Here is a 57,671-nt window from a genome sequence, read left to right as displayed (position 1 = left end):
AGTCGGCGGTCGGCAACTTCGGTTCCGGCTGGACCTGGCTGGTGCAGCGCCCGGACGGCTCGCTGGGCATCGTCAACACCTCCAACGCCGCCACGCCGATCACCGGCACCGACAAGCCGCTGCTGACCTGCGACGTGTGGGAACACGCCTACTACGTCGACTATCGCAATGCGCGCCCGAAGTACGTGGAAGCGTTCTGGAACCTGGTGAACTGGGACTTCGCGGCCAAGAACCTGGCCTGATCCTTTCCTTGGGATCACATAAAAAACGGAGCCGGCGACGGCTCCGTTTTTTGTGGTGCGGATTTTATCGCGGCGACTTCATGGCAGCACTCAGCCCAGCAGTTCGACGGCAGGCGCCGCCTGCGGCTCCCGCCCCAGGGCGCCTGCGATGGCGGCCAGGCGCTGCGTCATCGACGCCGCATCCACCGCGCACACCGTCGCGTGCCCGACCTTGCGGCCCGGACGCGGCTGCTTGCCGTAGTCGTGCCAGTGGCCGTCGATCGCGCGCAGCACCGGCGCAGCATCGGGCAGTTCGCCGATCCAGTTGAACATCGCCGACAGCCCGCGCGCCGAGGTATCGCCCAGCGGCATGCCGAGCACGGCGCGCACGTGATTCTCGAACTGGCTGGTCAGCGCGCCTTCGATGGTCCAGTGCCCGGAGTTGTGCACGCGCGGCGCCATCTCGTTGCCGAGCAGCTGGCCGTCCTTGACGAACAGCTCCAGCGCGAACACGCCCACGTAGGCCAGCCGCTCGGCCAGGGTGCGGGCCAGCGCGGTGGCGCGCTCCTGCAGCCCGTCGACGGCCGGCGCCGGCGCGAGGCTCAGCGACAGCACGCCGTCGGTGTGCCAGTTCTGGGTCAGCGGCCAGGTGCGGAAATCGCCATCGCGGCCACGCACCGCCACCACCGACAGCTCGCGCTCGAACGGCACGAAGGCTTCCAGGATCAACCCGTGCGCCGCCGCTTGTGCGCCCAGCGCCGCCCAGGCGGCGTCGGCATCGGCCACGCTGCGCAGGCGGAACTGGCCCTTGCCGTCGTAGCCGAGACGGCGCGTCTTGAGGATCGCCGGCGCGCCGACCGTGGCCAGGGCGCGATCCAGCTCGGCGCGGGTATCGACTGCCATGAAGGCGGGCGTTTCGAGCCCGCATTCGCGGAACAAGGTTTTCTCGGCCAGCCGGTCCTGCGCCACCGCCAGCGCGCGCGGAGCGGGAAACACCGCCACGCGCTCGGCCAGCCAGTGCGCGGTCGCGGCCGGCACGTTTTCGAAATCGAAGGTGACCACGTCGACCTGGCGGGCGAAATGCTCCAGCGCCGCGTAGTCGGTCCAGTCCGCCGCCAGCAACGGCGCGACCTGGGCGGCGCAGGCGTCCGGCGCGCTGTCGACCACCAGGGTCTTCACCCCCAGCGGCGCTGCCGCCAGGGCCAGCATGCGGGCGAGCTGCCCGCCGCCGAGGATGCCCAGCACGGGTTGGCGGCGCTCGCTCACTGGCGCGGGTCCGGGTTGTCCAGCACGGTCTGGGTCTGGCGGGCGCGGAACGCATCCAGCGCCGCCGCCAGCTCGGCATCGTGCAGGGCCAGCACGGCGGCGGCGAGCAGGCCGGCATTGGTGGCGCCGGCGCGGCCGATGGCCAGGGTGCCGACCGGGATGCCAGCCGGCATCTGCGCGATGGAGAGCAGCGAATCCATGCCGTTCAGGGCCTTGGACTGCACCGGCACGCCGAACACCGGCAACCGCGTCTTGGCCGCCAGCATGCCCGGCAGGTGGGCGGCGCCGCCGGCACCGGCGACGATCACCTGGATGCCGCGGCCGGGGGCTTGTTCGGCGTACTGGAACAGCAGGTCCGGCGTGCGATGCGCCGAGACCACGCGCACCTCGTGGGCCACGCCCAGCTCGGTCAATACGCTGGCCGCATGCTCCATGGTTTCCCAGTCGGAACGGGAACCCATCACTACGCCCACCCGCGGCGCCTTGCCTGTCGAAGTCATGGTCCGGCCGTCCAAAAGGGGCTATTGTACGGACCTTTCCGCGTCACCACACGACTCCTTCATGGACAAGCGCCTGCTCGACATCCTCTGCTGTCCGGTCAGCAAGACCGCGGTGCGGCCGCTCGGCAAGAACGAGCTGGACGCCCTCAACGCCGCCATCGCCCAGGGCCAGGTCGACAACGTGGCCGGTGCCCGGGTCGAGGCCTCCCTGCAGGAAGGCCTGATCACGGTCGATCGCAAGGTCGTCTACCGCATCGACGAGGGCATCCCGGTGATGCTGCCCGAAGAGGGTATCGGCACCACCCAGCTGCGGGATTTCCCGGCGGCGGCCTGAGCTCGGCCGAATGGTGGGTTGGGGATGGATAGGAATGTCCCCAGATGCGAACCTGAGCATGACATGACAGGGATCTTTCGCGTATCGTCTTCGGTCATGCGGTCGGCGTAGCCGCCTGGGAACGACGGCAGCACATCACACAGGGGTGTGGCGATGACCAACGCCAGTGAACCATCCAACATCGTCAGTCTTAGCCAGCGCCTGGACCCTTCCAGCGAGCGCGGTGGCGCCCTGCTGAACACCGTGCGCGACATCGCCTCGCGCCGCCTGCAGCTGCTGGCCAACGGCATGTTCGAACACGTCGACGACGCCCTGTTCGACCTGGCCGAGAAAGCCGAGAACAACGCCGCCCAGATGCACTACTTCGACGGCATGCGCGAAGTGCGCAAGCGCCGTCCCGCGGTGGAGCGGGCGTTCCTGGCCGCGGTCACCCGCGGCATCGCCGACTTCGCCTCGCAGCAGCGCGCCAGCACCACGCCCGGTGGCGGCAGCGGCGTGCCGCTGCCGATCGGCTCGGTCGAGCTGACCCTGGTCGCCGACAACGAGCTGGAAGAATCGCTCGCGATCACCAGCATGATCGGCAAGAACGAGACCCGCCTGACCCGCGACCTGTACGCGGTGAACCAGCGCCTGTCGGTCATCTACGGCGGCATCCGCGTCGAGGACGCCAACAACCCGGTCGCCCCGGCCTCGCTGACCCAGGCGTTCCGCCAGTCGATGCGCGAGCTGTCGGCGGAGATGCGCGTCAAGCTGATCATCTTCAAGCTGTTCGACCGCTACGTACTGGCCGCGCTCGACGAGCTCTACCAGGAAATCAACACCGAGCTGGTCAGCGCCGGCGTGCTGCCGCAGCTGCGCCATGAAGTGCAGCGCAGCGGCTCGGCTTCGGCCGCGCCATCACCATCTGCCGCCGCGGCCGCGCAGGGCGCCGCGCAGATCGGCGACGTGCCGATGGGCGACGACGGCGCCTCCAGCGAATTGCTGCAGACCCTGCGCACGCTGTTCAGCGCGCGCCGCGGCGGCATGCCGGAGAACCTGCCGGTCGGCGGCCCGCTGCAGGTGCCCACGGTCAACGAACTGATCGGCGCGCTCAGCGTGCTGCAGAGCCAGGCCGCCACCGTCGGCAGCCCGCTGCCGCTGCGCGGCGGCGTGTCCACCGCGGCGGTGATGCAGGAAGTCGCCCACCTCAAGGAACAGCTGCTCACCCAGATCGGCTCGCTGCGCGGCGAACGTCCCGGCCAGGTCGCGACCATGGACGAGGACACCATCGACCTCGTCGGCATGCTGTTCGAGTTCATCCTCGAGGACCGCAACCTGCCCGCCGAGATGCAGGTGCTGCTGGCGCGCCTGCAGATTCCGTATCTCAAGGCCGCGATCCTCGACCGCCGCCTGTTCGCCCATCGCCAGCATCCGGCCCGCCGCCTGCTGGACAGCCTGGCGGACGTCGCCAAGGGCTGGTCGCCCGAGTCCGACCGCGACCACCGCCTGCACGACAAGGTCAAGGTCATCGTCGATGCCCTGCTGCAGGAATTCGACGACGACCTGACCATCTTCGACCGCCTCAATCTCGACCTGCAGGATTTCCAGGACCAGAGCCGGCGCCGCTCCGAACTGGCCGAGCAGCGCGTGGCCGAGTCCACCCGCGGCCGCGAGAAGCTGGAGCAGGCGCGCCGCCGCGCCGCCAAGGAAATCCTCACGCGGATCGGCGACCACGCGCTGCCGCCGCTGATCCACGGCATCCTGTCGCGCGCCTGGGCCAACTACATGGTGCTGACGATCCTGCGCCAGGGCGAGGAATCCTCGGAGTTCCGCGACTCGCTGCGCTTCGTCAACGACTTCATCGCCAGCACGCGCACCGCGCGTTCGATCGAAGAACGCCGCACCCTGCGCCAGATGCTGCCCGGCATCGAGCGTTCGCTGCGCCGCGGCCTGGCCAACGTCGCGTTCCAGGAAAGCGATATCGAGCGCCTGCTGGCCCAGCTGCACACCTATTACCGCCATCAGCTCGGCGAATCGATCCCGGTCGCCGAGGTGCAGGCCGCCGAGGAGTCCGCGGCGCTGCCGATCCCGGACAACATCCAGCCGATCACCGAGACCGAAGCGGCGCTGCACGTCGACGAGGTGGTGCCCGAGGCGGAAGAAGACACGCCGGAACTGCGCATGGTGCACGAGCTGAAGCCCGGTATCTGGCTGGAGTTCGCCACCGAGGGCGACACCATCGAGCGCGCCAAGCTCTCGTGGGTCAGCCCGATGAGCGGCCGCTACCTGTTCGTGAACCGGCGTGGCCTGAAGGTCGGCGATTACGCGCCGTACGAGCTGGCGCGCGAGATCATCGCCGGCCGTGCGCGCGTGCTGGAATCGACGGCGCTGTTCGACCGCGCGCTGGATGCCATCGTCGGCCGCCTGAGCCAGCCGGCCACCGGCGCGCCCTGATCGAATCGATCGGCTCCACCCCGACCTGATAACATCCGCCCGATCACATCGGGCTGATGGCATCGGCATGACCTCATCGAACCTGCTTGCTCCGCCGCCGGCCGCCGTCGTGCTGGCGGATGTCGAACGCGCCTTCGCCGAAGATATCGGCAGCGGCGACGCCACCGCCGAACTGCTGCCCGCCGACGCGAACGCGAAAGCCACGCTGACCTGCCGCGAGGACGCGGTGATCGCCGGCACGGCCTGGTTCGACGCCTGCTTCCGACGCCTCGACCCCGCCGTGCGCATCGACTGGCAGGCGAGCGACGGCACCCGCGTGGCGCCGGGCTCGGTGATCTGCCGGCTCGAAGGCAAGGCGCGCGCCCTGGTGAGCGCGGAGCGTTCGGCGCTCAACTTCCTGCAGCTGCTGTCCGCCACCGCCACCGCCACCGCGACTTACGTGCAAGCCGTGGCCGGCACCTCGGTGCGCGTGCTGGATACCCGCAAGACCGTGCCCGGCCTGCGCATCGCGCAGAAGTACGCGGTGCGCTGCGGCGGCGGCCATAACCATCGCGTAGGTTTGTACGACGCGATCCTGGTCAAGGAAAACCACATCATCGCGGCCGGCGGCATCGCCCAGGCGGTGGCCGCGGCGCGGCGGCTGCATCCGACCTTGCTGCTCGAGGTGGAAGTGGAGAACCTCGACGAATTGCAGCAGGCGATCGATGCCGGCGTCGACCGCATCTTGATCGACAACTTCACCCCGCCGCTGATGCGCGAAGCCGTGGCCATCGCCGCCGGCCGCGTGCCGCTGGAGATCTCCGGCAACGTCGACCTCGGCACCATCCGCAGCTATGCGGAAACCGGCGTGGATTTCATTTCGGTGGGCGCACTGACCAAGCACGTGCGCGCCGTGGACCTGTCGCTGCGCTTGCAGCTGGACTGAGTCCGCCAGGCGTGGCGCACCAGCGCCACGCTTTCCGTCGCGGCGGACCTTGCAGGCCGCCCCGGCCGACCACACACTGCCGTGCATGGGCCGATTCAACGACATGTTCCTGCTGCTGCTCCTGGCCAGCCTCATCATCTCGTGGCTGAAACTCAGCCGCCTGCGCGAGCTGGCCACCGCCGAAGCGCGCCGGCAATGCGAGCGCCACGGGCTGCAATTGCTGGACGAAACCGTTGGCCTGCGCAGCGTCCGCCTGCGCCGGCTCAACGGCATGCGCGTGCTCGAACGCTGTTACGCCTTTGAAGTAAGCATCGACGGCGACGATCGCGAACCCGCGCGCCTGTGGTTCGCGCTTGGCCGGCTGACCGGCGTCAGCCTGCCGACCATCGAGACACGCATTCCCGAGCGTGACGACGAGGCATCGGACACGAACAACGTCGTCCCCCTGCGTCCGCGCCTGGACGGCAGGAAGTCAGGGGATCCCAGGCTGCATTGACCGCGCGGCGGCGAATGCCGCCGGCGGCTCACTTCACCACGCGCAGGAACGGCGCGCCCTTGCGGGGCTTGTCGTCGGTTTCCGGTGTATCCGGTGGCGGCGTGTCGTCCGACGGCGGTTCCGGCGTCGGCGGGTCGCCGCCCTCGTCGGCCGGAAACATCATGCCCTGCCCGTTTTCCTGCGCATACAGCGCCAGCACGGAGTGCACCGGGATCAGGATGGAATGGCTGACGCCGGAGAAGCGCGCCTGGAAACTGATCCACTCGTTGCCGAGGTCCAGGTTGGCGACGGCGCGCATCGCCAGGTTCAATACCACCTGCCCGTTCTTCACCACCTGCGGCGGCACGCGCACGCCTTCGCGTGCGGCGTCGACCAGGATGTACGGGGTAAGGTTGTTGTCGGTGATCCAATCGTAGATCGCCCGCAACAAGTACGGGCGATTGGAACTCATCGGTACATGTGGATCGTTACTGCTCATCGATCGTTACTGCTCTTCATTCGTCTTCAGGGCCGCATGGCCTTTTCTTCGGGCGTCATACTGCGCGCAAAGCCAGGGCTATGGAATAGGCGCTCACCGTAGTCCAGGATCGGCTTGCCTTCGCGTCCCAGCTCCACGCCCAGCCAGGGCAATCGCCACACCACCGTGGCCACCAGGCAGTCGGCCAGGCTCATTTCCGGATTGAGGAAAAACTTCGCCGCCTTGAACAGCGGCAGCGAGGCCAGCAGGTGTTCGCGCAAGCGCTTGCGTGCAGTGTCGGCGGGACGGCCGCCGGCGCGGATGGTGTCCACTTCGGGCAGCCAGTCCAGCTCGATGCGCAAGGAAGCCAGGCGCAGGCGCGCGCGGGACAGCGGATCGATCGGCATCAGCGGCGGATGGGGATAACGCTCGTCCAGGTACTCGCAGATCACCGCGGTGCCGTAGAGCGTGATGTCGCGGTCGACCAGGGTGGGCGTGGAGGCGTAGGGGTTGAGATCGAGCAGATCTTCCGGCGGCCTGCCCGGATCGACCATCACCCTTTCGTAGTTGACACCCTTGGCCGCCAGCACCAGGCGGGTGCGGTGACACTGGATGTCATCCGCGGTCGAGTACAAGGCCAGTACGGATCGCGAACGTGCGCTTTGAACCATGCGCGGTCTCCCCATCGACTAAGCGCATGCGGCGGCCTAGGCCGCCGCATGCTGGGCCAAGGAGCGACGTCTCAGTGGACGTCCTTCCAATATTCCTTCTTCAGCGCGTACGCCAGCAGGGTGAACCCGGCCAGGAACAACAGCACCCAGATGCCGTAGCGCTGGCGCTGCAGGGCGGCCGGCTCCGCGGCGTATTCCAGGAAGGTGGTGAGGTCGCGCGTGGCCTGCTGGTACTCGGCCGGGCTCAGCTTGCCCGGGCGCGAGAGCTCCAGCTTCTCGACCACGTCGTCACCGTCGACCTTGTGCATCACCGCGGTCTGCAGGCCCTGCAGTTCCCACAGCGGATTGGGCATCGAGGCGTTCGGGAATACCGTGTTGTTCCAGCCCACCGGACGGGTCGGGTCCAGGTAGAAGGAATTGAGGTAGCCGTACACCCAGTCGGCGCCCTTGGCGCGCACTTCCAGCGAGAGATCCGGCGGCGCCTTGCCGAAGAAGGTCGCGGCGGAATCCTCGGGCATGTGCGAGATCACGGCATCGCCGAACCTCGCGCCGGTCATGTTGAGGTTGCCCATCACATCCTGCTCGCTGAGGCCCAGGTCCTCGGCGATGCGCGAGTAACGCACGAACTTCAGCGAGTGGCAGCCGACGCAGTAGTTGAAGAACAGCTTGGCGCCGCGCTGCAGCGCCGCCTGGTCGTGCACGTTGGTGCCGGCGGAGGGCAGCCCGCCCTCTTCCGAGGCCATGGCCGAACTGCTGCCGAGCAGGAGGCCGGCGGCAAGGGCGATCGACGAGAGAGTGCGCTTCATCAGGGATTGCCGCTTAGTCATGGTCATACACCACTCGCTCCGGGACCGGCTTGGTCTTCTCACGGCCACCGCGCGTGTAGACCCACATGAACACGAAATAGCCGAAGTAGACCAGGGTCCACAGGCGGCCGAACGAGTTCTCCCAGAACGTCACGTCGGTATGGCTGCCGAACCAGGCCGGGATCAGCTCGGCCACCACGCCCGCGCCCACCGCGCCCAGCGCGATGAAGGACAGCACGAACAGGCCCAGCGCCACCTTGAAGCCGGTGCCGCGATAGCGGATCGAGCGCACCTTGCCGGCATCGATCCACGGCATCAGGAACAGCAGCACGATCGCGCCGAACATGCCCAGCACACCCCAGATGGCGGTGCTGAAGAACGACGGGATCATGCGCAGGATCGCGTAGAAGGGCGTGAAGTACCACACCGGCTTGATGTGGGTCGGCGTCACCAGGTTGTTCGCCGGCACGAAGTTGTCGTGCTCGAGGAACCAGCCGCCGAAGGTCGGCGCGAAGAAGATGATGAAGGCCGCGATCAGCAGGAAGAAGCCCACGCCGACCAGGTCCTTCACCGTGTAGTACGGATGGAAGGGAATGCCGTCGGCCGGCTTGTTCGCATCCCAGCGGTTGCCCTTCGGGCCGTGCTTGATGTCGACGCCGTCCGGGTTGTTCGAACCCACCTCGTGCAGCGCGGCCAGGTGCAGCACCACCAGCAGCAGCAGCACCAGCGGCAGCGCGATCACGTGCAGCGCGAAGAAGCGGTTGAGCGTGGCATCGGCCGGCAGGTAGTCGCCCATGATCCACTCCACCAGGGAGTTGCCGACCACGGGGATGGTGCCGAACAGCGAGATGATCACCTTGGCGCCCCAGAACGACATGTTGCCCCACGGCAGCACGTAGCCCATGAAGGCCTCGGCCATCAGCACCAGGAAGATCAGCATGCCCAGCAGCCACACCAGCTCGCGCGGCTTCTGGTACGAGCCGTACAGCAGACCGCGGAACATGTGCAGGAACACCACCACGAAGAACAGCGAGGCGCCCGTGGAGTGCATGTAGCGGATCAGCCAGCCCCATTCCACGTCGCGCATGATGTACTCGACCGAGGCGAACGCTTCCGCCGCGCTGGTCTTGTAGTTCATGGTGAGGAAGATGCCGGTGACGATCTGGTTGACCAGCACCAGCAGAGCGAGCGAACCGAAGTAGTACCAAAGATTGAAATTCTTCGGCGCGTAGTACTCGGTCATGTGCTTGCGATAGGTCGGCGCCAGGTTCGGCGCGCGCTCATTGACCCAATCGCCGATGCGCGAGAACACAGTAGCCATCAGCCGGCCTCCTTCGGGTCCACGCCGATCTGGATGTGCGTGTCATCCACGAAGTGGTACGGGGGAATCAGCATGTTCTTCGGCGCAGGCACGCCCGCGTAGACGCGGCCGGCCAGGTCGTAGCGCGACTTGTGGCAGGGGCAGTAGAAGCCGCCCTTCCACTGCGGATCGAACGGCTCGGGCTTCATCACCGGCACGAAATCCGGCACGCAGCCCAGGTGGGTGCACAGCGCCACCATCACCAGCCATTCCGCCTTGATCGAACGGGTGCCGTTCTGCGCGTACTTGGGCTGCTGCTCGGCCGAGCTGCCGTCGGACTTGGCGTCCACCAGGCGGCTGTCCTGCGCCGGCAGGGCATCCAGCTGCTCCTTGGTGCGATTGACCACGAAGACCGGAAGCCCGCGCCACGGGTAGGTGACCTTCTGGCCCGCCTCGATCTTGCTGATGTCGACCGTGACCGGGGCACCGGCGGATTTGGCGCGCGCGCTCGGTTCCCACGACTTGATGAAGGGCACGGCTGCCGCGATGACTCCAACACCACCAACCACAGCCGTGGTCGCAGTGAGGAACCGTCGGCGGCCATGATCGACGACTTCGTTCGCCATCAGGCTCTCCGGTACTAATGCCATTGAGGTGCGACTTTGGGGGCCGCAAAAATCGCGTTAGTGTAGCGTCAGCCCCTGCCACGTACAATAAAACCGGTGTGGCATCCGCGTCGATCCGGGCGCCTGTTCGCGCGCATGATCCAGCCCGTCCTCCAGCCCACCGTCCAGCGTTTCGCCAAGGCCCTCCTCCCGCATGAAACAAGCCGTCGGCACGCTAGCCTTCATTGCCCGATTCGTCGTCCTGGGGCTGGCGGTCGCCTTCGTGATCAGCCTGGCATGGCCCGGCGTGGGCGACCGGCTGCGCGCCGGCGTGGGCCTGCACAGCGGGCAGGCGCCAAGCTCGGGGGCGTCGGCCCCGACCATTCGCGGGCGTTCGCGCGGGCCGGTCTCCTATGCCGACGCCGTGGCCAGGGCCGCGCCCTCGGTGGTCAATATCTACGCAAACAAGATGGTCACCGAGCAAGGCGTGCAGATGTATTCCGACCCGGTGCTGCAGCGCCTGTTCGGCGGCCGCCCCGCCATCTACAAGCGGCGCGAGCAGAGCCTGGGCTCGGGCGTGATCGTCAGCAACCAGGGCTACGTGCTGACCAACAACCATGTGATCGCCAAGGCCGACGACATCCAGGTGCTGCTCTACGACGGCCGCGTGGCCAAGGCGCAGCTGATCGGCGCCGACGCGGAAACCGACCTGGCGGTGCTGAAGATCGACGTGTCGAGCCCACCAGTCATTCCGTTCGCCGACGAGCATCCCGCGCGCACCGGCGACGTGGTGCTGGCCATCGGCAATCCTCTCGGCCTCAACCAGACCGTGACCATGGGCATCATCAGCGCGATCGGCCGCCAGCTCAGCAGCTCCAGTCCGGAAGACTTCATCCAGACCGACGCGGCGATCAACCTCGGCAACTCCGGCGGCGCACTGGTCAACACCGACGGCGAGCTGGTCGGCATCAATACGCTGCTGATCGGCAAGGCGGCCAATGCCGAAGGCATCAGCTTCGCCATTCCGGCCAGCAGCGCGCGCAAGGTGCTGGAGCAGATCATCGACAGCGGCCACGTGGTGCGCGGCTGGCTCGGCGTCGACTACACCTTCGTCCCGGTCGCTGCCGACAGCGGCCTGCCCGCCGCCGCGCGCGGCGCACAGGTGAGCGACGTCTATCCCGGCGGCCCCGCCGCGCAGGCCGGCATCCAGCCGCACGACATCCTGCTGCGCATCGGCAAGGACGACATCGTCGATGCGGCCGACCTGCGCCGGCGCGAGGCCGCGCTGCAGCCGGGCAGCAAGGTCGAGGTGTCGGGACTGCGCAACGGCACGCCATTCCATGCCGAGGTCACGCTGGCGCAGCGGCCGCCGCTGACGCCGACCGCCTCGCTCGACAGCTGAGCCTCAGCCGCGCCCGGGCCGCGCGTCCTGCGCCGAGGCCACCGGCGTGCGCACCACCGCGCCATAGCGCTTGCGCAGCGTGCCCACGCGCTCGACGTAGACCTGCGTTTCCGCATACGGCGGCACGCCGCTGTAGCGCTGCACCGCACCGGGGCCGGCGTTATATGCCGCCGCCGCAAGGCGCTCGTCGCCGTTGAAGTTCTTCAGCAACAAGGCGAGATAGCGCGCGCCGCCGCGGATGTTCTGGTCCGCATCGAACGCATCGCGCACACCCATGTCGTTGGCCGTGGCCGGCATCAGCTGCATCAGGCCCTGCGCACCCTTGAGCGACAGCGCGCGCGGGTTGTACGCGCTTTCGGCGTGGATGATCGCGCGCAGGAAGGCCTCGTCCAGGCCGAACTCGCTGCTGGCCAGGCGGATGGTGTCCGCATAGGCGGTGAGGTTGAGCTCCACGCTGTTCCAGCGGATCGTCGAATGCAGGTTGCAGGCGACGCAGGTGGAGATATAGGTGAACAGCATGGTCACGGCATGCGTGCCGGGACCTGCCGGTTTCATATTGGTGTATTCGACCGTCCCGTCCGGACGCGTCACGCGGTACACCGCGCCGCGCAGCACGCGGTCGCTTTCCGGCGCGGGCGCCGGGGGCGCGGCGGCGGCGACGGTCTCGCTGCCGGCCTTCGCCTCGCTGTAACTCCACTGCCCCGGCTTGCCTGCCGGTGCCGCGGGCGGCGGCGGCAAGGCACGGCCGGTGGTGGCCACGTCGCCATGCACGCCGACCAGGGACGGCTCCGGCAAGGCCTGCGCCGAGGTCTGCACCCTGCCCTGCACCCAGGCCAGCGAGCTGACCGGCGCGGCCGGCGACACGGCCTTGGCCTTCGGCTTCGCGGCGCGCGGCACCGTGTCGGCCACAGTCGCGATCTTCTGGCAACCCTGATAACCCTGCACGCTGTTGCTGTAGACCGTCTCGCCCGACGAGCCCGTGCAGCGATACAGCGACCCCGCCTGCGCCGGCGCCAGCCACAGCAGCCCGCTCAGCAGCGCGCACGCGGTTGCGGCCCGGCACAAGGCCAGGCCGGTACGGAAAGCCCGCGAAGACGAGCCGAAGCTTTCCCCTTGTCGCTCGGCGTCAGACATGGCGCGCAGTGTGCCCCTGGGCAGAACCCAAGCCAAGCGCCGGCTTACGGTTTCGTGCGCCGCGCCAAACAGTGGCGCCCGGCTGTCCCTCAATCCCCTAAAGCGAACCCTTCTCCCTCCGGGAGCACGCGGGGAGGGCACAGGGATGTGCCCGGCTTTGAGGAGCGAGGAAGGTGCCGGCAGGCGGATGAGGGTTCGGCCGGAGTCGTGCACATCACTCTTGCGCTTCGCCCGTACCCTCACCCCAACCCCTCTCCCGGTGGGAGAGGGGCTCTTTCAGTTGCTACAACGACGCAAGTCACTGATCGTACTGGCCCTTCGCTGGCATGCATGGCAACGGACGCGTAAACTGCGCGGTTCGGCGCCCAGCGCCCCTCCACTCGACCGGTACCAGCGCCATGAGCGGCAAGCTTTTCATCAAGACCCACGGCTGCCAGATGAACGAGTACGACTCGGCCAAGATGGCCGACGTGCTCAAGGCCTCGCACGGCCTGGAGCTGACCCAGGACGAGTCCGAAGCCGACGTGATCCTCGTCAATACCTGCTCGATCCGCGAGAAGGCGCAGGAAAAGGTCTTCAGCCAGCTCGGCCGCTGGAAGGAATACAAGCAGGGCGGCAAGGCCGTGCTGATCGGCGTCGGCGGCTGCGTCGCCTCGCAGGAAGGCGAGGCCATCATCAAGCGCGCGCCGCACGTGGACCTGGTATTCGGCCCGCAGACCCTGCACCGCCTGCCCGAGCTGATCGAGGCCAAGCGCGCCACCGGCAAGCCGCAGGTCGACATCAGCTTCCCCGAGATCGAGAAGTTCGACCGCCTGCCGGAACCGCGCGCCGAAGGCCCGACCGCCTTCGTCTCGATCATGGAAGGCTGCTCCAAGTACTGTTCCTACTGCGTGGTGCCCTACACCCGCGGCGAGGAAATCAGCCGCCCGTTCGACGACGTGGTGGTCGAGGTCGCCCAATTGGCCGCGCAGGGCGTGCGCGAAGTGAACCTGCTGGGCCAGAACGTCAATGCCTACCGCGGCGCCACCCACGACGGCGGCAGCGCGGACCTGGCCGTGCTGATCCATGCCATCGCGCAGATCGACGGCATCGGCCGCATCCGCTTCACCACCTCGCATCCGCTGGAGTTCTCCGACTCGCTGGTCGAGGCCTACGCCAACGTGCCGCAGCTGGCCAACTACCTGCACCTGCCGGTGCAGGCCGGCTCCGACCGCATCCTCAGCGCGATGAAGCGCGGCTACACCGCGCTGGAATTCAAGCAGAAGATCCGCAAGCTGCGCGCGGTGCGCCCGGACATCAGCATCTCCTCCGACTTCATCGTCGGCTTCCCCGGCGAGACCGACGAGGATTTCGACAAGACCATGAAGCTGATCGAAGACATCGGCTTCGACCAGAGCTTCTCCTTCATCTTCTCCTCCCGCCCCGGCACCCCGGCCGCCAACCTGGCCGACGACACGCCGTTGGCGGTCAAGCACCGGCGCCTGGAGCGCCTGCAGGCGGCGATCAACGCCAACGCCCGGCAGATCAACCAGGCGATGGTCGGCAGCGTGCAGCGCGTGCTGGTGGAGAAGCCGAGCAAGAAGGACCCCAACGAGTTCACCGGCCGCACCGAGAACATGCGCTACGTGAACTTCCCCGGCCATGCCCGCATGATCGGCCAGTTCATCGACGTGGTGATCACCGAGGCGATGGCCAATTCGCTGCGCGGCCGCCTGCACACGGCATGACGCAGGTTGGGGTGAGCCGAAGGCGAACCCCAACATCGCGACATTCGAACGCATCGCACCGTTGGGGTTCGCCTTCGGCTCACCCCAACCTACCCGTTCAATCCAGCCGCTTGCGGAAACGCAGGATCGCCGCCGTCATCATCACGGCGGTGAACGCCACCAGCGCCGCCACCTCGCGCCACAGCTCCCACAGGCTCGCCCCGCGCAGCATGATGCCGCGGATCAGCCGCAGGAAATGCGTCAGCGGCAGGATCTCCGCCAGCCACTGCGCCGCCTGCGGCATGCCGGCGAACGGGAACATGAAGCCCGACAGCAGGATCGACGGCAGGAACACGAAGAAAGTCATCTGCATCGCCTGGAACTGCGATTGCGCGCGCGTGGAAATCAGCAGCCCCATGGTCAGGTTGGCGAGGATCAGCAGGCCCGCGGCGAGATAGACGTCCAGCAGGCTGCCATGGACCGGCACCGTGAACAGCCAGCGCCCCAGTGCCAGGATCACCGTGGTCTGCACCAGGCCGATGCCGATATACGGCAGCACCTTGCCCACCATCAGCTCGGCGCTGGTCAGCGGCGTGGCGATCAGCAGCTCCATATTGCCGCGCTCGCGTTCGCGCACGATGGCGATCCCGGTGAACAGCACCATGGTCATGGTGAGGATCACGCCGATCAGCCCCGGCACGATATTCACCGCCGAGCGCCGCTGCGGATTGTAGAAACTGACGATGCTGATCGGCCCGGCCGCCGGCGTGCTGACCAGCGGCGCGCGCGTGTCCGGCACCGAGCTGTCCACCGGCACCTGCGCCAACTGCACGGCAGCGCTCTGCACCACGTTGTCGCTGCCGTCGACCATGATCTGCGCCACCTGGCGCCCGTCATAACGGCGGCGCTCGAAATCCGGCGGAACCACCAGGCCGATGCTGATTTCGCCACGGCGCAGCAAGGTCATCAGTTCGTCCGGCGTGTTGACGTGCGCCACCGGCGCGATCACGCCGGTCGCCAGCATGTCCATCACCAGCGCTCGCGAGCCGGCAGTGTTGGCCTGGTCGGCGATACCGGCGTCGAGGCCGCGCAGGTTGGTATTGATCGCATAGCCGAACAGCACCAGCTGGATCACCGGAATGCCGACGATCATGGCCAGCGTGATGCGGTCGCGGCTCATCTGCCGCAGCTCCTTCAGCACGATCGCCCAGAGCCGGCGCCAGCTCATGCCGCGCGCTCCTGCCCGGGATGCTGCTGACGGGTGACGGCGACGAATACGTCTTCGAGATTGGGCTTGACCGGCTCGATGCGCGCCTGCGGGTCGCGCTCGGCCAGCACCTTCTTCAGGCGCGCCAGCGCCTCGTCGCCGTCGGCCAGCCCTTCGCGCACGATCACCCGCAACTCGTTGCCGACCTGGGCCACGCCGAGCACATCTTCCGCCTGCGCCAGCGGCTGCTGCGCACGCCGCGGTTGCGCGCTGGCGACGACGAAGGTGCGGCCTTCCAAGCGGTCGGTGAGCTCGCCCGGCGTGCCGTCGGCGACCAGCACGCCGCGGTCGAGCACGGCCAGTCGATGGCAGCGCTCGGCCTCGTCCATCAGATGCGTCGACACCAGCATGGTGGTGCCGGCGTCGGTCAGTTCGAAAAGTTTTTCCCAGAAATCGCGGCGCGACTCCGGGTCCACCGCGCTGGTGGGTTCGTCGAGGAACAGCAGCTCGGGATCGTGGATCACCGCGCAGGCCAGCGCGAGGCGCTGTTTCTGGCCGCCGCTCATGGTGCCGGCCAGTTGCTTCTGCCGGTCGCCGAAATGGTATTGCTCGATCAGTTCGTCGATGCGTTGGGCCGTGCGCGCCTTCGGCACACCCTGCACCGCCGCCATGAATTCCAGGTTCTCGCGCACGCCGAGGTCGTCGAACAGCGAGAACTTCTGCGTCATGTAGCCGATGCGCTTGCGCAGCGCTTCCGCTTCACGCGGCACGCTCAGGCCGAGCACGTCGATCTCGCCGTCGCTGGGTGTCAGCAAGCCGCACAGCATGCGGATGGTGGTGGACTTGCCGGAGCCGTTCGGGCCGAGGAAACCGTAGACATGCCGCGCCGGCACTTCGAGATCGACATGGTCGACCGCGGTGAAACTGCCGAAGCGCTTGGTCAGGCCACGCGCGCGGATGGCGACGTCGCCGTTGCCAGGCTCACCGTTGCCAGGCTCGCCGTTGCCAGCTCCGCCACTCACGGCTTCGCCTCGGGATAGTCGACACGAACCGGCATGCCGACCGGCAGATCCGCGGCATCCGGCCCCAGCGTCACTTCGGCCAGATAGCTCAGGCGTGCCGCGTCCTCGCCGATCAGGGCGTAGTACGGCGTGAACTCCGGCTCGCTGCGAATCAGCCGGACCTTGCCCTGGTACACCTTGTCGCGGCCATCGACGTGCACCCGCACGCTGTCGCCGACGCGCAACCCGGCCCGCTGCGGCTCCTGCAGATAGATGCGCGCGTACGGTGCAGCACCCGCCAGCAGCACCACCAGTGGCGAGCCGACCGGCGCCTGGTCGCCCAGCTTGTACGGCAGGCTGTCGACGCGGCCCGCACGCGGCGCTACCAGCGCGAGCTTGCCGAGCAGCACCTTCTGCGACTCCGCCTGCGCCTGCGCGGCGGCCAGCGCCGCTTCGCCCTGCGCGATCTGCTCAGGACGCGTGCCGTGCAGCAGCGTGTCGAGCGACGCCTTCGCGGCGGCGACCTGGCCGTCGGCGTTGCCGGCCGCGGCACGCGCGTGATCGATATCGGAGGCCGCAGCGTAGTTGTTCTTCTGCAACGGCAGCAGCCGCTGGTAGTAGGCACGCGCATCCCGCGCCTGCGCTTCGGCGGCGGCGAGATCGGCGCGCGCCTTGGCGATGTCTTCCTGGCGCGGCCCCACGCGCAGCTCCAGCAGATTCGCCTGCTGTTGCCGCGCCTGCGCCTCGGCCGCGGCCAGATCGGCCTGGGTATGCGTGGGATCCAGTTCGAGCAAGGGCTGCCCCGCCACCACCTGCTCGCCTTCGCGCACCTTGATCGCCACCACGCGTTCGGCCGCGGGCGCGGGCATGCCGATGCGGTCGTATTCCAGCGTGCCCAGCGCCTGCGGCGGCGCCTTGCTGCAGGCGGCCAGCGCGCAGGCCAGCAGCAGGGCGAAGAGATATCGGCTCATGCAGAAGCTCCGGATGGAAGCGCACCCAGGCCGCCTTCGAGCAGGGCCAGCGCGTGATTGACCAGGTCCTCGGGACGAAGCTCGTCGGCCTCGAACACACGCCGCCAGATCGGCGCGCCCGCAGCGGGAAACAGGGTAAGTCCGATCAGCGACACCACCAGCAGGCGCGGATCCAGCCGCGGATTGAGCGTCCCCGCCGCCTGCGCGGCGGCGAAACGCTGCGCCAGCATCTGCGGCAGGCGCGGCAGCAGGTGATGGAACAGCACCTCGCGCAGCTCGCCGCCTTCGCACAGCACTTCGCGCACCCACAGCGGCGGCAGCCACGGATGCCGCGCCAGCACTTCGCCGATGCCGCGCACGAAGGTCGCCGCCAGCGCCGCAGGTTCGCTCACGCTCAGCGCCAGGTGATCGCGCAGCGGCGCGAGCGCGGGCAGCAGGCGCTCGTCGATCACCGCCTGCTTCAACTGCTGCTTGTCGCCGAAGTAGTAATGCAGCATCGCCGGCGTCACGCCCGCCTCGGTGGCGATCGCGCGCAGCGGCGTGGCGCCGATGCCGTCGCGGGCGAAGCGGCCCAGCGCCACATCCAGCAGATGCGCGCGCAGGTCGCGGTCTTCCTTGACGGGGCGGCCGGCGGCACGGCGGGGCGTTGCGGGGGACTTGGATCGGGCCATGTGGATTAAATTAATTAAATGATTAATTATTAGCAAGTGCAGCCCGCTCGGATCGATCGCCCCGGTAGCCCCGGTCCCTTCCCCGCGCTACTCTCGCGCGCCTATGACTGAGCTCAATCAGCGCGACTTCACGCTAGACCCCGAAGACAACGCCCGCCTCGCCAACCTCTGCGGCCCCTTCGACGAACACCTGCGCCAGATCGAACTGCGCCTGGGCGTGGAAATCGACCATCGCGGCACGCTGTTCCAGGTGATCGGCGAGGACGCCGCCGCGCGTGCGGCGGAAAAAGTGCTGCGCGCGCTGTACGCCAGCACCGAACACGAGGCCCTCAGCGGCCCGCGCATCAACCTGCACCTGGCCGAATCCGGCATCGACGCGCTCACCGCCGAAGCAGCCGAGAGCGCGCAGGAAGTGGTGATCAAGGTCAAGCGCGGCGTGATCAAGGGCCGCGGCCCGAACCAGGCGCGCTACCTGCACGCGATCACCACGCACGACATCAGTTTCGGCGTCGGCCCGGCCGGCACCGGCAAGACCTACCTGGCCGTCGCCAGCGCGGTGGAAGCACTGGAAGCGAACCGCATGCAGCGCCTGCTGCTGGTGCGTCCCGCGGTCGAGGCCGGCGAGAAGCTGGGCTTCCTGCCGGGCGACCTGTCGCAGAAGGTCGACCCCTATCTGCGCCCGCTGTACGACGCGCTGTACGAAATGCTCGGCTTCGAGAAAGTGGCCAAGCTGATCGAGCGCAACGTGATCGAGATCGCGCCGCTGGCTTATATGCGCGGCCGCACGCTCAACGATTCGTACGTGATCCTCGACGAGGCGCAGAACACCACGGTCGAGCAGATGAAGATGTTCCTGACCCGCATCGGCTTCGGCTCGGTGGCGGTGATCACCGGCGACGTCAGCCAGGTCGACCTGCCGCGCAACGTGCGTTCGGGCCTGCGCCATGCGATCGAGGTGCTGCGCGGCGTGGACGGCATCAGCTTCACCTTCTTCACCTCGCGCGACGTGGTGCGCCACCCGCTGGTGGCGAAGATCGTGCGCGCCTACGAGGCGTTCGAGCAGAAGACCGAGGAACCGCGGTGAGTGCGGCCAAGGCATCAGCCGCCACGTCGAAGCTGAGCCTGTCGGTGGGTTACGGGGCGCCGCGCGCCGGCGTGCCCGCCTCCGCCAGCTTCCGGTTATGGGTGGACGCGGCGCTGCGCGGTGCGAAGCGACGCAAGGCGACGGAGCTGTCGATCCGCATCGTCGACGCGAAGGAAGGCCGTGCGCTCAACCGCGATTACCGCGGCAAGGACTACGCCACCAACGTGCTGTCCTTCCCCGCCGAATTGCCGCCGGGCGTCACCCTGCCGCTGATCGGCGACCTGGCCATCTGTGCCCCGGTGGTGGCCCGCGAAGCGGCCGAACAAGGCAAGGCGCCGCGTGACCACTGGGCCCATATGACCGTGCACGGCGTGCTGCATCTGCTTGGCTACGACCACCTCGAAGACACCGAGGCCGAGGCCATGGAAGCGCTGGAAACCCGCATCCTGGCCGGCCTGGGCATCGCCGACCCGTACGCCTGAAGCCTCGTCGGGCAGGCCTGCTGATCGGGCTTGCGGCCTGAATCGTCACAAGTTTTGGGCTAGACTGGCGATTCCGCCCTCCGCATGGGCACACACGCAAGCGTAATGAACGAGGACCCTGGCAGTACCAGCGGCCCGGCCCACCGCAAATGGTGGGATCGACTGGGCCATCTGTTTTCCGGCGAGCCGCGCAATCGCGAAGAGCTGATTGAAGAGCTGCGCTCGGCCCAGGCCAACGGCCTGATGTCCAACGACACCCTCACCATGGTCGAGGGCGCGATCAAGGTCACCGAACTGAGCGTCGACGACGTGATGGTGCCGCGCGCGCAGATCGTGATGGTCTCCGCCGAGGCCCCGCTGAGCGAGATCTTCGCCACGGTGGTCGAATCCGGCCACTCGCGCTTTCCGGTCCACGGCGAAGACAAGGACGAGATCCTCGGCATCCTGCTGGCCAAGGACCTGCTGAAGTTCGTCGGCGATGGCCACGATTTCAGCCTCGCCACCGTGCTGCGTCCGGCGGTGCTGATCCCCGAAGCGATGCGCCTGAACGTGCTGCTGGCGGAGTTCCGCCACACCCGCAACCACATGGCACTGGTGGTGGACGAGTACGGCGGCGTCGCCGGCCTGATCACCATCGAGGATGTGCTGGAGCAGATCGTCGGCGAGATCGACGACGAGCACGACGACGAGGAACAGCCCGAGCTGATGCATGAGCAGGCCGGCGGCGGTTGGCTGGTCAGCGCACTGACGCCGATCGCCGACTTCAACGAGCAGGCCGGCGCCGCGTTCTCCGACGAGGAGTTCGACACGGTCGGCGGCATGGCCACCTCCGAGTTCGGCCACCTGCCGGAAGTGGGCGAGGAAGTCGCCATCGGCGATTACCTGTTCCACGTCACCGAGGCGGACGACCGCCGCGTGCAGCAGTTCCGCGTCCACCGCCTCGCCGAAGGCTGAGCCGCTTTTCACCCTTTAGGAAACGCCCGCCGATGAGCCTGATCGCTCGCACCCTCCTGTTGTTTGCATTGCTGGGGGCTGCGTTCGCCCAGGCTCAGGCGAGCGTGGCCAATGCGCCGGGCGCGAACCTCGAAGTCGCCCTGGTCACCTATGGTCCCGGCGAGACCTACTGGGAACGCTTCGGCCACGACGCGATCCAGGTGCGCGACACCGTCAGCGGCGAATCGGTCGACTTCAACTACGGCGTGTTCGACTTCGACGAGAGCGGCTTCCTGCTCAACTTCGCGCGCGGCCGCATGCACTATCTGATGGATGGCGCCTACACCGAACAGGACCAGCGCTACTACATCGAATCCGGCCGCTCCGTCACGCGCCAGTTGCTGGCGCTGACACCGGAACAGGCCGCCGCGCTGCGCGACTTCCTGCTGTGGAACCTGCGCCCCGAGAATGCGCGCTACGACTACGACTACTACGCCGACAACTGCACCACCCGCGTGCGCGACGCGCTGGACCACGCGCTCGGCGGCGTGATCCGCAAGCAGTTGCAAGGACGTGCCGGCCTGATGACCTACCGCCAGCAGACGGCGCGCCTGATGAGCGCGCAGCCGTGGCTGATGTTGATCCTGGACCTGGGCCTTGGGCCTTATGCCGACCAGCCGCTGACCGCGTGGCAGGAAAGCTTTTTGCCGATGGTGCTGCAGCGCGAACTGGCCGCGGTGAACGTGGACTACGGTGCCGGCGGCACGCGCAGACTCGCCGGCGCCGGCGAGCTGCTCTCGCCGAACCGCCTCGACGTGCCGCCGGAACAGGCGCCCAAGCTGCTGCTGCCGCTCGCCCTCGCCGGCCTGGTCTTCGCCGCGTTGCTGATCGTCGCCGCACGCCGCTGGCCGACGGGACTTGCCCTGCTAGGCACGCTTTACCTGGTCGCCGCCGGCATCGTCGGCCTGCTGCTGCTGGTGCTGTGGACACTCACCACGCACCACTCCGCCTGGGCCAACGCCAACCTGCTGCTGTTCAACCCGCTCGCCTTCCTGCTGCTGCCCTCGCTGTGGCGCGCGCGCCGCGGCCTGGCCGCGTCGCGACTGGCGGACCGCGTCATCCTGCTGCAATTGATCGCGCTCGCGGTCGCACTGGGCCTGCATGTGTGGCCCGGCACCGTGCAGCAGAACCAGCCGTGGCTACTGTTCGCGATACCGTGCTGGCTGGCGTTGTCATGGAGTTTGCGGCGGGGGTTGCGGCGTCTGCGCTCCTGACGTATTTCCCTGGCGTAGTCCGCGGGATATTCAGCGCGCCGAATCCTTGGCCGTGGCGCCTGCCGCTTCGATCCCAAGGCGTGCAGTCACGGCGTCGCCCAGCGACTCGGCGAAACTGGCGGTCATGTGCTGCGAATCGCGGAATACGACCTGTCCGCCCTTGGCGGCTTTGCATGTCGCGTCAGGACATATCAGATCGTTAAAATCCAACGTCGACGCATTGCCGAACCGCGCCGACGCCTCCTGTTGCCATGCAAAGACCCGATCGGCCTGCGGATCGCGATAGGGGGCGCCGCACGCATCGAGCTTGCCGATATGCGTCGCCAGACAACTGGGGCCATCGAACCGGATACCTGGCGTGGCCCTCAGCACGACGACGCGTTTCACCGGGCCGGCGACAGCTTGCAACACCCTCGCAGTACCATCGACCCACTGCGACTGGGTGAAGCCGTAGTTCGATGCGTTGCTCAACAGCAGCAGATCGGGTTTCATCTCCGCGATGAGTTCCAGCGCCGCCGATCGCCAATGAGTGCACTCCGTAAATTCGCGCCTGATGCGCTCGTAAAAGAATGACTCGTCCACCATGGGACAAGAGGACTTGGTCACCACCAGCAGGCGCCAACCTGCTCGATTGAAGGCCCTGATCATCGCAGGAGACCATTGCCCGGCGATGCTGTCGCCCATCAGCACGGCAGTGTGCTCGGCATCTGTCGGCCCGAACGAGCAGAACTTCACCGCCTCGGCCTTGTACCAATCATCGCAACCCATCGGATAGATAGCGGGAGTGTCCTTGTAGGCTTTGGCGTATCGCATGACATCCGGACGAGCAGACGCCGCTGTCGCCTGGTTGCGCCATAGGACGGCACCCATACTCATCGCCGCCATCAGTCCCACACTGGCCAGCAACGCGGCGTGCCGATAAGTCAACCAACCACGGCGATGGCGCAAGGGCGTTTCCACATAGCGATAGGTAAGAACGGCGAGCACCAGGGAGGCCAGCACCTCGACTGCCAGCAGCGGCGCGCCGACCCAGTCGAGCGCGAAGCCACCAAGCAGCAGCGCCGGCCAATGCCAGAGATACCAGGCATAGGAGATCCGCCCGATGCCCTGCAATGGCCGCGATGCGAGGAATTTGGCGGACAGCACATGGCTGCCGGGCATCCCCGCGTAAATGACCAGGGCGGCACCCAGCGTAGGGATGACAGCCCTCCATCCGGGATAGGGAACGGCACCGTTCAAGCAAAGGGCCGTCCCGATGATGAGGGCCAAGCCCACCCACCCCAGGCTAGCAGCGATGTAACGGCGTACGGACGACTTAGCTTCGCCAGCCATCGCGGGCAGTGCCCAGATCAACCCGCCCGCCGCGAACTGCCACGCCCTGGTGGGCATCATGTAGAAAGCCCATTGCGGGAAGCGCTTCGAAAGCACGAGTTCCGCCACCAGACTCGCGCAGGCCACGGCCAGCAGAACTGCCACTCCTCGATCCTTGAAGGAGCGAGCGTTGCGCTTCGCCAGAAGCCAGACGCCCATCAACAGCGCCGGCCATAGCAGATAGAACTGCTCCTCGACGCCAAGTGACCATGTATGCAGGAAGAGATTCGCTTCCGTACCTGGCGCAAAGTAATCCAGCTTGGCGAGCGCGAAATGGATGTTGCTGAGCCACACGGACGCCATGGCGGCAGCGCTCGCTTGCCGGCCCTGATCCCAAGGCGCCAGCAAGCGGAAGGCAACCGCGGAAACCACCAGCACCACCAGCAGCAAAGCCGGCAAGAGCCTGCGCAGGCGGCGTATATAGAACGCCCCAAAATCGATGCGACCCTGCTCAGCCAGCTCGCGCTGCAGCAGCCCGGTGATGAGGAAGCCTGACAGCACGAAAAAAACGTCGACGCCGATGAACCCGCCAGCCAGCCAGGGCACGCTTGCATGGGCCGCGACCACCAACAGGATGGCGACCGCACGCAGCCCTTCGATGTCCCCGCGAAACCCCAGCCGATACCCTTCCATCCCATACCCCTGTGGCTCAGCACCGAATCATAGCGTGAGCGCTCCCGGCGGCGGCCATGGAGGCCGGCGACATGGCCTGTTTGTCACACTGCTGCGATTGCCCTGACCACTGGCTCACGGCATCATCGCCACCATGCCTGCCGTCGATTCGCTTAAAGCCCTCAACCACGAGACACCATCGGCCGGTGCCATGGTGGTCAACTGCGTCGCCTACAACACCCGTGATGGCAAGCGCATCGGCGATATCACGCTGGACGCGATCAGTGACGTCCTGAAGGAGCCGGACACCTTCGTCTGGGTCGGCCTGCACGAGCCCGACGAGTCGCTGCTGCTGAAGCTGCAGGAAGAATTCGACCTGCACGATCTTGCGATCGAGGACGCCCAGGCCGCGCACCAGCGCACCAAGATCGAGGCCTATGGCGAGTCGCTGTTCATCGTGGTGCAGACCGCGCAGCTGGTGAACGGGCATATCGCCTTTGGCGAGACGCATATCTTCCTCGGCGCGCGCTACCTGGTCACCGTGCGCCACGGCGCTTCGCTCTCCTATGCACCGGCGCGGCGCGCCTGCGAGCACACGCCGGACCTGCTCGCGCTCGGCCCCAGCTATGGCTTGTATGGCGTGCTCGACTTCATCGTCGACAACCTGCTGCCGATCGTGCGCGAGTTCAAGGAAGAGCTGCAGGAGCTGGAGAAGGACATCTTCGGCGACACCTTCAAGCGCCGCACGGTGCGCCGCCTGTACGACATGCAGCGCGACCTGATGACCCTGCGCCTGGCGGTGGCGCCGCTGCAGGACATCATCAGCCAGCTGGTGCGCATGCATCCGCACCTGATCCAGGACGAGCTGCGCGCCTATTTCCGCGACGTGTACGACCACGTGTTCCGCGTCAATGAATCGATCAGCGCGATGCGCGAGATGCTTTCCGCGGCGATCAACATCAACCTCTCGCTGGTCACCTTCAACCAGAACGAAGTGATGAAGAAGCTGGCCGGCTGGGCCGCCATGCTGGCTGCACCGACGCTGATCACCAGCTGGTACGGCATGAACTTCCACCATATGCCGGAGCTCGACAAGAGCTGGGCCTACCCCGCGATGATCTGCCTGGTGATCGGCGTGGTGGCCGGCATCTATGCGTGGCTGAAGCGATCGCGCTGGCTGTAATCATCGATCGCCGTAGGTTGGGGTGAGCCATAGGCGAACCCCAACAAAAGCATCCACCAAGCGCATGTTGGGGTTCGCCTATGGCTCACCCCAACCTACGACGCGTTACTTCGACGGCGCCGTCCACTGCTTCAGCCAGGCATTGACCGTCTCGTGCCACTGCACGCTGTTCTGCGGCTTCAGCACCCAGTGGTTTTCGTCCGGGAAATGCAGGAACTGGCTGGGAATGCCGCGGCGCTGCATCGCGGTGAACGCGCCCAGGCCTTGCGTATCCGGGATGCGGAAATCCTTGCCGCCGTGCACCACCAGCATCGGCACGCGCCAATCCTTCACGTGGTTCAGCGGATTGAACTTCTCGTAGTTCTCCGGATGCTCGTACGGCGTGCCGCCGTTTTCCTTTTCCTCGAACCACAGCTCTTCGGTGGCGTAGTACATCGAGCGCGTATCGAACACGCCGTCGTGGTCGACCAGGCACTTCCACGGCTCGTTCCACACGCCGGCGATCCAATACACCATGTAGCCGCCGTAGCTGGCGCCGAGCGCGCAGGCGCGGTTGCCGTCGAGGAAGCTGTACTTGGACAGCGCGCTCTTCCAGCCGGCTTTCAGATCATCCAGCGGCTTGCCGCCCCAGTCGCCGGAGATGGAATCGGTAAACGCCTGGCCATAGCCGGTGGAGCCGTGGAAATTGATGGTGACCACGGCGAAACCCTGGCCCGCGTAGGTCTGCGGATTCCAGCGATAGCTCCAGGCGTTTTCCATCGCGCCTTGCGGACCGCCGTGGATGATGAAGGCCACCGGGTACTTGCGGCCCGATTTGTAATTGGCCGGCTTCACCACGTAGCCCTGCACCGATTCGTTGTTCCAGCCCTTGAAGGTGAAGAACTCGGCGTCGCCCATCTGCGCGTTCTTCAGGCGCTGCTCGTTGTAGCGGGTGATCTGCTTCAGGCTCTTGCCCTGCAGGTCGGCCGTGTACAGATCGGCCGGGCGCTTCAGGTCGTCGCGCTGCAGCAGCAGCTTTGACTTGCCCAGCGAGTAGCCGCCGATGGCGCCGTCGGTCACCAGCGTGCGCACCTTGCCGGTGGCCACGTCGATGCCGAACAGCGGATGCTGGCCGTGATCGTCGGCGCTGGCATACAGCGTCTTGCCGTCAGCGGAGATCTTCAGGCCGCCGGCGGAGCGATCCCAGTCCGGCGCGACCTCGCGCTTCTGCCCACTGTCCAGATCCAGCGCGGTGATGGCGAAGCGGTCCGCCTCGAAACCGGGCTCCTTCATCGCGAGGTAGTACAGCGTCTTGCCATCCGGCGCGGCGACCGGGAATGCATCCCAGGCCAGGTTGGCGGAGGTGAGGTTCTTCGGCGCGGACGAGCCGTCGGCCGGCACGCTGTAGACGTCGAAGTTGGTCGACCAGGGCTCGGTCTTGCCGGCGATGCGCGCGTCGAAATACACGGTGCGCCCATCCGGCGAGAAACCGAATTCGTCATCGCCGCCGAACGGCTTGCCCGGCACGTCGCCGTCGATGCCGCGGCTGAGCAGGCGCGGTGCTTCGTCGCTGCCGAGGTCCGCGATATACAGCTGCGCGCGGCGGCCGTCGGCCCAGGTATCCCAGTGGCGCACGAACAGCTTGTCGTACACGGTGCCGCTGGACTTGTCGGCTTCGCGGCCGTCCAGCCGCTCCTTGGTGCAGGCCAGATCCGCGCAATCGGTAAACACGTCGAAGCTCATCAGCGCCTGCTTGCCGTCCGGCGACAGCACGAACGCGTTGACGTCCACCGGCGTGTGCGTCACCTGTGCCGGCGCCGGCGCGGTCTTACCAAGCAAACCCGGCTTCGACTCGCTCGAACCCCAGCGCCACAGCTGCGATACGCCATCCTTCGCGGCGAGGTAATAGAACGATGCGCCATCCGGCGCCCAGCGCGGCGAGGAACCCTTGTCCACCACCTTGCGCGGCTTGCCGCCCTGCTGCAGGTCCAGCAGGTAGATCGCGGTGACGCCCTTGTTCGCGGCGTAGTCGGTGCTGCGCAGGGTGTACAGCGCATAGCGGCCGTCCGGCGACAACTGTGGATCGCCGACGCGATCCATCATCACCAGGTCGCGGATATTGAACGGATGCGGCGAGTGGTTCTCGACCTCGGCCGCCACGGCGGCGGAGGCCGCCAGCGACAGCGCCAGCGCGACAAACAGAGGCTTCATGGGCAGGATTCCCTCGGTGGAACGAAGCGCAGACGGTACAGAGGCCGCGCCACGCGACGCAAGGAATAACGCAGCAAGACGGGAACTTGCCGCGGGCAGAGGACGGCGTTCGCTCGCCATACTCGGCGTTTTTGCAGTCCGGCACGTCCCTATGGCATCCACCCACCTCGCCGCCCAGCCGGCCTCGATCGATCACGACGAGCTGTTCGGCCATCCCAAGGGCCTGTACGTCTGCTTCTTCACCGAGATGTGGGAGCGCTTTTCGTTCTACGGAATGAAGGCGCTGCTGGCGCTGTACCTGATCAAGCATCACGGCTTCACCGACGCCCAGAGCCTGTCGGTGCTCGGCGCCTACGGCGGCCTGGTCTACGCCACGCCGGTGCTGGGCGGCATGCTGGCCGACCGCTACCTGGGCATGCGCAAGGCGGTGCTGCTCGGCGGCGTGCTGCTGTGCCTGGGCCACCTGGGCATGGCGGTGGAAGGCCATGCGGCGACGATAGGGCCGGATGGCGTGGTGCATCGCGACCTGTTCGCGCTGAGCGTGTTCTATCTCTCGCTCGCCTTGATCATCAGCGGCGTGGGCTTCCTGAAGCCGAACATTTCCACCGTGGTCGGCAAGCTGTATGCGGAAGACGATCCGCGGCTCGATTCGGGCTTCACCTTGTTCTATGCCGGCATCAATGTAGGCGCGCTGTTCTCCGCGCTGATCTGCGGTTATCTCGGCGAGCGCTACGGCTGGAGCTACGGTTTCGGCGCGGCCGGCATCGGCATGCTGGCGGGACTGGCGGTGTTCCTTACCGGCCAGAAGTATCTGCAAGGCCACGCCGAGCCGCCGAACCCGGCCGCGCTGCGGCGGCGCCTGCTCGGCCCCTTGACCGTGGAATGGACCATCTATCTGTGCGCGGCACTCGCTTTGCCGGCGCTGTGGGCGCTGATGCAGTTGGGCAACGCCGTGCTGTGGCTGCAGGTGGCGACGATGGCCGCGTGGCTGGGCTGGCTGGCCTGGTACGTCACCGCGCGCTGCACCAAGGTGCAGCGCCAGCACATGCTGGCCTGCGTATTCTTCGTGGCGGTGTGCCTGCTGTTCTTTACCTTGTACGAGCAGACCTATGGCTCCTGGGTGCTGTTCAACGACCGCATGCTGACCAAGGACCTGTTTCCTTCCCTGGTGATCCGCGAAGGCCATCCGGTGCCGTGGTCCACGCTGCCGCTGGTGCTGAGTCCGTTCCTGGTGGCGCTCGCCCTGCGCCTGCGCGGCGGCCGCCTGCCCGGCCTGCTGCTCGGCGGCCTCACCGTGATGGGTGTGGTCTTCATCGTGCGCGACTGCGTGGTGCTGCCGCAGACCGCCAGCTCGCTCACCTATCTCGGCCCGCTGTTCATCGTGCTGCTCGCACCGATCGCCGCGTGGCTATGGCCCTTCCTCGAACGCCGCGGCCTCAACCCATCCAAGCCGGCCAAGAGCGCGATCGGCCTCGCCTTCGCCGGCCTTGCTTTCATCCCGCTGCTGATGGGCAACCCGGACCCGGCCAGCGGCGCACTCGGCAGCGTGTGGTGGATCGCACTTGCTTATCTGCTGATCGAGATGGGCGAAGTCGCCCTCGCCCCGATCGGCCTCTCGGCCGTCACCGAGCTTTCAGTGCCGCAGGTGGCAGGGCTGATGATGGGCGCCTGGTGGCTGGGCACCTCGTTCTCCGAACAGCTCGCCTCGATCCTGGGCAAGCTCGCCGCGCTGGACGTGCCGGCGGACGGGCAGATCGATATGGCGGTGGCGACGGCGAAGTATGGGGCGTTGTTCCAGCAGATGGTGTGGCTGGGGCTGGGGGCTGCCGTGCTTGCGCTGGTTGTGACGCCGGTGGTCAGGCGGTGGATGCAGGGGGTGAGGTAAACCTCGCCTTGGCTTGGCCCAAGATGACCAGGATCGTGCTGGCGATCACGGAACAGACGTCCGCTCGTCCCCGCCGCAGGGTACCCCGCTAGCCGTATCACTGTTGGTACAAAACATGCCTCGCCTGGGGCGTCGACACCCAGGGGGATACTTCCATGTTGCACCAACGCCTTGCCAAGGGCTTTACCTTGATCGAGCTGATGATCGTGGTCGCGATCATCGCGATTCTTGCGGCGATCGCAATTCCGGCCTATCAGGACTATGCCATTCGTGCGCAGGTGACCGAGGGGATGAGTCTGGCCACCGGGGCCAAGACTGCGGTTTGGGATTTCGTTTCCAACACCGGCAGATTCCCACCGAACAACCAGTCCGCAGGACTGGCGACGAATGCGTCGATCGTCGGAGATTATGTTTCGAACGTGGACGTCACCAGCGGACTGGTCAAAGTCAAATTCCAGACCGCCAACGCCAATTCGCACATCAACGCTGCAAGCATTTATCTGGCGCTTTCGCCCGTGAGTCACTCCGGAAGCATCAGCTGGACCTGCACCAAGAGCACCGTTGATCCGAAATATCTGCCGACTTCCTGCAGACAGTAAACGTGCACACGGGTGACGCAATATGTCACCTACTGCCCAACAGCGACATGAAAAGCTTATGTTGGATCGATCACAGTTCACTCGATTAGGACATCGCCACCCCATTCGTTGTGAGCTTTCGTGAAGCTAGGCACAATTCCTAACCCCACTGCTATGCGGGAATATACCGGCGGCAGAAATGGCATACATGCTGCTTAATTTGTCGCGAGCTTCCTGGTCGTTCCTGACCGTACGTATGGGGTCCGATCCCGCCTAGGGGGTTCGGGACCGGGGCTCAGGGGGCATCAAAACGGTTAGCTAACCAAAAACAGAGGAACCATCATGAAGAACGTCGTACAGAAGGGCTTCACCCTGATCGAACTGATGATCGTGGTTGCGATCATCGCCATCCTCGCCGCCATCGCCATCCCGGCGTATCAGGATTACCTGATCCGTTCGCAGGTCTCGGAAGGTGCGGTGCTGTCGGATGGCGCCAAGACCGCGATGGGTGAGTTCTACAGCAACACCGGCCATTTCCCGACGGTCAACAGCTCGGCTGGTCTGGCTACCGCCGCCAGCATCCTGGGCAAGTATGTCGCGGGCGTGGATGTCGCCACGAAGCCTGGCCAGATCCAGGCGACGTTCAACAGCACCAACGCGAATAAAAAGATCCAGGGCAAGGTGCTGGCGTTCTCCGCCACCACCAACGCCGGCAGCATCTCCTGGACCTGCACCAACGCCGCCACCACGGTGGACCCGAAGTACCTGCCGACCGCTTGCCGCAAGTAAGCGCTCGATCAGCTAGTAAGCTTGCTGAAGGAAGGGGCCGCATCATTGCGGCCCCTTTTTAGTTTCATGACCGGCGGCCGCCATCGATGCGCAGATTTCTATATCCCGCTCTCTACATCCTGCTCGTCGTGCTGACGGTCGTGGTCTATGCAGACGGCCTGCGCGGTACCTTCCTGTTTGACGACTTCGCCAACCTCCCCGCACTGGGAGCTACCGGCCCTGTCCACGATGCGGATAGCTTCTTGCGTTTTGTGACCTCAGGCTCAGCCGATCCAATAGGCCGACCCGTAGCACTCGCGAGCTTCCTGCTCGACGCCAGAGACTGGCCCGCCTCACCATTGCCGTTCAAGCGCACCAATTTGGTGTTGCACGTACTCAACGGCCTTCTGCTGGCGCTGCTGCTGCGACGCTTGGGGTGGGCAATGCGCAACGGCGATACCAGGCTGCATCCACGCTACGAGCTGGCTGCGCTCCTCGGCGCCGCCCTCTGGCTGCTGCATCCGCTATTCGTCTCCACAACGCTCTACATCGTGCAGCGCGAGGCCATGTTGCCCGCCACCTTCACACTGGCCGGCCTGCTGTTCTGGCTACAGGCACGCGAGGCTTTTCGCCAAGGCAACACTAGCGCTGGCTGGTTGGGAGCCTTGCTCGGTCTTGGCCTCTGCACCGTGTTCGCGACCCTGAGCAAGGCCAATGGAGCGCTCCTTCCCGCGCTGGCACTCTCGATCGAATGGTTCTTTCTTAAGCCCATAGCGTCTCCGGACATCGAATGGTCGGCGCAAGGGCGCCGCCAGTACCGAATTGCCACACTTTGCCTGATGGCCTTACCCAGCGCCGTTGTCGGCCTGTATCTGCTGCACGCCGGCTGGCAAGGAATCGCTCACGGCATCTCTGGCGTGCGGCCTTGGACCTTGGAGCAACGGCTCATCACCGAACCGCGCGTGCTGTTCGAATATCTGCGCCTGCTCTGGCTACCGCACCCCTACACCGCCGGCATATTCAACGATCAGTTCGTTGCCTCGACCTCGTTGCGGCGGCCAGGCACCACGCTGCCGGCCCTTCTCGGCGTGCTGGGGCTGTTGGCAGCCGCCTGCCTGATGCGCCGCAAGGCACCCGCCGTGGCACTGGCGATAGCTTTTTATTTCGTCGGGCAGTCGATGGAATCGAGCACGGTCGCGCTGGAGCTGTACTTCGAACACCGCAACTATCTGCCGGCCTTGCTTATGTTCTGGCCTCTGGCGCTATGGCTATGCGGCGCCCCGATTGCCACCGCATCACGAGTGGCGATCGACGGCGAGCGCGCCACACTATTCGGCCAGAGAGCAAAGACCATCATTGCCCTGGCGATACTTACAGGATTCGCCTGGATGACCTATGCGAGAGCGGATCTGTGGGGCAATACACGCGACCAGGCCCTGCTTTGGGCCATGCTCAATCCACAGTCGCCACGGGCGCAGGCTTATGCAGCGCAGGAAGAAATGGCCGGCGGACATCCTGACCAAGCCATCAAGCGCCTAGCGCCAGCCCTCGAGCGCAACCCGGACCAGGTGCAGTTGGCCTTGAACCTGCTGGCGGCGCGATGCCAGCTTGGCTCGATAGACCCGGCAAGCATGCAGGCTTCCATCGTTGCGCTGCGCACCACGCGCGACACCGGCAACCTCTTGGCGAGTTGGTTCGGGCGTGGCCTCGACCAGAATCGCACACCCGCCTGCCCACAGATGAATCTGGAAGGGATCGAGGCCTTGCTCGAGGCGGCAATGTCCAACCCACGCCTGATGGAAACGCCTGGACGGCGGCAGGATCTCTATCACCTGCGCGGCCGGATCGCACTGGAACGGCATCAGCCCGCCGCCGCCCTGGCTTCTTTCAAGCTCGCACTTGATCAGCAAGTGACCCCCAACATCGCCCTGCAGCAGGCAGCACTGCTGGGCTCATCGGGATATCCGGTCCAGGCGTTGCAACATCTGGACGACTACGAAAGCGTGCGCTCGCAAGAATTCGTCCCCGCCTTCGGCATGGCGCGCGTCCATGCCTGGATACTGCGCCGCCAGCACTACTGGGACAAAGAGCTGGTACGGTTACGCCAGACCCTGCGCAGCGATGCGCAAAGCCGCCCTTCTTCCATTGAATCCGCATGACCGCACTAGTTCGCCCTTTCCGCTCAGGCGGCATCACACTCATCATCCTGCTAGCGGTCACTCTGGCGATCTACTTGCCGGGACTCAGCGGGGGGTGGCTGTTCGACGACTATCCCAACATCGTCGACAACCACGGCGTGCAACCCTCGAATGCCAGCCTTGCTTCACTGACGCAAGCCGCGCTCTCCTCGCCAGCGAGCGATTTCAAACGCCCGCTCGCGTCACTGAGCTTTGCCGCGAATTACCTGATGACCGGGCTGAATCCCTATTGGATGAAGCTCACCAATCTAGCCATTCATCTCTTGAACGGCTTGCTGGTCTTCGTGCTCGCACGGCAATTGATTATCGCCACCCGGCGCGCGGATAACGACCTCGACGCCCTCCGCCGCGCGGGCGTCGCCGCCGCCTGGATCGCCGGCGGCTGGCTCTTGCTGCCCATCAATCTGACCTCCGTGCTGTACGTAGTCCAACGCATGGAGAGCATGGCGAACCTGTTCGTGCTTGCCGGCCTGATCGGCTACGTCGCAGGCAGACGCCGCATGCTGGCCGGAAACTACTGGCGAGGGCTGATCCTCAGTGCGATGAGCATAGCCATTCCGACCGCAACCGGCCTTCTCGCCAAGGAAACTGCGGTGATGCTGCCCTTGTATGCCGCGTCCGTGGAATGGGTAGTTTTTCGCTTTCAGCGCCGGGATGGACGATACGACGCCTGGATCTCCGGCGGCTTCCTGCTGTTCCTGGCCCTGCCGCTGGTTGTTGGCCTTGCCTGGTTGCTACCGGGCCTGTTGAAACCTTCAAACTGGGCCACTCGCGACTTCACGCTGGCCACCCGCCTGTTCAGCGAGGCACGCATCGTTCCATCGTATGTCGTCTGGACGTTGCTACCCACGCCTGATGCGCTGAGCTTCTATCATGACAACTTCCATATCTCGACGAGCCTGCTGTCGCCATGGACCACGGCCGCAGGGATTGTGTCGCTGGTTTTGATGATTTTCCTGGCGCTGCGGTTACGGACACGTCAACCGCTCATCGCCCTGGGATTGCAGTTCTTCATCGGCTGCCATCTGCTGACCGGCACCATTCTGTCACTCGAGCTGATCTACGAGCATCGCAACTATTTCGCCAGTTTCGGCCTGTTGCTCGCTATCGTGCCAGCGCTTATCGTCAACACTCAGCACACACCCGAGCGGATGCTGTGGATTCGCCGTGCTCTTTTCGCCGTCCTGCTTCTGCTATGGGCCAGTCTTACGGCGATGACGTCACAGGCCTGGAGCAGCCCGTTGCGGCTCGCCGAGGAATTGGCGGCACGCGCTCCTGATTCTCCACGCGCTCAGTACGAACTCGGGCGCACCTATATCATCTATTCCAATTACGACCCTGCATCGCCCTTTACGCAAATGGCGTACGCACCGCTGGAGCGTGCTGCCGCCCTGCCCGAATCATCGATCCTTCCCGAGCAGGCACTGATTTTCATGAATTCGCGCATGCACCTGCCTCTCAAGGAATCATGGTGGGAAACCATGACGAGCAAACTGAAGGCACGCATGCCAACCGTCCAGGACGAGAGTTCATTGGGCGCCCTCGTTCAATGCGCGCGCGCCGAGCAATGCGATCTTCCCAAGCAGCGCATGATCGAAGCCTTTCTGGCCGCACTGTCTCACCCGCGTACCGGGCCTCGCACACTCGCCACCTATGGCGACTACGCGTGGAACGTTCTGAACGACAAGAGCCTGGGCCTGCGCATGGCAACCGAAGCCTTGAAGGCAAGCCCCAACGAACCGGCTTACCACATCACCGTCATTCGTATGCTGATCGCACAAGGCAAGCTCGACGAAGCTCAGCGCGCTATCAAGGATCTTGAGGCTCTCAACTACGGCGGCCGGCTGGACAGCAGCATTGCCGAGCTTCGTGTTCGAGTGTCTTCTATGTAGCGCAATGGCCCAAGCACGGCTTCATCATCCGGGCGATCCATCGGGCGTTGACCGCATCGCCTTTTGCAGCAGGCCTTCCAGCTTGACCGCCAACGTCTTCCAACTCAGCGCCAGCGACGACGGAACCACCACCGGAGACCGAAGCTGCTGCCCCAATCGCTGGGAGAGGCCCTGGACATCGCCCGGCGCATACAGACACGCCGGATAGCCTTGCAGCAGCAAGGCGGCGTCGCCCACGGCAGATACGACTACCGGGAGCTCACTTGCCACCATCTCGGCAAGCTTCTGTGGGTAGCAGGCACGCCCAAAAGCGCTGTCCTTGTTGCACACAACCCCGACATCCAGCGCTGAGTACAGAAGAGGCACCTGCGCATGCGCAAGCTCTCCCAAATCCAGGGCGTCCCCGGCGAGATCCCTCGATAGCGCGCGATCACGCGGCCCTGCGACCACCAACTTTACGGACGGCTCCCGTTCGCGCAGTAATCGATAAGCATCCAACAGATCGCCAATACCGCGAGAAGCGCTCAGAGCGCCTGCGGTGCCTATCAAAGGAACATCCTGCGGCAGGCCTAGTCGTTGCCGTGCTTCACCGCGTCCCGTGGCCTGCATGAACATTCCCGGGACCCCGTTCTCCACCACTTCCACAGGAGCAACGATCGACGCCCGTGACTTAAGGGTGGCAGCAAGCGAATGACTGACAGCACTTAGCCCATCCAACCGCATGGATGCCCTGCGCAACGCGGTGCGCAGTCCTGGTAGGGACGTCAGGCCGAACGCCTCGTAATCATCGTAGAAATCAGCCACCGTCGGTATACGCGAGCGGCGCCCGACTTCCATCGCACCGATGACATGAAAAGCGTCCGAACTGGCCCAGATCACCTCCGGACGAAATTCGTGCAGAAGCTCCTGAAGTCTGCGCCAATAGGCGAGCGGCGAGCGCCACGCATCCACCGAATGCCAGGTAACGCCCGATTCCATTCCACGCGATTCGCCGCGCAGGCGGTACGAAGCGGCGAGAACCACCACTTCGTGCCCCCTCGCTGCCAGTTCCACCGGCAATTCGTACAGACGACCATAGCGGTCATCGAGAAGATCTTTGCCGGTGTACTGCCGCTTATTGAGAACAAGCAGGCGCATACGCCCCATCCCTGCCCGCGGCCTGCGACAACAATGAAAGATTGGCGGCCGCTACCGCCTCGATCGCAAATCGCTGCTCCACCAGCGTACGCGCGTGGCGGCCAAGCCGAAGTACGTCGTCGTCGGAGACACCAAACATCTGCAGCAGCGCCTTCGTCAGATCATCGATGGAGTTGGGATTGCATACCCACCCTGCCTCGCCATCCACATAGGCATCGATACCGTCACAACGGGTACACAATACCGGAAGCCCAGCCTCCATCGCCTCCAAAGCCGAATTGGACATCCCCTCGTAGCGAGACGGGAGCACGAAAACATCGGCTTGCAACAAGATGGAGCGGACCGCATCCATCTGAACAGGATCTTGGAATTGTATGCAGTCGGCCAGGCCGAGGTGCTCTACCTGGCGGATCAACGCTTCACGTTGTCCTCCATCGCCGAACAAATCCAGATGGAAATGGATGCCTTGTTTCCGACACAACGCCAATGCAGGAATCAGGAGATCCAAACCCTTCTGCTCGCTATGGCGCCCGGTCCAGATCAGCCGCCGCACTTTCGCGACGGATATACGCGGAGTCAAATCCTGTACTGCAATTCCATTGGGCACTCGACTCAGTTGCGGCCGTTCGATACCGATCGCCTTCAAGTCATCGGCAATGGCTGTGTTGATGAGATTGATGACCTGCACATGGCGATCGACCAACCTGGCTAACCATCGCCAGCCCGGAATGGAGCGGACAAAAGCCGCGTCGCCGGCACCTCGCGCATTGATCGGACAGGCCATGATCGGCCACTTGCAAAGCCTCATACCCTTCAACATGACCAGGCACAACAGACCATCGCTTATCCCGCGGCAGTACACCACGTCGTAGGCGTGCCGTTTGCGCATGACCAGCCCAGCCATCGACATGGCATAGCCGATGGCCCGCCCGAGCCGTCCGCCGAAACTCCAGCTGTGTATCCGGTGAGTACGGATAGTTTGGCCGGATACGTCCTGCATGCCGTCCGGAATGCGATGCCCGGCCACTTCCACCGATGCGCCCGCTCTGACCCACGCGGCCGCCAAACGCGCCACTTGATTCTCCGCCCCGCCCAGCACGTGCGGAGGCAGGTTGCCGATGACCAGGATCCGCAAGGCATCTTCAGCCATGGCGAGCGCTCCAGCTCAAGTACATGAGCAGCGCCCATAAGGCATACCCATAGTCCGCGCGCCCGGACAAATGGTCGTCAAACAATGAGCGGACCACCTTCGCATCTATCCATGCATCACGCCTCAACGCTTCGTCGCTCAATAAATCGGCCGCCCATTCGCGCAAGGGTCCGCGAAGCCACGCACTGATCGGCACATCGAAACCGTGCTTCGGACGCGACGCCAGCGAGGAAGGAAGCTGCCTTCCCAGCATCTTTCTCAGCAACAGCTTGCCTGTGCCGCGCCGCGCCAACCATCGCTGCGGCATGCGCCAGGACAAGGCAAGAAGACGAGGATCCAGGAGCGGCACGCGCAGCTCCAGCGCCACCGCCATACTCGCCCGATCGAGCTTGCTGTGGATACCCTCGGGAAGGCTCAGTCGCTGATCCACATAGCGCATTCGCTGCGCCAAGCCACTGACGTTCGTTGGAATACGGGGCCACGCCCAGCGCAAGCCGCGTGAGAGCACCTCGCCCCCTATCCCACCCCCGCCGCCCGTGAAAGCAAGCAACCTCGCGTAATAGTCGTCTCCATCGATCGCCGGAATACGTGCGGCCTGCCTGAGCAAGGACGCCGACCGCTTTCCGCGAGGAGCCAGCCGCCCGGCCTGCTCCAGAACCCCTCCGGCCACCCGCCTGCCGCCCTCGCCCAGCCCATGAAGTATGCCCCACGAACTCTCGGCATTCAGATAGCGCTGGTAGCCGTGGAACAGTTCGTCGCCGCCATCTCCGGTCAGGGCCACCGTCACTCGCTTCCTGGCAGCTTCGCAAACCAGCAAAGCAGGAATCTGCGCCACGTCAGCAAAGGGTTCGTCGTAGACATCGGGCAAACGGGCCACCATATCCAGCGCATGCGACGCGGATACCCTGATCTCTTCGTGCTCGGTACCCAGAAGCTGAGCGATATCGCGTGCCGGACCGGATTCGTCCAAGGCCACTTCATCGAAGCCGACCGTGAAGGTTCGAACGGGTGAACGCGACTGGCGCTGCATGCTGGCCACGACCAGACTCGAATCGACTCCACCCGACAACAGAGCCCCAACGGAAACATCAGCCATCATGCGGATGCGCACGGCGTCGTCGAGCAGCGCCTGCAAGGCGTCTATGGCGCCGTCCTCCGTCCCGTCCCACGGGTGCGCCAGTGCTTGCCCGACGGTTTCATCGAGGCTCCAGTAAGCCTCCAGCCTCGCCGTAAATGCCTCGATCGACAGCGGCGCGGCAGCATCTGCGATACGTAGTCTTAGCAAGCTCGCCGCGGGCAGCTTGAACACGTTCTTCTGGATGCTCCACGGCGCAGGCACGTAGCCGAGCCGGAGCATGAGCGCAAGCGCTGAGGGTTCGACCTCTCTCTTCCATTCCGGATGGCAACGCAAAGCCCTCAATTCGGAGCCGAATACGAGCGCACCGGAGACCCACCCTACGTATAACGGCTTTTCGCCCGTGCGGTCGCGCGCGAGTACAAGCTGTTCGCTTGAACGATCCCACAGTGCGATGGCAAACATGCCGTTGCAGCGGCGCAACGCTTCATCCAAGCCCCACTCGACAACGGCCGCGAGCAACACCTCCGTATCGGAATGGCCATGCCATCCCGATACGCCGGCCTCTATCAGCGCCTGACGTAACTCGGAATGGTTGTAGATTTCGCCATTGAACGAAAGCACATACCTTCCGTCATGGGAATGCATGGGCTGTGCACCCGCAGGCGAAAGATCGACCACTGCAAGCCTGCGATGAGCCAGGCCCACGCCGATCCGGTCGTCAAACCATATGCCAGCGTCATCCGGGCCGCGATGACGCAGCGATGAACCCATGGATAAGAGCAGAGACTCCGCCCCCATGGCTGCATTTCCCAGAAATCCTGCTATTCCGCACATTGGAGGTGGCTCAATCGGCAGGGAAACTCTTCATGTACAAGCATAGGTAGCTACCCGACTTCATAGCGGCTTCCTGCATGAGGCCTCCACGCCGTTGCCACCATGAGTCACTTGGATATCGGTCGCTCCCAATTGCTCCAGAAAGCTCCGAATCTGCTTGGCGGTCCGTCGATGCTTGTAGACATCGGTCATTGCATCGTTGGTATCGAGCAACATCCAGTCGTAGTACATCTCCCGATCACGCAATCCGAAATGCGGGTAATAATTGACGATCGGATTCATTCTACTGAGTACGAACTGGGCAACCTTCGACTCGCGAAAGCGCCATACCAATGGGAACCAGAAATCGAACACTCGCTTGACGGCGGCGAACTGCCGCTCCTTCGGAAGGCGCAGGAAATACCAGCGATAGAACAGGCCCGCGACACCGAGCGGCGGCGGCATGAAGTTCCTCAGCTTCCACCGGTAATGGTCGAATACCAGCCGACCACCGGGCCGCACCCGCGACCACAGTGCACGGATGCTCTCTTCGGAGTCCGGCGTATGCTGCACCACGCCCAGGCAAAGCACGAGGGCATAGGCTTCCCGGGGGAAGGGCATCTGGCGTATGTCCGCCTGAACGAGGCACAGCCGATCGCTCGCCCCATTGTTGGCCTTGTTCGCTGCGACAGCGCCGGAGAAGTCGAACGAGTCGAGTACCGCTCCATGCTTCAGCAGAATTTCGGTAAACCTCCCGGCGCCCGAGCCTGCCTCCAGAACCAGCTGCCCGTCGAGCGATGCCAGGCTTTGCCCAAGGCAGCGCTCCAGGCGAGTGGCTGACAAGGGAATGCCCGTCGCCGAATCCAGCTGAGTCCTTGGAAACCGCACCCATTGTTCACCGAAGGCACGTGCGTAGTTTTCGCCGGCAACAAAGCGCGGCACGCCATCCACGATCGGATAGCTGGTGCCGTCCTGCGCGATGTACGCAGCTTCGCTCCGTTCGAGCGGCGAGCCGGATCGGGGGTCGACCAAACGGGAGCATGGAGTTGTCGGTGTATTCATTCGGATCTTGGCAACACTCTATGGAATCTTAAGAGCCATCGCGGCCAGCACGGGCCACGCGCATCACGTATACGCGGCACGATGATCCCAGCCATCGGGAAAGCCAGCGGCGTGCGGATATCGGCAAGCGCTCGGCGAAAAGCATGTTCCCGGTATAGAACAGCCCGGTCGGATAACTTTTTTCGACCCGGAAGCCCGCCTCGGCAAACATCGCTTGCCAGCACCGCTCTGAAAAATAACGAGCCTCGGTAAGCGTCGTGCCTCGCTCGCCATGACGCTCCGGCCACAACATGGTCCACCAGGGTCTTGGCGGCTTGCCGCCTCCTCCTTTGCCTTTGGGCACTGGCCCGGCGAGCCGACGCCAGACTCTGGTAAACAGCCAGGGGTAGTGCGTCAAGCTGGTCCACCACCGCCAAGCAGGCGTCGGCAGCACATGTACGGCGAGCGCACCGCTGGCCATGACGCGCCGGCATTCATCCAGCAGGGGTCCGATGGAGGAGACATGTTCCAGCACGTTGGAGCTGAACACCACATCCACCGACGAATCGGGCAGCGGCAATCGGGTTCCATCGTAATCGACCACCGGAAAGACCCGCTCGGCGGCATAGCTGCTCACAGGGAGGTCGACCGCCGTCACCCGATATCCGTGAGCCTGCAGCAGCGCCGACTGATGCCCCGTGCCGGCACCGATGTCCAATACCCGCACGCCTGCCTGAGCCGAACCCGGACCGGGAAGCTCGGCGATCACGAGACCAAGCTCATACTCGCGCACGGAATGCAGGTAGTCGTTACTCATGTATTTTTTTAATCCGCCGCGTCATGCCGTAGACCACACGGCCCCATACGAGCACCCCAAGAAGAGCCTCGGCACCAAGCACTACTTCCACCACGCCCTCAAGCCCGGCAATTGGCGCACGCCACGCGATACCAGCCGCCATGGCGCAGACGGCCAGCACCTCGCTGAAGAAGCGCCAACTTTTCCACCCCAGACCCAGCAGGGCATTGGTTCCCAGGATACGCAGGCAGTACAGGGGCACGTACAGCGCCAGCAAACGTACAGCCGCGGCAGACTCAGCGAAGCTCGGGCCAAGAAGCCACGGCACCAGACCGCTGCCGAGCCAAACCACCCCTCCCATCACGACGCCATACCCTCCGGCGCCGAAGGCGAGCAACGACAGGGCCCGTACCGCACCCATCGGCTTGTCGACCGCTCGAAACAGTCTGGGCAAAGCCGCTGTCACCATGGCATCGATAGGGAGGGCCGCGACGCTTACGAATCGGTTCGCCGCGACGTAGCGCCCAGCCAATGCCTCCCCGCCCCAAAGGAGTGCGAATGACTTGTCCAGCGTGCTAAGCGCAAGCGTGCTCGCCTGCATGGCGGAGAAGCCCAAGCCGGATCGAATATCGCTCCAGCGAACTGCGCTTCCTGCCGATTCGATGGCAAGTCGGCGCCGGCTGTCCAGAATCAGGAGCAACGATGCAGCGGCGGTAAGCAAGCCATGTAGCCAAGCATAGGTATCGATGCTCACTCCGGCGGGGAACAGATGCAACAAGAGCACGGCGATAACGCGAGCCATCGAAAGAACCACCGGGGCCGCCGATGCAAACCCCATCCATCCGCGGGCCGCATACGCGTAGGCGACCTGGGTGACCCACGGCGCCCATACCAGCTCGGATATCGCGATAGCCAACAACAGCGATCCGCCAGCCGTCGCGTAGATTTCTCGGGCGACAAGCAGGTAAACCCCCGCCAGTGCCACCCCGGTGATCGCCGTCAGCAAGGAAGCCTGCCGCCAACGCTCGCTCAACATTTGCGGGTCACGGGCGGCATCCTGATACATGCGCAACCCAAGCCCGAGACCGACAAAACCGCTCATAGCCAAAGCAAGAGCAGCCAGGCCGGAAAACAAGCCATAGCTCGACGCCCCTAGCGCTCGCGCAAGCAATAGAACCCAAGCCAGCTGCGCCCCCAGGCGACCGGCGCTCCAAGCCATGACGTTCAGCGAACTCCGCGCGAACGAACCGCCGCGGAACGAAATCAGCGCAGCCACTTTGCTAAGAAGAAAGGACGCCACGCGCCTTCAGCCTCTCGAACTGGACGCCGATGCACGATGCGTATCGACGATGTCCATGGACACCGCGTGCGCTACGCCATCGCCAAAAGCGTTCCAAGCAAATCCTTGGGCGAAATCCCGGCAAGGCTGCGCGAATTCGGCACCGGACTTCAATGTATCTATCACCGCGTCGGCCAGCGCTTCGTAGTCGCCCGCCTTGACCAGGCGCCCGGACCGCCCTTCGGCGACCGCATCGGTCACGCCACCGGTGGCGAAAGCCACGGTCGGCAAGCCATGGGCAGCCGCCTCCACCGCAACCATGCCGAATCCCTCGGGGTCGCCGGGAAGTTCGCGCACCGGAAACACATGGACATCGGCGGCACCGTACACCACACCCAGCTGGCCGTAATCGGTGATCTGGCCAAGAAAACGCAGGCGCTCCGCCACACCGGCCCGGACAGCCTCGGCCTTGATCGAATCGATCGTCTGCGCTCCCGCATGCAGCGCATCGTTCGGCGCATCGCCCACCACCAGCAGGGTGGCCTCCGGAACGGACTGCACGATGCGCGGCAAGGCTCGCTGCACGAACTCGCGCATGCCCTTGCGAGTGCTTAAGCGTCCAACCGAGAGGAGCAGGGGCCAATCGCTCAGACCATGCTCCGCGCGAAAACGCTTCGTCGCTTCGGCATCGGGAAGCGCGGGCATTTGTACACCGGGATGGACGATACGAATCTTCGAAGCGGCAACGCCGGCCGAGATGGCCAAGGCACGGGTCGCCTCACTGTTGGCGATGATGCGTTCCATGCGCCGGAGCGCGGGGAACCACAGTCCACGATAGACCGGATGCGAAACTGCCATATCCAGTCCATGCACGTAGGCTGCCGCGCGCGCTTTCGCGCTTCTCGCGGCGAGCCAGACGGGCAAGGCGGTGAGGCCGCTGCCGGCGATCACCACATCGGGACGCCAGCGACGCGCGAGCCTGCATGCTTCGAAACATGCTCCAGCAAGGAATTTCCACAATGGCCGGAGCGGAACTTCCACGATCTCCACGCCAGCAGGAGCCTGCACGGCGGAACCGGCTGGACCGATCACCCGAACCTCGCCATAGCGAGCGAGTTCCTGGGCCATATGCCAGTTTAGCCGCTCCATGCCACCGACAAGCGGCGGCAGGTTGCGCGTCACTAGCAGGAAGCGGGGTCGCTCAACCATCGCGCCGATACATCAGCGCCGTGATCTGCTCCGAGACCAAGCCGATCAGGAAGATGATGACCGCCGCGCTCCACATCAGCGTGCTCATGTTGGTCAGGCGACCTTCGTGCGAGAAGGTCCACGCGTAATTAGCGCAACCGAGCAGGAAGAACACCACGGCCGTCGGCGCAAACAGCTTCAGCGGCGAATACAGTGTGGCGATCTTAAATATGATGAGCAGGAACCGCACGCCGTCCTTCAATGGCTTGATATGGCTCTTGCCTACTCGCTGCGCTGCCTTGATCGGCAGGTACGCCACGGGATAGGCGCTGCGGAAGAACGCCATCGTGCTGGTCGTCGGATACGAAAATCCGTTCGGCAGCAGGTGCAGGAACTCGCGGAAACGTTCGGCGCGCACGGCGCGAAATCCTGACGTCAGATCCGCCACCTCATGCCCCGTCATCCGCGTCGCCAGCCAGTTATAGATCGTATTGGCCACGCCGCGGCCGACGCCAGCCTGGCTACCCCAGTCACGGGCGCCGACCACCATATCGTAGCCCTCCGCCAAGCGCTCAAGCAGCCTGGCGATGTCCGCCGGGTCATGCTGCCCGTCGCCGTCCATAAATACCAGGATGTCCCCGCTGGCCGCGCGGGCGCCGCGCTTGACGGCCGCGCCGTTGCCCATCGAGTACGGCGAGGACAGGCATTGCACGTCGGCTGATCCGCAGATCTCGCGGGTATCGTCAGTGGAGCCGTCGTCCACCACGATGATCTCGGCGTCCGGCTGCGTCGCCCGCAGGCGCGGCAGCAGGGTCTTCAGGGCCGCGGCCTCGTTCTTGGCCGGCAAAACGATACTGATACGGTCCAAAATGACTCCCCCGAGCGTAAACGCGAATGATAGCCTGCCCACGACGGAGCGGCTGTGGCCGATTTGACGAAACGGCCATGTTTTCATGACGTAACGGCCGTGCCGCAAAAGTCCGCGGAGCCGGCAAAACTGTGCAGGGAGTCACCTTATCGTCATTGGCCCCGACTGATGGGTGACCGGTCACGACATCTGCGGTAAATTCCCTGCCAATCAGGGGGCTGGGCGACATTCAGGTTATGGCGACGCAAATGCAACCGTCACTGGCAGGGCTGTCGGGCATGGCCCGCCGCCTGGTGTCCGAAGGGGTCCTCCCCGAGCCGGACGTACGCAAGGCGGTACTCGACTCCACCCAGGCCAAGACCACGCTGACCGCCTGGCTGCTGGACCACGGCCTGATCGACAGCAGCCGGCTCACCCAGCTCGCCTCGGCCGAGTTCGGCATGCCGGCGATGGATGTGTCCTCGCTGCAGCCGGCCAGCATGCCGCTCAACCTGATCAGCGAGGCGCTGGTCAACAAGCATCACGCCCTGCCCCTGTTCCGCCGCGGCAAGCGCCTGTTCGTCGGCATCGCCGACCCGATGCAGTCGCACGCCCTGGACGAGATCAAGTTCCACTCCAACTGCATGGTGGAACCGATCCTGGTCGAGCGGGCCCAGCTGCACCGGGTGATCGAGAGCGCGCTCACCGCCATGAACGCCCGAGTCCCCGACCTGGGCGGCGACGACCTGGACGAACTGGCGCTCGAGGCCGGCGACGAGGACGGCGACAGCACCGGCATCGACGCCAACGCGAACGACGACGCGCCGGTGGTGAAGTTCGTCAACAAGATCCTGGTCGACGCGATCAAGCGCGGCGCCTCGGACATCCACTTCGAGCCGTTCGAGACCAACTACCGGGTGCGCCTGCGCATGGACGGCATGCTGCGCGCGGTGGCCAGCCCGCCGATGAAGCTGTCCTCGCGCATCTCCTCGCGCCTGAAGGTGATGGCCGGCCTGGACATCGCGGAGCGGCGCGTGCCGCAGGACGGCCGCATCAAGCTCAACCTGTCCAAGAGCCGCGCGGTCGACTTCCGCGTCAGCACGCTGCCCACGCTGTTCGGCGAGAAGATCGTGCTGCGTATCCTGGACGCCTCGACCGCCAAGATGGGCATCGACAAGCTCGGCTACGAGGAAGTGCAGAAGCAGCTCTACGTCGACGCGATCCACAAGCCCTACGGCATGGTGCTGGTCACCGGCCCCACCGGCTCCGGTAAGACCGTGTCGCTGTATACGGCGCTCAATATCCTCAATACCAACGAGCGCAACATCTCCACGGTCGAGGACCCGGTCGAAATCCGCGTCGAGGGCATCAACCAGGTCCAGCAGAACACCAAGCGCGGCATGACCTTCGCGGCAGCCCTGCGCTCCTTCCTGCGCCAGGATCCGGACGTGATCATGGTCGGCGAAATCCGCGACCTGGAAACCGCCGAGATCGCCATCAAGGCGGCGCAGACCGGCCACATGGTGCTGTCCACCCTGCATACCAACGACGCGCCGCAGACCATCTCGCGCCTGATGAACATGGGCATCGCGCCCTACAACATCACCTCGTCGGTGACCCTGATTATCGCCCAGCGCCTGGCCCGCCGCCTGCACGAGTGCAAGAAGCCGCTGGACCTGCCACCGGCGACCCTGCTGGCCGCCGGCTTCACCCAGGAAGAGATCGACGCCGGCCTGACCCTGTACGAAGCGGTCGGCTGCGACAACTGCAACGAAGGCTACAAGGGCCGCGTCGGCATCTATCAGGTGATGCCGATGCTGGAGGACATCCAGAAGATCGTGCTGCAGGGTGGCAACGCGATGCAGATCGCTGAAGCGGCGCGCAAGGCGGGCGTCAACGACCTGCGCGCGTCGGCCCTGTTGAAGGCCAAGCAGGGCGTCACCAGCCTGACCGAGATCGACCGCGTGACCAAGGACTGACATCCGCCTCCTTGCCAGACCGCGACACAGCTAGCATTAGAGTTGGGTGCCAAGGCACGGATTGCCTGAGGCATTTGGATTAAGCTGCAACAAATCTGTCGCCGGCTCCATGCCCGGCACGCTCGAAGGGGGAGTTCCTAAATGGCCACAGCAGTTACGGCAGCCAAAGACGCTCGCGCCCGCGGCGTAGCGCGCGCCGCCGTCAGCCAGTTGACCACGTACGACTGGATGGCGCTGGACAAGCGCGGCAAGCGCATGAAGGGCGAGATGCCGGCGAAGAACGCCTCGCTGGTGAAAGCCGAGCTGCGCCGCCAGGGCATGAATCCGCAGACGGTGCGCGAGAAGTCCAAGCCCCTGTTCGGCTCTGCCGGCAGCACGGTCAAGCCGCGCGACGTCGCCATCTTCAGCCGCCAGATCGCCACCATGATGGCCTCGGGCGTACCGATGGTGCAGTCCTTCGAGATCATCGCCGACGGCCAGAAGAACATCCGCTTCAAGAACATGCTGGTCGACGTCAAGCAGGGCATCGAAGGCGGTGCCTCGATGCACGAGGCGCTGGCGAAGTATCCGGTGCAGTTCGACGAGCTCTACCGCAACCTGGTGCATGCGGGCGAATCCGCCGGTGTGCTCGACACGGTGCTGGACACCGTGGCGACCTACAAGGAGCGGATGGAGGCCATCAAGAGCAAGATCAAGAAGGCCCTGTTCTATCCGGTGATGGTGCTGGCGGTGGCGCTGCTGGTCAGCATGATCCTGCTGCTGTTCGTGGTGCCGGTGTTCCAGCAGACCTTCAAGGACGCCGGCGCCGAGCTGCCGGCGCCGACCCAGATCGTGATCTCCGCCTCGGAGTTCATGCAGAGCTACTGGTACGTCGTGATCGGCGTCATCATCGGCGGCATCGTCGCCCTGGTGATGGCCAAGAACCGCTCGCAGAAGTTCGCGCATTTCCTGGACCGCGTGATGCTGAAGCTGCCCGTGGTCGGTGCCATCCTGCGCCAGTCCGCGATCGCCCGCTTCGCCCGCACCCTCGGCGTCACCTTCCGCGCCGGCGTGCCGCTGGTGGAAGCGATGGACGCGGTGGCCGGCGCCACCGGCAGCATCGTCTACGGCGATGCGGTCAGGCAGATGCGCGACGACATCGCAGTCGGCCACCAGCTGCAGCTGGCCATGCGCCAGACCGGCCTGTTCCCGAACATGGTGGTGCAGATGACCGCCATCGGCGAGGAATCCGGCGCCCTGGACAGCATGCTGTTCAAGGTGGCCGAGTTCTACGAGGAAGAGGTCAACAACGCCGTCGACACCCTGTCCACCCTGCTCGAGCCGCTGATCATGGTGATCCTCGGCGTGCTGGTGGGCGGCATGGTGGTGTCGCTGTACCTGCCGATCTTCAAGCTCGCGGGCACCGTGTAAGCTGCCGCATCCGAGCCCCTCTCTCCCACGGGGACTACCTTCGGGTCGCCGCTGGGAGAGGGGGGCTTTTTTTATAGCTGTCGATTTGTCACCGAGATGACGATGCCTGAGCTTCCTCTTTGGGCCTGGACCACCGTGGCGGCCGTGCTCGGCCTGCTGGTGGGCAGCTTTCTCAACGTGGTGATCCTGCGCCTGCCCCTGCGCATGGAGGCGATGTGGCGCGAGCAGGCGCGCGAGGCGCTGGAACTGCCCGCCGAAGAAGCCGAGCCGCTGCCCCCCGGCATCGTGCGCGAGCCCTCGCACTGCCCGCACTGCAAGCATCGCCTGTCGGTGTTCGACAACATCCCGCTGTTCGGCTGGCTGCTGCTGCGCGGCCGCTGCCGCTACTGCAAGGCGCCGATCTCCATCCAGTACCCGCTGGTGGAACTGCTCGGCGGCGTGCTCAGCGCCATCGTGGTGTGGAAGTTCGGCCCGACCTGGCCGGCGCTGGCGGGGCTGGCCTTCACCTGGCTGCTGATCGCGCTGGCCGGCATCGACTTCCGCACGCAATACCTGCCGGACGAGCTCAACTACCCCTTGCTGTGGATCGGCCTGCTGCTGAGCCTGCAGCCGATGTTCGTGTCGCCCACCTCGGCGATCATCGGCGCGGCCATCGGCTACCTCAGCCTGTGGAGCGTGTACTGGCTGTTCAAGCTCGCCACCGGCAAGGAAGGCATGGGCTACGGCGACTTCAAGATGCTGGCCGCGATGGGCGCATGGATGGGCGCCGGCGCGCTGCTGCCGATCGTGCTGCTGTCCTCGCTGGTGGGCACGCTGATCGGCGGTACGCTGATCGTGCTGCGCCGGCACAAGGCCGAGGTGCCGATCCCGTTCGGCCCGTTCATCGCCATGGCCGGCTGGCTGTGGTTCGTCGCCGGCGACTGGCTGCTGCTCACTTATCAGCAGCTGACCGGGCTGCGGTGAACGTGCCGCGCCCCTACGTCGTCGCGCTCACCGGCGGCATCGCTTCCGGCAAGAGCGCAGTGGCGCGCCGGTTCGAGGCGCTGGGGATCATGGTCTACGACGCCGACGTGGCCGCGCGGGAAGTGGTCCAGCCCGGCAGCGAGGGCCTGGCGGCGATCGTGCAGACCTTCGGCGCCGGCGTACTCGACGGCGCCGGGCAACTGGACCGCGCCGCGATGCGCCGGCGCGTATTCGCCGACGACATGGCGCGGCGCCAGCTCGAAGCGATCACCCACCCGCGCGTGCGCAGCTGGCTGCGCGAACGCGCCGGCGCCGACCACGGCCCGTACTGCCTGCTGGCGATTCCGCTGCTGGCCGAAAACATCGCGCATTACCGCTGGGTCGACCGCGTGCTGGTGGTCGATACCACGGAAGCCGCGCAGCTCGCGCGGCTGGTGCGGCGCGACGGCATCGACGAAGCACTGGCCCGCCGCATGATCGAGCGCCAGGCACGACGCGAAGAACGCCTCGCCATCGCCGACGACGTGATCGGCAATACCGGCGAAGAAGCCGCGCTGGATACCGAAGTGACCGCCCTGCACCAGCGCTATCTGGCGCTGGCCAAAGCCAAGGCTTGAGCGCGGCTCAGCCGCCTTGGAAGCCGCCGCCCCAGAAGCCGCGGATCCCCGCAACGCCCTGCCCGCCCAGCGCGCGTGCGCGCGGCAGGTCCGCCTCGCCCATGCCACCGAGCGCATAGACCGGCAGCGCCGCCGCCTCGGCCAGCGCCGCAAATGCCGGCCAGCCCAATGCGGGCGCATCCGGATGCGTCGCCGTGACGGCCACCGGCGACACCGTGGCGAAATCGGCGCCCAGCGCGAGCGCCCGCGCCAGTTCGCCGGCATCGTGGCAGCTCGCTCCCACGGGCTGGTTCCAGGGCAAGGGGCGTCCGGTTCCCTGCAATTGGACGGCCTTGAGCTGCACGCCGACGCCAGGGCCGAGTGCGCGCGCGCCTTCGACATCGCCGTTGAGCATCAGCAACGCGCCGCAGCCTTTCGCCTCTGGCAGCAGCAGCGCGGCCAGTTCCCGCACCTGCTCCAGCGGCCAGCGCGGCAGGCGCAGCTGCAGCAGTCGCTCGCCGTGGGCCAGGGCCTCGCGCAGCATCGCGGCGCACGCGTCAGCCGCCGTGGGCGGCAGGTCGGCAGGAGTGATCGGATAACGCGGCGGCAGGCGCAGCGCCTGCAGGATGGCGCGATCGGCCGGTGCCAGCTGGGCCAGCTCGACGGCAGCGGGAGCGGCCCACTGCAGCGCCGTATGCTCCAGCGGCTGCGGTTCGCGCTGCCAATGGCGCACCACCCAGGCATCGAGCAGCAGGCGCTTGGCGCCATAGGCCCAGGGCACGCGGGTCAGCGCTTCGCCCGGCCCGATCTCGATGCCCAGTTCTTCGCGCAATTCGCGCGCCAGCCCAGCGCTGGCCGATTCGCCCGGCTCCAGCTTGCCGCCGGGAAACTCCCAGGCGCCCGCCAGATGCTTGCCCGGCGGCCGCTGCGCGAGCAGCACGCGTCCAGCCGGGTCGACCAGGACGCCGGCCATGACGTGGATGACGTCGCTGGGGGGGATCGAGCTCAAATGCTGCTGCGGACGTACTCGACCATATCGAAGTCGTAGGCGTGGTCGGCGTCTTTCTTGTGATGGGTGCGGCTGAGCTCGGTCCAGTCGCTGAAATGCACGCCGGGGAAGAACGTGTCCGCGCCATCCACCGCCGCATTGACCCAGGTCAGGTACAGCCGCTGCGCCTTGGGCAGCGCCGCCTTGTAGACCTCGCCGCCGCCGATCACCATCAGCCCGGTGCCGCTGGCGCGGGCCAGGCCTTCCTCCAGCGAACGCACGGTGACCTGGCCGGGAAACGGCGCTTCATGCTTGCGCGTCAGCACCAGGTTGGTCCGGCCCGGCAGGGCGCGGCCGACCGACACCGCCGTGTTGTAGCCCATCAGCACGAACTTGCCGAGCGTGAGCTCCTTGAACCAGCGCAGGTCGTCCGGCAGGTGCCAGGGCAGCTGGCCCTTGCGGCCGATGGCAGAGTTCTCGTCGAGCGCGGCGATGAGCGAAATGGCCATGAAGACTCCAGATGAAGCGAACCGTATGGGGACGCACGGGCGGCCAGGTGGGGGTCGGCGCGCGCTAGCCGCGCATTCTACTCACGAACGCGCGGCCGCCGCACGCCAGCTCAGACCGCCACGGGCGCCTTGATGGCCGGATGCGGGGCATAGCCCTCGATGGCCACGTCCTCGAAGCGGAAGTCCTCCAGCACCTGTACATCCGGGTTGAGCCGCAGCGTCGGCAGCGCGCGCGGTTCCCGCGTCAGCTGCAGCTGCGCCTGCTCGACGTGATTGCTGTACAGGTGGGCGTCGCCCAGCACGTGCACGAAATCGCCCACGCCCAGGCCGCAGACCTGCGCCACCATGTGGGTGAGCAGCGCATAGCTGGCGATATTGAACGGCACGCCCAGGAAGATATCGCCCGAACGCTGGTACAGCTGGCAGCTCAGGCGCCCGTCGGCGACGTAGAACTGGAACATCGTATGGCACGGCATCAGCGCCATCCGCGGCAGCTCGCCCACGTTCCAGGCGTTGACGATCAGCCGGCGCGAATCCGGATTGCGGCGGATCTCCTCCACCACCCAGCGGATCTGGTCCACCGTGCCGCCGTCGGCGCTGCGCCAGGCGCGCCACTGCTCGCCGTAGACCGGGCCGAGGTCGCCGTTGGCGTCGGCCCATTCGTCCCAGATGCTGACCCCGTGTTGCTTGAGGTAGGCGATGTTGGTGTCGCCGCGCAGGAACCAGATCAGCTCGTGGATGATCGACTTCAGATGCAGCTTCTTGGTGGTGACCAGCGGGAAACCCTCGCGCAGGTCGAAGCGCATCTGCCAGCCGAACACGCTGCGCGTGCCGGTGCCGGTGCGGTCGGCCTTGACGCTGCCGTGTTCGAGCACGTGGCGCAGCAGGTCCAGATAAGCGCGCATCAGCCTTACTCCTTCGCCGGCATCGCCACGGTGTATGGCCGCAGCGTCGGCGCCTTGCGGGACATGAAGATCAGCACCAGGCCCACCACGATCAGCGGCAGCGACAGCACCTGCCCCATGGTGAGCCAGCCGAAGGCCAGGTAACCGAGCTGCGCATCGGGCAGGCGCACGAATTCCACGGCGAAGCGGAAGCAGCCGTACAGCAGCGCGAACAGACCCGAGACCAGATAGCGCGGCCGCGGCTTCAGCGATACCAGCCACAGCACGGCGAACATCACCACGCCTTCCAGCAGCATCTCGTACAGCTGCGAGGGATGCCGCGGCAGGCGGTCCGGCGCATTCGGGAAGATCATCGCCCACGGCACGTCGCCGGGCTTGCCCCACAGCTCGCCGTTGATGAAGTTGCCCAGGCGGCCCAGCCCCAGGCCGATCGGCACCAGCGGCGCGACGAAATCCACCGTGTCGAAGAACTTCAACTGCTGCCGGCGCGACCACCACAGCCCCGCGGCGAGCACGCCCAGCAGGCCGCCGTGGAAGCTCATGCCGCCGTCCCATACACGAAACAGCGCCAGCGGGTCGGTCCAGATCCAATGGATATCCGTGTAGAACAGCATGTAGCCCACGCGGCCGCCCACGATCACGCCCATCATCCCGAAGAACAGCAGGTCGCCCAGCGCATCGCGTGTCACCGGCAGGCGGCCGTGGCGGCGGCGGTACTCGGCCAGCAGCCAGACGCCGAAGAAACCGCCCAGGTACATCAGCCCGTACCAGTGGATCGCGAGGGGACCGAGGCGGAACGCCACGGGATCGATGGCAACGGTGTAGGGCAGCAACATGAGTCCGATCGGGGAAGCCGGCAAAGTCCAAGTGTAGCGACACCGGCACCGCTGCCGACAGGCACGGTCGACGGCCTGGCCGCCTTGGCTATACTCGCCGGCGAACGCGAGGCGGGCCTGGGGAGGTCTCCGCGCGCCGCGCCGCCGGAAAGCGGTGGGCGTCAAGCGCGTTCGGCACGGTGGGGGCATGGCTCCCGGCCACCGGCCTGGCATGGGAGCCATCCAACAGGGGAAAACACATGTCGCTTCGTTTCGCGCGGACCGCGCTGTCCGTGCTTTGCCTATTCGCGCCCGCGGCCGCCAGCGCAGCCGATTCGGCCTCGCCAGGCCTGATCCCGGTGGAAGACTTCGCCCGCCATCCGCAGATCTCGATGCCGCGCCTGTCGCCCGACGGCAAGTACGTGGCCGTGCGCGTGGATACCGACGACGGCGACAACCATGCGCTGATGGTCTACCAGGTCAGTGACATGAGCACCCCGGTCAGCATGCTGCGCATGCCCAAGTACGAGCTGCCGACCAGCATCGTCTGGGTCAGCCCCACCCGCCTGGTGATCGAGAAGGGCAAGCAGTTCGGCTCGATCGACAAGCCGCTGTCCACCGGCGAGATCATCGCCACCGACTTCAACGGCAAGAACCAGGACTACCTCTACGGCTACAACACCCAGTCCGGCAGCCGCTCCGCCACGCGCGGCACCGACCGCGGCTGGGGCTCCATCGACGGCCTGCCCGAACGCGCCAACGGCCATTTCTACATGGGCGCGCAGAGCTGGGACGCGCAGAACCAGAGCTCGCTCTACGACGTCAATGCGCAGAAGAACACCCGCCAGATGATCGGCGACATCGGCGTGGGCGACATGACCTTCATGACCGGCGCCGACGGCCTGGCCCATTTCGCCTACGGCCGCGACGAGAACTACAACTTCGTGGTCTTCCATCGCGAGAACAACAGCTGGGCCAAGCTCGGCCCGCAGAGCACCGGCGCCAGCTTCGGCCCGATCAGCTTCGCTCCGGATCGCCAGCACATCTACGCCAGCTTCAGCGCCGACGGCGGTCCCGGCAAGCTGGTCGAGCAGGAGGAAAACGGCGCCGGCCGCCGCGACCTGGCCAAGGACGAGTTCGGCAGCATCGGCACGCTGCAGTGGACGCCGCTGCCCAACCAGCCGTTCGCGGCCACCCCGATGACCGGCGTGCCCAAGCCGATCTACATCGAGCCGAACCTGCCCGCGGCCAAGCTGCACATGGCGCTCAGCCAGAAATTCCCGGGCAAGGTGGTGGACTTCATCAACTACAGCGAAGACGGCAACCAGTTGCTGTTCTCCGTCAGCAGCGACCGCGATCCGGGCTCCTACCTGCTGATCGACACGCAGACGTTCAAGGTGCGCAAGCTGTTCGACGCGGCGTCGTGGATCGACCCGAACAAGATGGCCGAGCGGCGCCCGGTACGCTTCAAGGCCAGCGACGGCCTGGAGCTGGAAGCGTTCCTGACCTTCCCCAAGGGCTCCAAGGAAGCCAACCTGCCGATGGTGCTGGTGCCGCACGGCGGCCCGCACGACGTGCAGGACACCTGGTTCTACGACGACGACGCGCAGTTCCTGGCCAGCCGCGGTTATCTGGTGCTGCAGGTGAACTACCGCGGCTCCGGCGGGCGCGGCGCGAACTTCAAGGAAGCCGGCTTTCTCAAGTGGGGCACGCGCATCCAGCAGGACCTGATCGACGGCGTGAAGTGGGCGATCGAAGAGCGCTACGCCGACCCCTCGCGCATCTGCGTCTACGGCGGCAGCTTCGGCGGCTACTCGGCGATGATGACCACCATCCGCGCGCCGGGCCTGTTCAAGTGCGCGGTCGGCTACGCCGGCATCTACGACCTGGACATGATGTACAACAAGGGCGATATCGCCTCCAACAAGCGCGGCCGCAACTATCTGCGCACGGTGATCGGCAAGAACGACGCCGACCTGGCCGCCAACTCCCCCGACAAGCTGGCCGACAAGATCGACGTGCCGGTGCTGCTGGTGCACGGCGAGGACGACCAGCGCGCCCCGTTCGCCCAGGCCAAGGCCATGCGCGCCGCCCTCGAAGCCGCGCACAAGCCTTACCAGTGGCTGTCCAAGCCGGGCGAAGGCCACGGCTTCTACACCGAGAAGAACAACATCGAGTTCTACAACACGCTGCAGTCCTTCCTGGACAAATACATCGGTCCGAAGGCCGACGTCGCCGCCAAGTAGCTGTCGCGGAACTGACGAAAAGAACCCAAGGGAAAGGGCGCCACGGCGCCCTTTCTGCTGTTTCGCCCAGGCCAAAATGAACGTCGGCAATTACTTACGACAACAAAGCTGACACGACAGCAAGGTTGCACGAAGCTGTCACCTTGTTTTAACTTCGGGCTCACATCGCCTGCTCCCCGGCTTCGGCGATGCCACGGCACGTCCACTCCCCCCGTGGGACGCGCCATCCCAGATATCCAGGCGACCAGTGCTAAGTGGCTGGCGGCTGGCTATTTTTTGTTCGGAGTTCCTATAACAATGAAACAAAAGACCCTGCTGGCTACGGCCATCGCGGCAGCGCTCCTGCTGCAGACCTGGTCCATCGCCGCCCAGGACGCCCCCGCTCCCGCCGCCGACCAGTCCAAGGCCAAGAGCCTGGATACGGTCACCGTCACCGGCTCGCGCATCCGCAGCGTGGACGTCGAGACCTCCCAGCCGATCTTCACCATGGACCGCCAGGCGATCCAGTCGACCGGCCTGACCAACGTCAACGACATCCTGGCCCGCATGCCGTCCGCCGGCACGCCGGACATCACCCCGCAGGACACGCTCGCTTCCGGCACCGACGTCGGCGGCCGCTACGTGAACATCCGCAACCTGGGCTCGACCCGCACCCTCGTGCTGGTCAACGGCCGTCGCTGGAGCACCACCCTGGGTGGCCTCACCGACCTGTCGACCATCCCGGTCTCGATGATCGAGCGCATCGAAGTGCTGAAGGACGGCGCGTCCTCGGTCTACGGTGCCGACGCCATCGGCGGCGTGGTCAACATCATCACCCGCGAGCGCTTCGAAGGTGCCGAGGTCAACGCCTACTACGGCCAGAACGAGAAGGGCGACGGCCAGCAGAAGAACGTCGACTTCACCTGGGGCCACAACACCGAGAACAATTCGCTGATCCTCGGCGCGTCCTACCAGGACAGCAAGCCGATGTGGAACCGCGACCGCGCCGAAACGCGCTACTCCAAGAGCCCGCGCCACATCGACGACAGCCTGGGCGGTGGCCCGTGGGGCCGCGTGACCAATCCGGCCGACGGCAACGACTACATCCTCAACCGCGGCGGCAACCCGGCCAGCTTCGCCGACTACCACCCGTTCACCGGTGCCCCGGGCGACCTGTACAACACGCAGGGCGACATGACCTTCCGCGCCGGCACCAAGCTGAAGAACCTGTTCCTGCAGGAGCGCTACAAGCTCACCGATAACATCACCCTGCGCGGTTCGGCCAGCTACAGCGTGCGCGACACCGAGAGCCAGCTCTCCGGCTACCCGCTGCAGACCGCCAGCACCGGCCTGTACATCGATCCGGCCAACGCCTACAACCCGTTCCCGGGCCAGAAGACCAGCTTCTATCGCCGCACCATCGAACAGCCGCGCGACACCTGGAGCAAGTCCAAGCTCGCCCACATCGACATCGGCGCCGAAGGCTTCTTCAACTTCCTCGGCCACGAGTGGAACTGGGACGCCACCTACACCTACTCGCAGACCAAGGCCCGCCAGGTCTCGTCCGGCAACTTCTACCTGCCGAACGCGCAGAAGGCCCTGGGCCCGACCGCGATCGTCAATGGCCAGGTCGCCTGCGCCAGCGCCGCCGACCGCGCCGCCGGCTGCCTGCCGTGGAACATCCTGGCCGGCCCGGGCGGCACGCCGGCTTCGGTGTGGAACTACGTCAACTACATCGGCACTGCGCGCCAGGTCGCCAAGACCGACGACTTCAGCGCCAACCTCACCGGTGGCCTGTTCGACCTGCCGGCCGGCACGGTCAGCATCGCCGGCGGCATCGAGCATCGCGGCGAGAAGGGCAGCTTCCATCCCGACGCGGGCGACTCGGCCGGCGTGACCACCAACCTGGCCAGCAACCCGACCAACGGCGCCTACGTCGTCAACGAGGCCTACCTCGAACTCGACGTGCCGCTGCTGCGTGACCTGCCGGGTGCGCAGGAGCTGGGCGTGAACGTGGCCAGCCGCTACTCGCACTACAGCAACTTCGGCAGCACCACCAACAACAAGTACAGCTTCCGCTGGCGTCCGTTCGAGGACCTGCTGGTCCGCGGCACCTACGCCGAGGGTTTCCGTGCTCCGACCATCAACGACCTGTACGCAGGCAGCGGCCAGAGCTTCGAGACCTTCGTCGATCCCTGCGATTCGGTGATCGGCGCAGCCGGCGGCAACGCCACCGTGGCCGCCCGCTGCGCCGCCGCGGGCGTGCCGGCGAACTACCGCCAGATCGACAGCGGCACCGGCAAGCCGATCAGCGACAACACCGGCGGCCAGACCGCGACGCCGTTCATTTCCGGCTCCAACGCCAACCTGAAGCCGGAAACCTCGATCACTCGCACGATCGGCCTGGTGTACAGCCCGCACTACGTGTCGGGCCTCGACTTCACCGTGGATTACTACAACATCTACGTGAAGAACATCATCAGCTCGGTCACCGCGTCGAGCATCCTGAACTACTGCTACGTGCAGAACGATCCGTCCTTCTGCAACCGCTTCTCGCGCGGCGCCGACGGCGTGATCACCAACCTCAACGAGAGCCTGTCGAACCTGGGCACGCTGAAGACCGAAGGCTACGACGTCGGTATCCATTACCGCCTGCCGCAGACCAGCTTCGGCACCTTCCGCATCGCTTCGGACAGCACCTACCTGACCAAGTACGAGACGGTCAGCGGTCCGGGCGCCCCGGCGGTGAACGCGGTCGGCTTCATGAGCAACGGCATCGGCGGCCTGAACCTCGGCACCACCGGCCTGTACCGCCTGCGTTCCAACCTGCAGCTGGACTGGGATTACCGCGAGTTCGGCGCGAGCTGGACGGTGCGTTACTTCTCCGGCCTGAAGGACAGCTGCTACACGGCGACCGTGGAGTGCAACATGCCGACCTATGTGGCCCCAGGCCTGGTTGGCGTGGGCGTGAGCCGCAAGGGTTCGCTGGCGTTCAATGACGCGCAGGTGCGTTACACGGCACCGTGGAAGGGTGTGTTCACCGTTGGCGTGAACAACATCTTCAACAAGAAGGGTCCGTACTATTACAACGTGACCAACTTCGGCAGCGGCAGCCCGCCGTACAATCCGTCGTTCGATATCGACCGTTATTTCTACGTGTCGTACAACCAGAAGTTCTAAGCGCTCGCGCGACGAAGTTTTGGTTTTAGGGGGGTGGGCCTTCGGGTCCACCCTTTTTTCTTTTGTGGGGGCGGTTTCAATCGGTCGACGCAACAACTTCCTGCAGCTTCTGGGCAGGTGTCAAGAAGCCCAACGTCTTACGTGGCCGTTCGTTGAGTTCACGCGCCACTTTGTTCAACTGCGCCTGGGTCAGCGACGCCAGATCCATGCCCTTGG

At 65.5% G+C, this 57,671-nt stretch carries 49 protein-coding genes and 1 pseudogene (1 of these 50 running past the window's edge); 23 read left to right on the top strand and 27 right to left on the bottom strand.

Going from position 1 to position 57,671, the window contains the following annotated elements; genetic code table 11:
* A protein-coding gene (gene sodB, locus AB4083_RS18965) for a superoxide dismutase [Fe] (RefSeq protein ID WP_441609974.1) crosses the window boundary here: on the top strand, positions 1–242 show its 3' portion. It extends 337 nt beyond the left edge of the window; only the last 242 of its 579 coding nucleotides appear in the window; its start codon lies off the left edge, out of view; it ends in the stop codon at positions 240–242.
* A gap of 90 nt (positions 243–332) precedes the next feature.
* Here sodB and AB4083_RS18960 read toward each other — a convergent pair whose 3' ends face one another.
* Together AB4083_RS18960 and purE are read right to left on the bottom strand one after the other, a co-directional pair.
* Positions 333–1,487: a 5-(carboxyamino)imidazole ribonucleotide synthase gene (locus AB4083_RS18960; protein ID WP_441609972.1), complete on the bottom strand. Its 1,155-nt coding sequence runs from the start codon at positions 1,485–1,487 to the stop codon at positions 333–335.
* A complete protein-coding gene (purE, locus tag AB4083_RS18955; protein ID WP_441609971.1) occupies positions 1,484–1,987 on the bottom strand; it encodes a 5-(carboxyamino)imidazole ribonucleotide mutase in 504 nt (167 codons plus the stop codon). The genes AB4083_RS18960 and purE overlap by 4 nt, the downstream gene beginning before the upstream one ends.
* 61 nt (positions 1,988–2,048) lie before the next feature.
* Here purE and AB4083_RS18950 point away from each other — a divergent pair, with 61 nt between their 5' ends.
* The 4 genes from AB4083_RS18950 to AB4083_RS18935 all read left to right on the top strand — a co-directional run bounded on the left by AB4083_RS18950 (position 2,049) and on the right by AB4083_RS18935 (position 6,175).
* Positions 2,049–2,321, top strand: coding sequence for a Trm112 family protein (locus AB4083_RS18950; RefSeq protein WP_441609969.1), 273 nt, complete (start codon positions 2,049–2,051; stop codon positions 2,319–2,321).
* 153 nt (positions 2,322–2,474) lie between these two features.
* Complete coding sequence (locus AB4083_RS18945) at positions 2,475–4,754, top strand: DUF1631 domain-containing protein (RefSeq protein ID WP_441609967.1); 2,280 nt, start codon at positions 2,475–2,477, stop codon at positions 4,752–4,754.
* Positions 4,755–4,821: 67 nt separating this feature from the next.
* Positions 4,822–5,679, top strand: coding sequence for a carboxylating nicotinate-nucleotide diphosphorylase (nadC, locus tag AB4083_RS18940; RefSeq protein WP_441609965.1), 858 nt, complete (start codon positions 4,822–4,824; stop codon positions 5,677–5,679).
* 103 nt (positions 5,680–5,782) lie between these two features.
* Positions 5,783–6,175, top strand: coding sequence for a DUF3301 domain-containing protein (locus AB4083_RS18935; RefSeq protein ID WP_441609963.1), 393 nt, complete (start codon positions 5,783–5,785; stop codon positions 6,173–6,175).
* A 28-nt stretch (positions 6,176–6,203) separates the two neighbouring features.
* On the opposite strand, the gene AB4083_RS18930 is transcribed toward AB4083_RS18935, so the two are convergent.
* The 5 genes from AB4083_RS18930 to petA all read right to left on the bottom strand — a co-directional run bounded on the left by AB4083_RS18930 (position 6,204) and on the right by petA (position 10,035).
* On the bottom strand, positions 6,204–6,626 hold the full coding sequence (locus tag AB4083_RS18930; RefSeq protein WP_441609961.1) for a ClpXP protease specificity-enhancing factor: 423 nt from the start codon (positions 6,624–6,626) through the stop codon (positions 6,204–6,206).
* Positions 6,627–6,679: 53 nt separating this feature from the next.
* Complete coding sequence (locus AB4083_RS18925) at positions 6,680–7,303, bottom strand: glutathione S-transferase N-terminal domain-containing protein (protein ID WP_441609959.1); 624 nt, start codon at positions 7,301–7,303, stop codon at positions 6,680–6,682.
* A 71-nt stretch (positions 7,304–7,374) separates the two neighbouring features.
* Complete coding sequence (locus tag AB4083_RS18920; RefSeq protein WP_441609957.1) at positions 7,375–8,109, bottom strand: cytochrome c1; 735 nt, start codon at positions 8,107–8,109, stop codon at positions 7,375–7,377.
* A gap of 13 nt (positions 8,110–8,122) precedes the next feature.
* Positions 8,123–9,430 (bottom strand): cytochrome b, encoded by a 1,308-nt coding sequence (locus tag AB4083_RS18915; RefSeq protein WP_441609955.1) that lies wholly within the window; start codon positions 9,428–9,430, stop codon positions 8,123–8,125.
* Positions 9,430–10,035 (bottom strand): ubiquinol-cytochrome c reductase iron-sulfur subunit, encoded by a 606-nt coding sequence (gene petA / locus AB4083_RS18910; protein WP_441609953.1) that lies wholly within the window; start codon positions 10,033–10,035, stop codon positions 9,430–9,432. Before petA ends, AB4083_RS18915 begins: the two co-directional genes overlap by 1 nt.
* A 193-nt stretch (positions 10,036–10,228) precedes the next feature.
* On the opposite strand from petA, the gene AB4083_RS18905 reads away from it, so the two are divergent.
* Positions 10,229–11,416 (top strand): S1C family serine protease, encoded by a 1,188-nt coding sequence (locus tag AB4083_RS18905; RefSeq protein ID WP_441609951.1) that lies wholly within the window; start codon positions 10,229–10,231, stop codon positions 11,414–11,416.
* A gap of 3 nt (positions 11,417–11,419) precedes the next feature.
* Here the strand turns inward: AB4083_RS18905 and AB4083_RS18900 are convergent, their stop codons facing one another.
* On the bottom strand, positions 11,420–12,550 hold the full coding sequence (locus AB4083_RS18900; RefSeq protein WP_441609949.1) for a lytic transglycosylase domain-containing protein: 1,131 nt from the start codon (positions 12,548–12,550) through the stop codon (positions 11,420–11,422).
* Between the two features lie 398 nt (positions 12,551–12,948).
* On the opposite strand from AB4083_RS18900, the gene miaB reads away from it, so the two are divergent.
* Positions 12,949–14,277, top strand: coding sequence for a tRNA (N6-isopentenyl adenosine(37)-C2)-methylthiotransferase MiaB (gene miaB / locus AB4083_RS18895; protein WP_441609947.1), 1,329 nt, complete (start codon positions 12,949–12,951; stop codon positions 14,275–14,277).
* 97 nt (positions 14,278–14,374) lie between these two features.
* Here the strand turns inward: miaB and AB4083_RS18890 are convergent, their stop codons facing one another.
* Genes AB4083_RS18890 through AB4083_RS18875 form a run of 4 tightly spaced genes read right to left on the bottom strand, consistent with a single transcriptional unit; the run spans position 14,375 to position 18,106 of the window.
* On the bottom strand, positions 14,375–15,484 hold the full coding sequence (locus AB4083_RS18890) for an ABC transporter permease (protein WP_441609945.1): 1,110 nt from the start codon (positions 15,482–15,484) through the stop codon (positions 14,375–14,377).
* Positions 15,481–16,422: an ATP-binding cassette domain-containing protein gene (locus tag AB4083_RS18885; protein WP_441609992.1), complete on the bottom strand. Its 942-nt coding sequence runs from the start codon at positions 16,420–16,422 to the stop codon at positions 15,481–15,483. Before AB4083_RS18885 ends, AB4083_RS18890 begins: the two co-directional genes overlap by 4 nt.
* 59 nt (positions 16,423–16,481) lie before the next feature.
* Positions 16,482–17,435 (bottom strand): HlyD family secretion protein, encoded by a 954-nt coding sequence (locus AB4083_RS18880; RefSeq protein ID WP_441609943.1) that lies wholly within the window; start codon positions 17,433–17,435, stop codon positions 16,482–16,484.
* A complete protein-coding gene (locus AB4083_RS18875; RefSeq protein WP_441609941.1) occupies positions 17,432–18,106 on the bottom strand; it encodes a TetR/AcrR family transcriptional regulator in 675 nt (224 codons plus the stop codon). Before AB4083_RS18875 ends, AB4083_RS18880 begins: the two co-directional genes overlap by 4 nt.
* A gap of 103 nt (positions 18,107–18,209) precedes the next feature.
* Between AB4083_RS18875 and AB4083_RS18870 the strand changes: the two genes are divergently transcribed.
* The 4 genes from AB4083_RS18870 (at position 18,210) to AB4083_RS18855 (ending at position 21,879) form a co-directional block, all read left to right on the top strand.
* The gene (locus AB4083_RS18870) at positions 18,210–19,190 is read left to right on the top strand and encodes a PhoH family protein (RefSeq protein ID WP_441609939.1); all 981 of its coding nucleotides are present in this window, start codon (positions 18,210–18,212) and stop codon (positions 19,188–19,190) included.
* On the top strand, positions 19,187–19,672 hold the full coding sequence (gene ybeY, locus AB4083_RS18865) for an rRNA maturation RNase YbeY (protein ID WP_441609937.1): 486 nt from the start codon (positions 19,187–19,189) through the stop codon (positions 19,670–19,672). Before AB4083_RS18870 ends, ybeY begins: the two co-directional genes overlap by 4 nt.
* A 105-nt stretch (positions 19,673–19,777) precedes the next feature.
* Complete coding sequence (locus AB4083_RS18860; RefSeq protein ID WP_441609935.1) at positions 19,778–20,626, top strand: HlyC/CorC family transporter; 849 nt, start codon at positions 19,778–19,780, stop codon at positions 20,624–20,626.
* 32 nt (positions 20,627–20,658) lie between these two features.
* Entirely contained in the window at positions 20,659–21,879 is a 1,221-nt protein-coding gene (locus AB4083_RS18855) for a lipoprotein N-acyltransferase Lnb domain-containing protein (protein WP_441609933.1), read from the top strand.
* Positions 21,880–21,909: 30 nt separating this feature from the next.
* Here AB4083_RS18855 and AB4083_RS18850 read toward each other — a convergent pair whose 3' ends face one another.
* Positions 21,910–23,883, bottom strand: a complete 1,974-nt coding sequence (locus AB4083_RS18850; protein WP_441609931.1) for an acyltransferase family protein — start codon at positions 23,881–23,883, stop codon at positions 21,910–21,912.
* 133 nt (positions 23,884–24,016) lie between these two features.
* On the opposite strand from AB4083_RS18850, the gene corA reads away from it, so the two are divergent.
* The gene (corA, locus tag AB4083_RS18845; RefSeq protein WP_441609930.1) at positions 24,017–25,045 is read left to right on the top strand and encodes a magnesium/cobalt transporter CorA; all 1,029 of its coding nucleotides are present in this window, start codon (positions 24,017–24,019) and stop codon (positions 25,043–25,045) included.
* A gap of 105 nt (positions 25,046–25,150) precedes the next feature.
* Here the strand turns inward: corA and AB4083_RS18840 are convergent, their stop codons facing one another.
* Positions 25,151–27,235: a prolyl oligopeptidase family serine peptidase gene (locus AB4083_RS18840; RefSeq protein ID WP_441609928.1), complete on the bottom strand. Its 2,085-nt coding sequence runs from the start codon at positions 27,233–27,235 to the stop codon at positions 25,151–25,153.
* Positions 27,236–27,386: 151 nt separating this feature from the next.
* Here AB4083_RS18840 and AB4083_RS18835 point away from each other — a divergent pair, with 151 nt between their 5' ends.
* The 5 genes from AB4083_RS18835 to AB4083_RS18815 all read left to right on the top strand — a co-directional run bounded on the left by AB4083_RS18835 (position 27,387) and on the right by AB4083_RS18815 (position 34,556).
* On the top strand, positions 27,387–29,120 hold the full coding sequence (locus tag AB4083_RS18835) for a peptide MFS transporter (protein ID WP_441609927.1): 1,734 nt from the start codon (positions 27,387–27,389) through the stop codon (positions 29,118–29,120).
* Positions 29,121–29,275: 155 nt separating this feature from the next.
* The gene (locus tag AB4083_RS18830; RefSeq protein ID WP_441609925.1) at positions 29,276–29,719 is read left to right on the top strand and encodes a pilin; all 444 of its coding nucleotides are present in this window, start codon (positions 29,276–29,278) and stop codon (positions 29,717–29,719) included.
* Between the two features lie 321 nt (positions 29,720–30,040).
* Positions 30,041–30,487 (top strand): pilin, encoded by a 447-nt coding sequence (locus tag AB4083_RS18825; RefSeq protein WP_441609923.1) that lies wholly within the window; start codon positions 30,041–30,043, stop codon positions 30,485–30,487.
* Positions 30,488–30,573: 86 nt separating this feature from the next.
* Positions 30,574–32,625 (top strand): tetratricopeptide repeat protein, encoded by a 2,052-nt coding sequence (locus tag AB4083_RS18820; protein WP_441609922.1) that lies wholly within the window; start codon positions 30,574–30,576, stop codon positions 32,623–32,625.
* Entirely contained in the window at positions 32,622–34,556 is a 1,935-nt protein-coding gene (locus AB4083_RS18815; RefSeq protein WP_441609920.1) for a hypothetical protein, read from the top strand. The genes AB4083_RS18820 and AB4083_RS18815 overlap by 4 nt, the downstream gene beginning before the upstream one ends.
* Before the next feature lie 24 nt (positions 34,557–34,580).
* Here AB4083_RS18815 and AB4083_RS18810 read toward each other — a convergent pair whose 3' ends face one another.
* From AB4083_RS18810 to AB4083_RS18775, 8 genes are read right to left on the bottom strand one after another with little or no spacing between them, the layout of a single operon-like run.
* Positions 34,581–35,693, bottom strand: coding sequence for a glycosyltransferase family 4 protein (locus tag AB4083_RS18810; protein WP_441609918.1), 1,113 nt, complete (start codon positions 35,691–35,693; stop codon positions 34,581–34,583).
* Positions 35,671–36,843 carry a glycosyltransferase family 4 protein gene (locus AB4083_RS18805; RefSeq protein ID WP_441609916.1) on the bottom strand — a complete coding sequence of 391 codons (1,173 nt, stop codon included), beginning with the start codon at positions 36,841–36,843 and terminating at the stop codon, positions 35,671–35,673. Before AB4083_RS18805 ends, AB4083_RS18810 begins: the two co-directional genes overlap by 23 nt.
* The gene (gene asnB, locus AB4083_RS18800) at positions 36,836–38,755 is read right to left on the bottom strand and encodes an asparagine synthase (glutamine-hydrolyzing) (RefSeq protein ID WP_441609914.1); all 1,920 of its coding nucleotides are present in this window, start codon (positions 38,753–38,755) and stop codon (positions 36,836–36,838) included. Before asnB ends, AB4083_RS18805 begins: the two co-directional genes overlap by 8 nt.
* 60 nt (positions 38,756–38,815) lie before the next feature.
* Entirely contained in the window at positions 38,816–39,796 is a 981-nt protein-coding gene (locus AB4083_RS18795; protein WP_441609912.1) for a class I SAM-dependent methyltransferase, read from the bottom strand.
* 28 nt (positions 39,797–39,824) lie between these two features.
* Complete coding sequence (locus AB4083_RS18790) at positions 39,825–40,592, bottom strand: class I SAM-dependent methyltransferase (protein WP_441609910.1); 768 nt, start codon at positions 40,590–40,592, stop codon at positions 39,825–39,827.
* Positions 40,585–41,871, bottom strand: coding sequence for a lipopolysaccharide biosynthesis protein (locus AB4083_RS18785; protein ID WP_441609908.1), 1,287 nt, complete (start codon positions 41,869–41,871; stop codon positions 40,585–40,587). Before AB4083_RS18785 ends, AB4083_RS18790 begins: the two co-directional genes overlap by 8 nt.
* Before the next feature lie 6 nt (positions 41,872–41,877).
* The gene (locus AB4083_RS18780; protein ID WP_441609906.1) at positions 41,878–43,032 is read right to left on the bottom strand and encodes a glycosyltransferase family 4 protein; all 1,155 of its coding nucleotides are present in this window, start codon (positions 43,030–43,032) and stop codon (positions 41,878–41,880) included.
* 19 nt (positions 43,033–43,051) lie between these two features.
* A complete protein-coding gene (locus tag AB4083_RS18775) occupies positions 43,052–43,906 on the bottom strand; it encodes a glycosyltransferase family 2 protein (RefSeq protein ID WP_441609990.1) in 855 nt (284 codons plus the stop codon).
* A 236-nt stretch (positions 43,907–44,142) separates the two neighbouring features.
* Here AB4083_RS18775 and pilB point away from each other — a divergent pair, with 236 nt between their 5' ends.
* From pilB to coaE, 4 genes are all read left to right on the top strand, one after another.
* Positions 44,143–45,864: a type IV-A pilus assembly ATPase PilB gene (gene pilB / locus AB4083_RS18770; RefSeq protein WP_441609904.1), complete on the top strand. Its 1,722-nt coding sequence runs from the start codon at positions 44,143–44,145 to the stop codon at positions 45,862–45,864.
* 141 nt (positions 45,865–46,005) lie between these two features.
* Complete coding sequence (locus AB4083_RS18765) at positions 46,006–47,274, top strand: type II secretion system F family protein (RefSeq protein ID WP_441609902.1); 1,269 nt, start codon at positions 46,006–46,008, stop codon at positions 47,272–47,274.
* A 102-nt stretch (positions 47,275–47,376) separates the two neighbouring features.
* Complete coding sequence (locus AB4083_RS18760; protein WP_441609901.1) at positions 47,377–48,237, top strand: prepilin peptidase; 861 nt, start codon at positions 47,377–47,379, stop codon at positions 48,235–48,237.
* 2 nt (positions 48,238–48,239) lie between these two features.
* Complete coding sequence (gene coaE / locus AB4083_RS18755; protein WP_441609899.1) at positions 48,240–48,854, top strand: dephospho-CoA kinase; 615 nt, start codon at positions 48,240–48,242, stop codon at positions 48,852–48,854.
* A 7-nt stretch (positions 48,855–48,861) separates the two neighbouring features.
* Here coaE and AB4083_RS18750 read toward each other — a convergent pair whose 3' ends face one another.
* The 4 genes from AB4083_RS18750 to lgt all read right to left on the bottom strand — a co-directional run bounded on the left by AB4083_RS18750 (position 48,862) and on the right by lgt (position 52,071).
* Positions 48,862–49,842, bottom strand: coding sequence for a Nudix family hydrolase (locus AB4083_RS18750; RefSeq protein ID WP_441609898.1), 981 nt, complete (start codon positions 49,840–49,842; stop codon positions 48,862–48,864).
* Positions 49,839–50,330: a dihydrofolate reductase gene (locus AB4083_RS18745; RefSeq protein WP_441609896.1), complete on the bottom strand. Its 492-nt coding sequence runs from the start codon at positions 50,328–50,330 to the stop codon at positions 49,839–49,841. Before AB4083_RS18745 ends, AB4083_RS18750 begins: the two co-directional genes overlap by 4 nt.
* A 110-nt stretch (positions 50,331–50,440) precedes the next feature.
* Positions 50,441–51,235: a thymidylate synthase gene (locus AB4083_RS18740; RefSeq protein ID WP_441609894.1), complete on the bottom strand. Its 795-nt coding sequence runs from the start codon at positions 51,233–51,235 to the stop codon at positions 50,441–50,443.
* Positions 51,236–51,240: 5 nt separating this feature from the next.
* The gene (gene lgt / locus AB4083_RS18735) at positions 51,241–52,071 is read right to left on the bottom strand and encodes a prolipoprotein diacylglyceryl transferase (RefSeq protein WP_441609892.1); all 831 of its coding nucleotides are present in this window, start codon (positions 52,069–52,071) and stop codon (positions 51,241–51,243) included.
* 239 nt (positions 52,072–52,310) lie between these two features.
* Here lgt and AB4083_RS18730 point away from each other — a divergent pair, with 239 nt between their 5' ends.
* Both AB4083_RS18730 and AB4083_RS18725 read left to right on the top strand, forming a co-directional pair.
* Positions 52,311–54,296, top strand: coding sequence for an alpha/beta hydrolase family protein (locus AB4083_RS18730; protein WP_441609891.1), 1,986 nt, complete (start codon positions 52,311–52,313; stop codon positions 54,294–54,296).
* Between the two features lie 297 nt (positions 54,297–54,593).
* Positions 54,594–57,455, top strand: coding sequence for a TonB-dependent receptor plug domain-containing protein (locus tag AB4083_RS18725; RefSeq protein ID WP_441609889.1), 2,862 nt, complete (start codon positions 54,594–54,596; stop codon positions 57,453–57,455).
* A gap of 76 nt (positions 57,456–57,531) precedes the next feature.
* Here AB4083_RS18725 and AB4083_RS18720 read toward each other — a convergent pair.
* Positions 57,532–57,671 (bottom strand): annotated as a pseudogene (locus AB4083_RS18720) (IS30 family transposase); the annotation flags it as partial.

Origin of the sequence: Dyella sp. 2RAB6 (genome assembly GCF_052115385.1) — a bacterium.
GTDB lineage: Bacteria > Pseudomonadota > Gammaproteobacteria > Xanthomonadales > Rhodanobacteraceae > Dyella_D.
Note: the sequence above shows the minus strand (reverse complement) of the source record. Positions and strands in the feature narration are given on the sequence as shown.

Excerpts from the sequence above, each read along its gene's own strand:
- purE (WP_441609971.1), bottom strand. The coding sequence starts at position 1,987 with ATGACTTCGACAGGCAAGGCGCCGCGGGTGGGCGTAGTGATGGGTTCC.
- AB4083_RS18950 (WP_441609969.1), top strand. The coding sequence starts at position 2,049 with ATGGACAAGCGCCTGCTCGACATCCTCTGCTGTCCGGTCAGCAAGACC.
- AB4083_RS18945 (WP_441609967.1), top strand. The coding sequence starts at position 2,475 with ATGACCAACGCCAGTGAACCATCCAACATCGTCAGTCTTAGCCAGCGC.
- nadC (WP_441609965.1), top strand. The coding sequence starts at position 4,822 with ATGACCTCATCGAACCTGCTTGCTCCGCCGCCGGCCGCCGTCGTGCTG.
- AB4083_RS18935 (WP_441609963.1), top strand. The coding sequence starts at position 5,783 with ATGTTCCTGCTGCTGCTCCTGGCCAGCCTCATCATCTCGTGGCTGAAA.
- AB4083_RS18930 (WP_441609961.1), bottom strand. The coding sequence starts at position 6,626 with ATGAGTTCCAATCGCCCGTACTTGTTGCGGGCGATCTACGATTGGATC.
- AB4083_RS18925 (WP_441609959.1), bottom strand. The coding sequence starts at position 7,303 with ATGGTTCAAAGCGCACGTTCGCGATCCGTACTGGCCTTGTACTCGACC.
- AB4083_RS18920 (WP_441609957.1), bottom strand. The coding sequence starts at position 8,109 with ATGAAGCGCACTCTCTCGTCGATCGCCCTTGCCGCCGGCCTCCTGCTC.
- AB4083_RS18915 (WP_441609955.1), bottom strand. The coding sequence starts at position 9,430 with ATGGCTACTGTGTTCTCGCGCATCGGCGATTGGGTCAATGAGCGCGCG.
- petA (WP_441609953.1), bottom strand. The coding sequence starts at position 10,035 with ATGGCGAACGAAGTCGTCGATCATGGCCGCCGACGGTTCCTCACTGCG.
- AB4083_RS18905 (WP_441609951.1), top strand. The coding sequence starts at position 10,229 with ATGAAACAAGCCGTCGGCACGCTAGCCTTCATTGCCCGATTCGTCGTC.
- AB4083_RS18900 (WP_441609949.1), bottom strand. The coding sequence starts at position 12,550 with ATGTCTGACGCCGAGCGACAAGGGGAAAGCTTCGGCTCGTCTTCGCGG.
- miaB (WP_441609947.1), top strand. The coding sequence starts at position 12,949 with ATGAGCGGCAAGCTTTTCATCAAGACCCACGGCTGCCAGATGAACGAG.
- AB4083_RS18890 (WP_441609945.1), bottom strand. The coding sequence starts at position 15,484 with ATGAGCTGGCGCCGGCTCTGGGCGATCGTGCTGAAGGAGCTGCGGCAG.
- AB4083_RS18880 (WP_441609943.1), bottom strand. The coding sequence starts at position 17,435 with ATGAGCCGATATCTCTTCGCCCTGCTGCTGGCCTGCGCGCTGGCCGCC.
- AB4083_RS18875 (WP_441609941.1), bottom strand. The coding sequence starts at position 18,106 with ATGGCCCGATCCAAGTCCCCCGCAACGCCCCGCCGTGCCGCCGGCCGC.
- AB4083_RS18870 (WP_441609939.1), top strand. The coding sequence starts at position 18,210 with ATGACTGAGCTCAATCAGCGCGACTTCACGCTAGACCCCGAAGACAAC.
- AB4083_RS18860 (WP_441609935.1), top strand. The coding sequence starts at position 19,778 with ATGAACGAGGACCCTGGCAGTACCAGCGGCCCGGCCCACCGCAAATGG.
- AB4083_RS18855 (WP_441609933.1), top strand. The coding sequence starts at position 20,659 with ATGAGCCTGATCGCTCGCACCCTCCTGTTGTTTGCATTGCTGGGGGCT.
- AB4083_RS18850 (WP_441609931.1), bottom strand. The coding sequence starts at position 23,883 with ATGGAAGGGTATCGGCTGGGGTTTCGCGGGGACATCGAAGGGCTGCGT.
- corA (WP_441609930.1), top strand. The coding sequence starts at position 24,017 with ATGCCTGCCGTCGATTCGCTTAAAGCCCTCAACCACGAGACACCATCG.
- AB4083_RS18840 (WP_441609928.1), bottom strand. The coding sequence starts at position 27,235 with ATGAAGCCTCTGTTTGTCGCGCTGGCGCTGTCGCTGGCGGCCTCCGCC.
- AB4083_RS18835 (WP_441609927.1), top strand. The coding sequence starts at position 27,387 with ATGGCATCCACCCACCTCGCCGCCCAGCCGGCCTCGATCGATCACGAC.
- AB4083_RS18830 (WP_441609925.1), top strand. The coding sequence starts at position 29,276 with ATGTTGCACCAACGCCTTGCCAAGGGCTTTACCTTGATCGAGCTGATG.
- AB4083_RS18825 (WP_441609923.1), top strand. The coding sequence starts at position 30,041 with ATGAAGAACGTCGTACAGAAGGGCTTCACCCTGATCGAACTGATGATC.
- AB4083_RS18820 (WP_441609922.1), top strand. The coding sequence starts at position 30,574 with ATGCGCAGATTTCTATATCCCGCTCTCTACATCCTGCTCGTCGTGCTG.
- AB4083_RS18815 (WP_441609920.1), top strand. The coding sequence starts at position 32,622 with ATGACCGCACTAGTTCGCCCTTTCCGCTCAGGCGGCATCACACTCATC.
- AB4083_RS18810 (WP_441609918.1), bottom strand. The coding sequence starts at position 35,693 with ATGCGCCTGCTTGTTCTCAATAAGCGGCAGTACACCGGCAAAGATCTT.
- AB4083_RS18805 (WP_441609916.1), bottom strand. The coding sequence starts at position 36,843 with ATGGCTGAAGATGCCTTGCGGATCCTGGTCATCGGCAACCTGCCTCCG.
- asnB (WP_441609914.1), bottom strand. The coding sequence starts at position 38,755 with ATGTGCGGAATAGCAGGATTTCTGGGAAATGCAGCCATGGGGGCGGAG.
- AB4083_RS18795 (WP_441609912.1), bottom strand. The coding sequence starts at position 39,796 with ATGAATACACCGACAACTCCATGCTCCCGTTTGGTCGACCCCCGATCC.
- AB4083_RS18790 (WP_441609910.1), bottom strand. The coding sequence starts at position 40,592 with ATGAGTAACGACTACCTGCATTCCGTGCGCGAGTATGAGCTTGGTCTC.
- pilB (WP_441609904.1), top strand. The coding sequence starts at position 44,143 with ATGGCGACGCAAATGCAACCGTCACTGGCAGGGCTGTCGGGCATGGCC.
- AB4083_RS18765 (WP_441609902.1), top strand. The coding sequence starts at position 46,006 with ATGGCCACAGCAGTTACGGCAGCCAAAGACGCTCGCGCCCGCGGCGTA.
- AB4083_RS18760 (WP_441609901.1), top strand. The coding sequence starts at position 47,377 with ATGCCTGAGCTTCCTCTTTGGGCCTGGACCACCGTGGCGGCCGTGCTC.
- AB4083_RS18745 (WP_441609896.1), bottom strand. The coding sequence starts at position 50,330 with ATGGCCATTTCGCTCATCGCCGCGCTCGACGAGAACTCTGCCATCGGC.
- AB4083_RS18740 (WP_441609894.1), bottom strand. The coding sequence starts at position 51,235 with ATGCGCGCTTATCTGGACCTGCTGCGCCACGTGCTCGAACACGGCAGC.
- lgt (WP_441609892.1), bottom strand. The coding sequence starts at position 52,071 with ATGTTGCTGCCCTACACCGTTGCCATCGATCCCGTGGCGTTCCGCCTC.
- AB4083_RS18730 (WP_441609891.1), top strand. The coding sequence starts at position 52,311 with ATGTCGCTTCGTTTCGCGCGGACCGCGCTGTCCGTGCTTTGCCTATTC.
- AB4083_RS18725 (WP_441609889.1), top strand. The coding sequence starts at position 54,594 with ATGAAACAAAAGACCCTGCTGGCTACGGCCATCGCGGCAGCGCTCCTG.